Here is a 55613-nt window from a genome sequence, read left to right as displayed (position 1 = left end):
GCTGGTCGCGAGGGTACCACGGGCCCCCTGGTGTGGGTATCATCGGCGCCAGGCAGAAGGACCGCGGCGCAAACCGGAAGTTCGCGCGCGGTCACAAAACTGCACTCATACTCTTTTGGGGGAAACCACGTGGCATCGCAAACAGCGTTCGAACAGGAAGTCGCACGGCTGATCGTCGACAGCCTCAACCTGGAAGACGTCGCGCCGGAGGACATCGAGCCCGAGGCTGCGCTGTTCCGGGAGGGACTGGGCCTCGACTCGATCGACGCCCTGGAACTGGCGCTCGCGATCTCGCGCGCCTATGGCGTACAGATCCGCTCGGACGACGAGAACAACCGCCAGATCTTCGCGTCCCTGCGCGCCCTGAGCACCCATATCGAGGCCAACCGAGCGGCATCGTGAACACCCCGCTCGCCGCCAGTGTGGCCCTGAGCTACCCGGTCGCGGTCGTTCTCGGCGTGACCTTCGGGGTGCCGCTGTTGCCCCTGGTCATCCTCGCGACCCTGATCCTGGTAGCCGCCTGGACCTCGCTGGCGGTCACCGGTCGCGGTGTGCTCGCCGCCGCCCTGACCCTGGGCATCGCCACGGCGTTGCTTGGCGGGGTGGCGACCTGGGTGCTGTACACCTTGCCGGTGCTGATCATGGGGCTGCTGTCGCTCCTGTTCGCGCGTTCGCTACGCCCCGATTCCACCCCGCTGATCACGCGCTATGCCCTGGCCATGGGGGCCTCCGACACGCCCGCGGTGCATCGCTACACCCGCAGCCTGACCATCACCTGGGCGCTCCTGTGCGGTGCCCTGGCCCTCGCATCCGCATGGCTCGCGCTGTTCGCCTCCGCGACCACCTGGGCACTGTTCGCCAACGGGATCAACTACCTGCTGCTGGCCGGCCTGTTCCTGCTGGAGTATCCGCTGCGCCGCTGGCTGCTGCGCGACGAGGCCCGCGACGGCTTCTTCGCCTACCTCATGGCGCTTGCCCGGGTCGACCATCACCGGATGCTGAGGCACCCGTGACGGACGCCACGCCCGACACCCGTCCGCTGATCGCCGATACGCCCGCCCCACTGGCACGCATCGGCGACCACCTGGTCTCGCGCGCCGCCTTTCTCGCCGACGTGCAGGCGCTGGCCGAACGCCTGCCGCCAGCCCGGGCGGCCTTCAACCTGTGCCAGGACCGCTACCACTTCGCGGTGGCCTTTGCCGCGATCCTGCTGCGCGGCCAGATCAACCTGCTCCCGCCAAACCGCGGGCGCACGACCCTGGCCGAGATCGCCAGCCAGCATCCGGATGCGGTTGCCCTGGTGGACGGACCGGACACCGAAATCGCGATCCCGATATTACGGGTCACCGCGCACGGCAAGGCGGGCGAGGTCACGGGGCCGATCCCGGAGATCCCCGGCGGGCAGACTGCCGTGCTGGCGTTCTCCTCCGGCAGCACCGGGGCCCCCACCGCACACGCGCGCAGCTGGGAGGCCCTGCATGCCGTGACCGCCCAGGCGCTGGAGGCGCTTGCTCCGGAGGGCGACCCCGCCCCCACCCTGGTCGGCACAGTGCCGCCGCAGCATATGTACGGCCTGGAGTCGACTGTCCTGTATGCCCTGCTGGGCCCCACCACCCTGCTCGCCGGACGCCCGTTCTACCCCGAGGACGTACGCGCGGCACTGACCGCCTGCGCCCCGGCCGTGCTGGTGACCACACCCTTCCACCTGAAGGCCTGCCTGCGCGCCGGTCTCGAATGGCCGTCACCGGCCCGCATCCTGTGTGCCACCGCGCCGCTGGACCCGGAAGCCGCCGGCCAGGCCGAGCGTGTGTTCGGCTGCCGCCTCGACGAGATCTACGGCTGCACCGAGGCGGGTGCCATCGCGACACGCCGGACCACGCGCGCGGCCGACTGGACCACTTACCCCGGGGTAGGCATCCACGCCGGGGACGACGGTCGTGCCCGGGTTCGGGGCCCACAGCACCCCGAACCAGTGCCGCTTCCGGACCATATCGAGGTCCGCGGCGCGGGCCATTTCCGCATGGAGGGGCGCCTGGCGGACCAGTTGAACATCGCCGGAAAACGCGCGTCGCTGGCCGATCTCAACCGCCGGCTGAACGCGATCCCCGGGGTCCTCGACGGGGTCTTCATCCCGCCGGAACCCGACGCCGACGCGCGTGGTGTAACCCGTCTGGCCGCGCTGGTGGTCGCGCCGGATCTCAGCGAGACCGAGATCCAGGCCGCCCTGTCCGAATGCATGGACCCGTTGTTCCTGCCACGCCCGCTGGTCCGGGTCGGGCACCTGCCGCGCTCGGCCACGGGGAAGCTGCCGCGCCAGGTACTGCTGGACCTGCTCGCCCACCACGGCCAGTGCGCCTGAGCCGCCGGCCGCGATGCAGCCACCCCGCGTCCAGTCCGCCGTCCGTCGCATCGGGGCCGAGCATCCGTCCCTGCCCGGGCACTTCCCCGGACACCCGGTGGTGCCCGGGGTGGTCATCCTCGACCAGGTCGCGGCGGTGGCCCGTGCCCACGGTCTCGGGCCGGTCGCGGCCCTTCCCCAGGTCAAGTTCCTCGCGCCCCTGGGGCCCGAAACGGCATTCCGCATCGAGATCGATCCGCCCGGGCGCGGTGGCCGTCAGGCCTTCCGCGTAGTCGCCGACGACAGCGAGGCACCGGTCACCTACTGCACCGGGCAACTGGTCACGATCCACGACAGCCCGGACGCATGAGCCGCAGCTGGTTCCAGCAGGAGGAACGGGGTTCGCCACTGGCCCTGCGCATCATCCTGTGGGTCGCCCTGAACCTGGGCCGGCGCGCGAGCCGGACCCTGCTCTACCCGATTACCGCCTACTTCCTGCTGTTCGCCCCGCAATCGCGGCGCCACAGCCGCAATTACCTGCGCCGGGTCCTCGCGCGCGAGCCACGTCTGACGGACGTGGCGCGACATCTGCACAGCTTTGCCGCGGTGATCCTCGACCGAGTCTTCCTGCTCGCCGGCAAGGATGCCTGCCTGGACATCCGCGTACACAACCGCGAGATCTTCCTGGAACACGTCGACAGCGGCCAAGGTGCCATCCTGCTGGGCGCGCACCTGGGCAGCTTCGAGGCCCTGCGCGCACTGGCAGTGGGCAAGTACGACTTCCCCGTGCGGGTCCTGATGTACAACGACCACAACCGGAGCATCACGCAGGTCCTGGAAGCGCTGAATCCCGAGGTCGCCGCCTCCGTGATCCCGCTGGGGCGCACCGAGACCCTGATCCAGGCCCGCGAGTGCCTGGATCGCGGCGAGCTGATCGCAACCCTGGGCGACCGCGTCGCCGAGAGCGACAAGATGGTCGCATGCAACTTCCTCGGTGACACCGCGCTGTTCCCGCAAGGGCCCTTGCTGCTGGCCACGGTACTGAAGGTCCCGGTCATCCTGTGCTTCGGCCTCTATCGCGGCGGCAACCGCTACGATATTGTCTTCGAACGCTTCGCCGAAACCATCGAGGCCCCGCGCGGGCAGCGCGACGAGGCCCTCGCGCAGTGGGTACAACGCTATGCCGACCGCCTCGAGGCCCGGGTGCGCGAGGCCCCCTACAACTGGTTCAACTTCTATGACTTCTGGGACGATGCATCCCCATAGAGCAAGCCCGCGACCGGGCCCGACCGCCCGTCGGGCCGCAAAGGCGCTGATGCTGATGGCGGGGCTCCTCCTCGCCCCGCTGGCGGCCCCGGGCGACGACACCCTGGGGGCCCTCCTTGACGCCCTGGCAACCGAACGCGCCACGACCCTCGCGTTCGAGGAACGCCGCGACGACCCGATGCTGGAATTCCCCGAGATCCAGTCCGGCTCCCTCGCCTTCGAGCCGCCGGATACCCTGGTCCGCAAGGTCGACGGCCCGCGGGGCGAGACCGTACACATCGAGGGCGACACCCTGACCCTGGAGCGTCGTGGCTCCAGCCGCGAGATCGACCTGAACGAACAGCCGGCCCTGGCCACCCTTACCGGGCTGTTCCGCGCCCTGCTGACCGGCGACCGGGAGACGCTGGAGACCGACTTCGAGATCGACATCACGGGCGACATGGACGCCTGGACCCTGGAACTCGTCCCGCGCGACCGCGCGCTGCGGCGCATGGTCCCCGAGCTGACCCTGAAGGGCGCCGGGGACGAACTGCGCGAACTGGTCACCATCGAGGCCGGCGGGCACCAGAGCCATATGCGCTTCGATCCCCCGCAGTACACGGACTAGCCCTTGCGGCGCCCGTATTCCTCCCGCGCGGCCCTGGCCCTCTGGCTGGCAGCCCTGCTGCTCGCCACGCTGACGTTGGCCCTGCGCGGTGAGCTGGTCACCGACCTGCAGGGCTTTGCCCCGGACCCGATCAGCGCCGACGGGGTCGCGCTGGACCCCGGGGCCGGGCCGGCCGGCCGCATGCTGCTGCTGGCGATCGAGGGGGGCGATTCGCGCGAGCGCGCGGCGGCTAGCGATGCCCTGGTCGCCGCCCTGAAGGAGGCCCCGGAGGTCGCCGGCATCCAGAACGGCCGCCTCGACCCCGACGACCCGGCGCTGGATTTCCTGATCGAGCATCGCTACCTGCTGAGCCCCCGGGTCGACGCGGAACACTTCAGCGAAGGCCGCCTGCGCGAACACCTGAAGGACCGCCGCGACGACCTCGCCAGCGCCGTACCCGAACTGCCGCGGGAACTGATCCCTCGCGACCCCACCGCCGAGACCCGGGCTGTGCTGGAACGGCTCGCCGCCGGCAGCGGCCACGCCACGACCGGCCCCGAGGGCGTCTGGGTCTCCCCCGACCGGGACCGGGCGCTGCTGATCCTGCGCAGCGCGGCCGAGGGGATGGACCTGGATGCCCAGGCCGCCCTGATCGAACATACCCGCGCGAGCTTTTCCGAGCACGCCGACACCGGTCTGCGCCTGCAGATCGCCGGCCCGGCGGTAATCGCGGTGGAGTCCCGCGCCACCATCCGCGGCGAGGTGACCTGGATCACCGCCGGCGCCAGCCTCGCGCTGGCCGTCCTGCTGCTTGCGGTATTCCGGCATCCCCACCCGGTCTGGCTGGCGGCCGTGCCGCTGGCCAGCGGCATCCTGATCGCGGCGGCCGTCGTCACTCTGGTCTTCGGGCACCTGCACGGGATCGCGCTGGCTTTCGGCATTACCGTGCTGGGCATCGCCCTGGACTATCCGCTGCACCTGTTTGCCCACGCGCAGCGCGCCGGTGGCGAAAGGCCCGACGGCGGCGACCTCTCGCAGATTGCTCGCGAGCTGTGGCCCGCCATCGCCCTGGGGGCCGGTAGCACCGTGCTGGTCTTTGCGCTGATGGCGATGACCGGGTTCTCCGGCATGGCCCAACTCGGGCTGTTCGTGCTGACCGGCGTGGCCGTGGCGGCCGTGACCACCCGCTGGATCCTGCCATTGCTGATCCCGACCCGGTTGCAACGCGAGGGCCTGCCGCCGCTGCGCCTGCCCCTGCCGGCTGGCCTCGCCCGGCCTCCTGCCATCACGCGCTGGGGCGTGGCCCTGCTCGCCCTGGCCGCAATGGTCGTGGTGGCAAACACCGCCCCCTTCCCGTGGGAGGATCGCCTGTCCGCCCTGCATCCCGTCCCGGAGGAGCAGGTGGCGCTCGACCAGCAGCTGCGCAGCGCCCTGGGGCTGCCGGATGTCCGCCACGCCCTGCTGATCACCGGCGCCTCCCCGGAGCAGGTGCTGCGCGCCAGCGAGGCCCTGACCCCGGGACTCGAGAGTCTGCGCGAGGCCGGGGCCCTGGGCGGCTTCGCGCACGCGGCGGACGTGCTGCCGAGCCAGGCCGTGCAGCGCGAGCGCCAGGCCGCCCTCCCGGAACCCGGGCTACTGCGCGAACGCCTGGAGGCGGCGCGCGCGAGACTGGGGTTCCGCGACGGGGCCTTCGAGCCCTTCCTCCGCGACATCGAAACAGCGCGCCAGCAGGAACGGCTGACACCCGAGACCCTGCCCGACGGGCCGCTGCGCCACGCCCTGAATCCCCTGCTCCAGCCGCGTGACGGGGGCGCGGGCTGGATCGCCTGGGTACGTCTGCAAGGCGTTCACGACGCCGAGGCCCTGGCCCGCTGGGCCGCGGCCGCCCCCCTGGCCGCTACGCCCGGGTTCGACGCCGTCGGCGTGCGCCATATCGACTTCTTCCGCGCGTCCGAGGACCTGGTAAGCGGCTTTCGCGACGAGGCCCTGCAGCGCCTGGCGCTGGGGCTGGTCGCAGTCGCGCTGCTGCTGCTCGCCGCCACCCGGGCGCCCGGGCGCAGCCTGCGTATCCTCACGGCCGTTGGCACGGGCCTCCTGCTGACCCTTGCCGCCCTGATCCTGCTGGGTATCCAGCTATCGCTCTTCCACCTGATCGCGCTGCTGCTGATCACCGGGCTGTGCCTGGATTACGCAGTGTTCTTCAGCCGCCCGCTGCGGGACGCCGCCGCACGCCTGCGCAACCTGCGCTCGGTCAGCGTGTGCGCGTTGTCGACCCTGGTGGTGTTCGGGTTGTTATCCCTTTCCAGCCTTCCGGTCTTGCAGGCGATTGGCCTCACCGTGGTGCTGGGCGTGGTATTTTCCTTCCTCGCGGCGGCCCTGCTGGCCCCCGAGGTCATACGCCGAGATACCGCCTGATGCCAACTCACCCGGGGAACCCTCCGGCCACAACCCGCAGCGCGTCCATGGACCCCCTGGTCATTACCGCCCATACCCTGACGAGTGCCGCCGGCACCGGGATTGCCGCCAATGCCGAGGCCTTGCGCAGTGGCACCAGCGGCCTGCGCCCCTGCGACCTCGAGAGTGTCATCCTGGACACCCATATCGGCCGCGTGCCCGGCGTGGAGGCCATCACCCTGGAGGGCGCCCTCGCCCCGTTCCAGTGCCGCAATAACCAGCTCGCCGAGCTGGGCCTGCGCCAGGACGGCTTCGCCGATGCCGTGGCGGCCGCAGTGGAGCGCCATGGGGCCGACCGGGTGGCCGTGCTGCTGGGCACCAGCACCTCCGGCATCGCCGCCACCGAGGCCGCCTACCACCGCCGGGACCCGCAGACCGGGGCCCTGCCCCCGGACTACGACTATCGGCACACCCAGAACATGTTCTCGCTGGCCGACTTCGTGGCCACCCGCTTCGGCCTCTCCGGCCCGGCGATGGTGGTCTCCACCGCCTGCTCGTCCAGCGCCAAGGTCTTCGCCGACGCCCGGCGCTACATCGCGGCGGGGCTTTGCGACGCGGCCGTGGTCGGCGGCGTCGACAGCCTGTGCGGCATGACGCTGTACGGCTTCAACGCGCTGCAGCTGGTCGCCGCGCGGCCCTGCACCCCCCTGGATCGCGACCGCGCCGGCATCTCCATCGGCGAGGCCGCCGGCTTCTTCCTGCTGGAGCGGCCCTCGGCGGATGCCACGGGGCCGCTGCTGACCGGCCATGGCGAATCCAGCGACGCCCATCACATGTCCGCCCCGCACCCCGAAGGCCTGGGGGCCGCAACCGCGCTGCAGCAGGCCCTGGTGCGGGCCGGGCGACGCGGCGACGCGATCGACTACGTGCTGATGCACGCCACCGCGACACCGGCCAACGACGGATCCGAGGCACGGGCCCTGGTGCGCAGCCTGGGCCCGAACCCGCGCGCGGTCGGTACCAAGGGCCTGACCGGGCACACCCTCGGGGCCGCCGGCGCGGTTGGCGTGGCCCAGGCCCTCGCCAGCCTGGACGGCGGCTTCGTACCCCCCACCGCCGGGCTCAATACCCTGGACCCGGACCTGGGCCTCGACGCCCGGAGCGAGGCGGAACCCCGCGCGGTGCAGCGGGTGCTGGTGAATGCCTTCGGGTTTGGCGGCAACAATTGCAGCCTGCTGCTGGAGGCCGCGCCATGAACGCCATCGGACTGCATGCGGTGGGCCTGCTGGGCCCGGGGCTGGACGACTTCGACAGCGCCCGGCCGATCCTGGCCGGCGACGCGCCGCTGACAAGCCGCGAGGTTCAGGTCCCACCGCCCGGCCTGCTCCCGGCCAACGAACGCCGGCGCACCACCGCCACCATCCGCCTGGCGCTGAAGGTCGCGGAAGAGGCGACCCGGGACGCCGACCGCGGCCAGCTGCGCAGCGTGTTTGCGTCATCCTCCGGCGACATGGATATCATCGACCGCATCTGCGATGCGCTCACCCGGCCGGAGCCGGTGGTCTCGCCGGTCCAGTTCCACAACTCGGTACATAACGCTCCGGCCGGCAACTGGTCGATCGCGACCCGCAACCCGGCCCCGGCGACCGCCCTGTCGGGCTACAACGCCAGCCTGGCCGCGGGGCTGCTGGAGGCGGCTACGCTGCAGCTGGCCGAGGGCGGCGACGTCCTGCTGGCCTGCTACGACGTGCCGTCCATGGAGAGCTTCATCCACGTGCGCCCCATCCACCATCCCTTTGCAGTCGCGCTGCGTCTGGGCCCGGTGGACAAGGCCCCCTGGAGGCTGCAACTCGATCTCGGGGGACCGGCCACGGCCGACCGCTGCATCAGCGCCGACCTCGAGGCCCTGCGCGGGAGCAATCCGGCGGCCCGCGCCCTGCCCCTGCTGGAACGGCTGGTCCGGGGCACGCCCGGAAATGTTACGCTGGCGGCTCCGCTGGGCCGGTCACTGAACATCCGGATCGAGCCCTGAATCATCCGCCCGGATCAGGAAGATCCCGCGCATGTCATCCCGAACCGAGACCCTGGATCACGACGCCATCTGCCGGCTGCTGCCGCATGCCGGCGCAATGTGCCTGCTGGATTCGGTGGAGGCCTGGTCCGACGCCTCGATCCACTGCCGGGCTGGAAACCACCGGGATCCGGCCAACCCGCTGCGCGGGGAGGCCGGCCTGCACGCCCTGGCCGCGCTGGAGTACGGCGCCCAGGGCATGGCGGTGCACGGGGCCCTGCTGGCCGGCGCCGGACCGGCGCGCGCCGGCTACCTGGCAGCGGTACGGGATCTGCAACTGCAGACCCGTCGCCTCGACGCCCTTGAGGCCACGCTGGAAATCCACGCCGAACGCATCCTCTCGGACAGCAACAGTTCCATCTACGACCTGCGCGTAAGCGCCGGCGACCAGCCAGTGCTGAGCGCCCGGGCGACGGTGATCCTGCAACCAGCCGACGAGGAGGAGACCCCTTGACCACACGCGCCCTGATCACCGGCGGCTCCGGCGCCATCGGCGCCGCGATCGCCCACGCGCTGGCCGCGGCCGGCCACGAGGTCATCCTGCACGCCCACCGCAATGCCGACGCGGCCGAGGCCACGGCCGCGGCCATCCGCGAGACTGGCGGCCAGGCCCGGGTGCGGGTGTTCGACATCACCGACGAGGCAGCCTGCCGCGAGAGCCTGGAGCCCCTGGTGGCCGAGCAGCCGGTGCAGGTCCTGGTGCACAACGCGGGGGTCCACGACGACGCCCCGCTGGCCGGGATGCGCCGCGAACAGTGGGACCGCCCGATCGATGTCGGGCTCAACGGGTTCTACAACGTGACCCAGCCCCTGCTGCTGCCCATGATCACGACCCGCTGGGGCCGGGTGATCGCCATCTCCTCGGTGGCCGGACAGATTGGCAATCGCGGCCAGACCAATTACGCCGCCGCGAAGGCCGGCCTGCATGGAGCGATCCGCTCGCTGGCCCAGGAAGTCGCCTCGCGCGGCATCACCGCCAATGCGGTCGCCCCCGGGATCATCGAGAGCCCGATGAGCGACGACAGCTTCGATGCCGAGACCATTCGCAACATGGTCCCGATGCGCCGTGCGGGCCGGCCCGAGGAGGTCGCGGGCGTAGTCGGCTTCCTTGCCAGCGAGGCCGCCAGCTATGTATCCGGCCAGGTGATCGGCGTCAACGGCGCGCTCGCCTGACGCCCGCATGAACGCCGTTGTTGCCCTGATCCCCGCGCACAACGAGGCCGCCACCATCGAGGCGGTGGTCGCCGGCGCACGGGCGCATGTGGAGCGGGTCATCGTGGTGGACGACGGTTCGGAGGACGCGACCGCCCGCCTGGTCGAGGACCAGGCCGAGGTCTTGCGCCAGCCCGCGAACGGCGGCAAGGCGGCGGCCCTGTGGGCCGGGATGCAGCATGCCCTGGCCACCGGCGCCGACGCCGTGGTGACCCTGGACGCCGATGGCCAGCACGACACCTCGGAGATCCCCGCGCTGATCGCCGCCTGGCGCGAGACGCCGGAGCGACTCGTCCTGGGTGCCCGGCTCAAGGGCCGCGAGCACACCCCGCCGCTGCGGCTGTTCGGCAACCGCATGGCGGACTTCTGGATCGCGTGGGCCTCCGGACAGCCGCTGCAGGATTCACAGTCGGGGTTCCGGCTGTACCCGGCACCCCTGTTACGGCGCCTGGAGCTGCGCCACCACCGCGCGCGCGGTTTCGTGTTCGAGAGCGAGGCGCTGATCGTCGCCGAACGCCTGGGCTTCCCGGCGCGGGTGGTGCCAGTGCGCTGCATCTACCCGGAGAACCACCGCCCCAGCCATTACCGGCCCACCGCGGACACCCTGCGCATCATCGCCATGGTCGCCGGCCATCTGCTGCGCCGCGGGATGCGCCCGCTGGGGCTCCTGCGTTCACTGGGCGTGATCCCGCGGTAGGAAGGGAGCCGGGCCGACACCCTTGGAAATGCGGGGCCCGCATGTCTACACTCCCGGCGGATCCACCAAGGGAGAAAGCACCATGAAGTCCAGGACGTTGCTGGTCATCCTCTTCGCCGCTCTGTTCGCGCTGGCCGGCTGCCGCGGCACGGTCCCCGTGCAGGACATCAGCGATACCACGGTCACCAATGTCGATGGCGAGCGGCCCAGCGCCGAACAGATGGAACGCGCCATCCGCACCGCGGGTTCCTCGCTGGGCTGGCGCATGGAAGAGGCCGAACCGGGACTGCTGGAGGGGCGACTCCACCTGCGTGACCACGTCGCCGTGGTCGAGATCCCGTTTGCTGCCGGGGAATACAGCATCCGCTACAAGGACAGCGCGAACCTGAACTACGCGGACGGCAACATCCACCCGAACTACAACAACTGGATCCAGAATCTGGACAACCAGATCCGGGCCCAGATCTCCTCCCTCTGAGCCCACCCCGCAATAAGCATCTACAGGAAGATGGGAAGATCGGAAGGAATGCCTCAGGTAGGGCGCAATGCGGATGGCTTGCCCAGCGCTACAAGCCAACTTCCAGCCTTCGCGTCTTCCTGTTAACACTTTTGACGTTTTCTACGGGCCTGCATGGGGTTCGTGGTTAAAACAGACTCAACCCACACGGCACACAGCGGCGGGTCAGTCGGGGCGCGGGCGTTCGTCCGGCTTGCGGGACTCGCCCCCGGAACCCTTGCCGGACGGCTCGTCATCCTGGGTGTCCGACTCGTTGGCACCACCGGCCGCCTCGCCGGGACCCGTGCCGTAATCGCTGCGCGTCATGTGCGACAGCAACTGCCCGGCCCGGTCCTCGAGGCGATCGCGGGTCGGCTTGTCGGCCAGTTCCTCCGCGCTCTGGGCCAGGTGGTGGTAGAGATCCCGATAGGAACCCGCCATGGTCGCGAACAGCGTGGCCGTGCGATCGAAATGGTCGTTGACCTGACTGCGGTAGCGGGTCAGCTCCTGCATCCGCCGGTCCAGTTCCTCTTCCAGTTCGCGGATCAGCTTGCGCTCGTCACTGGTGACGCGCCCCACCCAGAAGCCCACCAGGGCGGCGACCACGATGGCCAGGATCCCGAGGGCCACCCACAGCCCCACTGCTGTCTGTTCTTCCACCACGACATCCTCTGCAAATGGAGCCGCCATTGTGCCGCAGGCCTTCGCCGAACGCACTGCCGGGCATGCTAATCTCGCCACAAGAACGAGGATGCCGGGCGCGACACGCATGCCTACCGCATCCAGTCCAGCCCACCGTCCAAGCAAGAGTTCGACCAACGATGATCGACCCACAACACGCCCAGCAGATCCGCCAGGCCCAGGCCGGCCTGATCAACCTGGTGGTACAGGCCACCCAGAATCCGGAGACCCGCCGCGAACTGGAGCCAGTTCTTAACCAGGCGCACGAGGCCGGCTGGGGCGAACTGATCCAGCGCATCCGCCGCGTACTCGAAGGCGAGCGTGACACGTCGCTGCTGCAGGGCCTGGACGACGAGGACACGGTGATCCTCACGGCGATCCTGTCCGGGCTGCAGGACCCGTCCAGCCTGCCCGACCCGGAACAAAGTGGCGATCCGGCCCAGGCCGCGCCGGGGCTGGCACAGATGATCCACGGGGCCGCACGCGGCGATGCCCAGTCACTGCACTGGCTGTCCCAGATGGCCGAACAGATGAGCCGCGCGGGAGGCGACATGGCGCGCCTCGGCGGCATCACCAAGCGCCTCGTGGACGGCGAGCGCGACCCCGACGTGCTGTGCCGCGGCATGGGTTCGCAGGGCGAGTCGCTGGTGCTGTCCATCCTTGCGGAACTGGGCAAGCTCGAGCACCACTGACCCGCCATGCGCGATCCCGGTGACTGTACGGCCCGCAACCGTGGCACATTCCAACCCCGGAACTGGGTATTGGTGGTGGTTTCCCTGTGGTTCCTGCAGGGCTGCGCCGCGGTCGCGCTGCACCCCCCGGAGGGGCCGGAGGACCCGGTCATGGTGGCGTTGCTGGACCATGGCCATCACTCCAGCCTGGTGCTGCCTGCCGAGGCCCCGGACGCCTGGCTGCGCTATTCCTACGGTGACTGGGCGTTTTACGTCGAGCGCCGCACGAATCCGCTCATGGGGTTTGCCGGGCTCTTCCTGCCCACCAAGGGAGCCCTCGGTCGCCAGGTCCTGACCGGTCCCGAACTGGCGGATGCGGCGGAGCACCAACTGCGGGTTCCGCTGGAAGAATGGTTTCCGCTGGTCGTCACCCATGAACGGGCCGCGGCGCTGCGCGAGGAACTCGAAGGCATCTGGCAGGCCGGCTACGACGAGCGGGCGGAGTCCAGCGCCTGGGACATGGCCTTCGTCGAGCACCCCGAGGCCTACACCCTGCGCAATAATTCCAATCGCATGGTCGCGCGCTGGCTGATGGCCCTGGACGTGGAGGTATCACGCGCCCCGATCCTGTCCAACTGGCAGGTCGACTCCCCCTGAGCGCGGGAAACCACGAAAAACCCGTAAAGAACATCTACAGGAAGATGGGAAGATCGGAAGGAATGCAAACGGGCGCAAACCGTATGGCTTGGTTAGCGCCTTAACCCATCTTCCAGCCTTCGCGTCTTTCTGTTAACGCTTTTCAGGTTTTTTTCGTGCGCGTCGTTGTGGAAAAGCGGGGCGTCAGAGGCCGTAGGCCCATTCCAGGACGGCATCCTGCAGGTTGCGGCCCATGCCACGGTGGGCCCGGGGATCGTTGACCAGCACCACCACGGCCAGGTCGTCTCCGCCTTGTGTGCGCACATAGCCGGCGACAGCGGAGACCTCGTTCAGGTGCCCGGTCTTCAGGTGCATCTGCCCGCGCAGGTCACGCTGGCTGCCATTGCGGAAGCGGTTGCGCAGGGTCCCGTCCAGGCCGGCCAGGGCCAGCGAGGACTGGAACTCCGGACGGTGCGGGTGCTGCCAGCCCGCCTCCAGGATGCGACCCAGCTGGCGCGAGGTCATCCGGGTATCGCGGCTGAGACCGGAGCCGTTATCGACCACCATGCCGCCGACATCCACCCCCAGGCCGCGCAGGGACTCCAGCAGGGCCTGCTGCCCCTTTTCCAGCGTGGCCGGCGGGGTGAAATGACGCGCGCCCAGGGTAAGCAGCAGGTGGCGGGTCATCACGTTGGAACTCCACTTGTTGGAGACCCGGATCAGATCCGACAGCGGCCGCGAGCTATGGCGCAGGATCGGTTCGTCGTACAGCACCGGCAGCACGCCGGGGCGGATGTCCCCGGTCAGCTCGCCGCCCCACTGCGACCAGTGCAGGCGGAACATCTCGGCATGGTTCGCCTCCGGGGTCAGGACCGAGCGCAGCAGCTCGTAGTCGCCACAGTTGACCGGGTACTCCCCCGCCAGGGTCACGCGCTGGGCCCCAGGATCGGCGTCGAAGCGGATTCCACGTTGCCAGCCGCCGCAGCTGCCACGCGTCGGCTGCAGGCGGTTCACGATATCCAGCCCCGGCAGCGGCGGATCCACCGTCACGTCAATCCCGTCTCCATGCCGCTCCGGCCGCACGCGGAAGCGCTGGGCGTTGGCATTCACGTGCAGGGCATAGGGCAGCTGGTTGTAGGCCCGCAGCGGCTGGTCGTTGAACCCGGCCGGATCCCCCGTCGGCAGTTCGAAATGCGAGGCGTCGAGGATCACGTTGCCCTCGATGCGCTGCAGCCCGGTCTGACGCAGCTGCCCCAGCATGCGCCAGTGCTCCTCGCTGACCATGCCCGGATCCCCAGTGCCGCGAATGACCAGGTCCCCCCGCAGCACGCCGTTGCGCACCGGCCGCGTCGCCCACACCTCGGTGGTCCAGGTGTAGTCCGGCCCCAGCTCGTGCAGGGCCGCCAGCGAGGTCGCCAGCTTCATGGTGGAGGCCGGGTTGTACGGCTGATCGGCGTTCAGGCGCGCGAGCACCGCGCCATCGGACATCCGCTGGATCCAGAGCCCGACGTTCCCCGGGGGCAGCCGCTGGCTCTCGATCGCGCGCTGCAGCGGCCCCGGCAGATGTTCGAACTGCGCCTGTGCAGCCAGTGGCACAAGCCACAGCAGCATCAGGACGAAAAAAGAGCCGGCCCACCCAAAGCCAACCGAGGGGCGACCGAAGCGGGGCGAAAAGAGATCCGGGGAACACTGACGAATGCACACGCCCGGGTTGATACCCCGGAGGGGCTCGGCCGCCCGTTGTTGGCGAAAACGGGCGCGCGCACGGCGTTGCGGCTCCCTTGTGCAGAGTGACTGCGTGGCAGTCACCGCGCCTTGTACGCACGCAAAAGCGACGCGAACGCGTTTGCGGGCATTCGTCAGTGTTTCCCTTGGGGACATGGGTCCGGATATCCTGCGAAGGTGCTGGGCAACAGCCCCTATAGTGTGCCGGCGCCCCCGCCGGGACAAGCCCTTCGCGCGGTCCGTGTCACGCCCTGGGCCAGGGGAAATCGATCACCTGATCGATGCGCGACACCCCAAGCAGTCGCATCAGCAAACGGTCCACCCCCAGGGCCACACCGGCGCAGTCCGGCAGGCCGGACTCCAGCGCCGCCTCCAGGTGAACGTCCACCGGCGGGAGCGGCTGGCCGCGCGCGCGGCGCTGGGCGATGTCCCGCTCGCGGCGCTGGCGAAACAGGTCGGGGTCGGTCAGTTCGTGATAGCCGTTGGCCAGCTCCAGGTCACCCCAGTAGAGCTCGAAGCGGGCGGCATAGCCCGGGCGCCCGGCACAGGGGCGCGCGAGTACGGCCTGGCTCTCGGGATAGTCATGGAGGATGGTCAGCCGGTCCGGCGGGAAGCCGGGCGCGATCACCAGGCTGATCAGGGCGTCCAGCCAGCCGTCCCGATCCAGCTCGCCGCCTATCGTGAGCCCGTGCGCCGCCGCGACCCGCTCCAGCGCCGCGGCATCCGCCGCGAGCGGATCCACCCCCAGGGTGGCTTGAAACAGGTCCGCGTAGGCGATCTCCTCGCAACCCCGCGACGTGCGCCACTCGGGGAACAGCGCCGCCTGGTCCGCGATCAGGGCGACCACCTCGCGCGCCAGTGCCCGGTGATCCAGCCCCAGGCGGTACCACTCCAGCAGCGTGAACTCGGGATTGTGCCGCGGGCCGAATTCACCGCCGCGGAACACCCGGGCGATCTGGTAGATATCCGGGGCGCCGTCCGCCAGCAGGCGCTTCATCGGGTATTCCGGCGAGGTCTGCAGGAAACCGCGCTCGCCGCCGGGGGCCTGCGCCTCCCAGCTCTCCAGCATCGGGTCCTGCGGTGCGCCGCGGCCAAGGACTGGTGTCTCGACCTCGAGCACCCCGCGCGCCGCGAAGAATGCGCGCAAGCCGGCCAGCAGACGGGCCCGCGCCGGGCGGGCCGGCGCCGCCCCCGGCCGCCAGTCGCTCATCGGCCGGAATCCACCGGGGCCGGGCTCAGACGCGCGAGACGTATTCGCCGTTGCGGGTATCCACCCGCACCGTCTCGCCTTCCTCGACGAACAGCGGGACCTTGACCACCGCACCGCTCTCCAGCGTGGCCGGCTTGGTACCGCCCTGCGCGGTATCGCCGCGCACGCCGGGGTCGCATTCGGTGATCTTCATCTCCACGAAGGACGGCGGCACCACCGACAGCGGCTCGCCATTCCACAGGGTCACGGTGCAGACATCCTGCTCCTTCAGCCACTGGCCAGCGTCACCCAGCGCGGCCTCCCCGACGGCGTACTGCTCGAAGGTGTCCGGGACCATGAAGTGCCAGAACTCGCCGTCGTTGTAGAGATACTGCATCTCGGTATCCATCACGTCGGCGGCCTCCACCGACTCGCCGGACTTGAAGGTCTTTTCCAGCACCCGGCCCGTGCGCAGATTGCGCAGCTTGACCCGGTTGAAGGCCTGGCCCTTGCCCGGCTTGACGAACTCGTTCTCCACGATGGCCTGCGGGTCGCCGTCCAGCAGGAGCTTGAGACCGGCCTTGAATTCGTTGGTACTGTAGGTTGCCATTGCGCGCTGTTCCTCGATGATTCGTGGCGCGGACATGCCGCCCCGTCCGGAAACGACCCATGCCCACAAAGCCCGTCATGATAACGCGCGAGTCGCGCGGAACCCAGCCACCCACAGCGCGCGCCACGCCGGCCTGGCAGCAGGCGCTGGCCCGCGCGATCGCCGATCCCGAGACCCTCGCCACACGCCTGGGACTGTCACCGGAGGCGTTGCCGGGCATGCAGTCCGCGCACCGGATGTTTCGCACCCGCATCCCGGAGAGCTACCTGGCGCGCATCCAGCCCGGCGACCCACAGGATCCCCTGCTGTTGCAGGCCCTGCCGGACGCGCGCGAGGCGCTGGAATCCCCGGGGTTTGTCAGTGACCCGGTCGGCGACCACGACGCCCTGGCCGCCCCCGGTGTCGTGCACAAGTACCACGGCCGCGTCCTGCTGTTGACCACCGGGGCCTGCGCCATCCACTGCCGTTACTGCTTCCGCCGCGAATTCGACTATGCCGACCACAACCCGGCCCGGGATGACTGGGGACCGGCGCTGGACTACATCGCGGCGCACCCGGACATCCGCGAGGTCATCCTCAGCGGCGGTGATCCGCTGAGCCTCTCGGATACACGGCTGGCGCGGCTGGCGGAGCGGCTCGCGGGCATCCCGCACGTCGAGCGCCTGCGCATCCACACACGCCTGCCGGTGGTCCTGCCGGAACGGGTCGACGACCGCCTGCTGGCCTGGCTCGGCCAGGGGCGCCTGCAACACATCCTGGTGCTGCACGCGAACCACCCGCGCGAGCTCTCCACCCCCGCCGACGCGGCGCTCGAGCGCCTGCGCGGCACCGGCATTACCCTGCTCAACCAGGCCGTCCTGCTGGCCGGCATCAACGACGCTGCCGAGACCCTGATCGAACTGCAGGAGGCCGGCTTCCGCCTCGGGGTAATGCCCTACTACCTGCACCAGCTCGACCGCACCCGCGGCACGGCCCACTTCGAGGTACCGGACGCCCGCGCCCGCGAACTCTACCGAGCCCTGCACGCCCGCCTTCCGGGATACCTGGTCCCGCGCCTCGCACGCGAGATCCCCGGGGAACCCGGCAAGACCCTCCAGGCACCGTCCTCCGCGCACGACTGAGCCGCCTGTGTCACCACACCAAATGCACGGTTTGCTGCTAAAGTACCGCCAGATCCTGGGATAACACGGAACCTGTCCCGAGGTGTCCCACGCAACCGGCTCAGCGACCACTGGACACGCCCATGCTGCAAGCCCTGCCCGAACTGCCCGGCCAGCCGGCCGGGCCCGGAAGTTTTCCCCACCTGACGCCGCAGGCCTTGCGGGCGTGGTGCGCCGAACGGCCGGGCAGCGAGCCCGAACTGGGTATCCGGCAGCTCGGCGAAGCCCTGGAAGGACTCAACACCGTCGCGTTGCGGCCCGGAATGCGCGCGACGCTGGTGGGGATCGTGGAAGACCACCTCCTGCCTCTGCTCCCGCCCATGGAGCGCCTGCTGCGCCAGCGCCCCCTTCCGCTCGGCCGGCGCAGCCGTGATCGGGCGGACACCCTCGGTGCCACCCTGCGAGCCCTGCTCGCCGCCGAGTTGCTGGTGGTGCGCGAACGCATTGACCAACACACCGCCCAGCATGCGGAACGCCTGACGCCTCCCCTGCAGGCAGCCGTCGCGCTGCTGGGCGCGCTCGGCGTGCACCACTGGCGGCTGTATCAGGGCGTACCGCCCGGCCACTGGCAGCAACTCTACGACCTGCTGCGACTGGCACGCGCCCAGGATATCGCCGACCGTGGCCCCGCCATCGACAAACGCTTCGGCCCGATCGATCTGGACCGCATCGAGACCATGAGCGCCCGCATCATGGTGCTCGGGAGCACCGACCCGAACGCCCTCAAGATGGGTGAGATGGACTTGCTGGTCCGCTGGGTCAACTCGATTGCTGTGGCATGCACCGCCACGCCCGATGCGGACCAGCACCCCGATCTGCCCGTATTGCGCTGCGATCTCGAACGCGACCATGCCCCGGGGCTGATCCTGAGAGACAAGACCACCATCGAGCCCGCCTGCTTCGTGGAGCTCGCGCCCGCTCTGGAGGCGCTGCGCGAACGCCCGGAAGACCTGGAGCCGACCCGCCACGGCGATGCCCAGCCACTCGCCGAGCACCTGCTGCGCCTGTGGTCGCACCTGCCCACCCGGCGCCACAGTCGCGAGCACGGGGGCGACCAGCAACAGGTCTGCATCATGGGCCTGGAACGCATCCACGACTTCCTGCTCGCGGAGATGGAAAGCCGCCGCACCGCGGCGAACACGGCTTCCGGTGCTGACAAGACGACAACCAACGGCCTCAAGCCCCTGCAACAACGCGACCGTGGCGTCAGCATCTTCGAGATGTCGCCATCCGGCCTGCGAGGTTCGGATCTCGCGCTGGTCGACAGCCCCCCCGGGACCAAGCGCGACAGCGACCTCCGGCCGCTTGCGGACGACGCACCCGGGACCACCGCGACCGCCTGGGAGGATGTTGGCCGCGGCCTCGAGATTGCCAGCCACGAGGAACCGACGGGGCCCATCACCAAGCGCAGCCCTCCGGAACACTGGCAGGTGGACGACATCGGCGCCGGGGGCATGCGCCTGTGCCTGGATGCGCCCCAGCAACCCCTGCTGATCGGTGACCTGGTGGGGCTGCGTGCCATCGACGGCCACCGCTGGACGGTCGGAGTGCTACGCTGGATCCGCTTCGACGACCAGGCCGGCGACCGCATCAGCATCGGGGTGGAATTCCTCGCCAACCGCTGCCTGCCAATGCAGATCCAGGATTTTCGCAACGGCATCGCCGCCGGCGTTCCGCAGCCGGGCCTGTTCGCTCCCCAGCGGACGGATGCCGACGGGGCGGCCCTGTTCCTTCCGGCACAGGTCTTCGATCATGAAAAACGGGTTGTCTGCTGGCTGAACGGGCGTGCCCGCGTGCTTGAACTGGACAGTGAGCGCACGGGCACTACGCTGTTCACCGAGGTCGGCTGCCGCATGACCGCCCTCGAGGTCAGCACACCGGCCGGGGAAACGGTCGGCACCGAGACGGCCCCCGCCCTTGCGAACGACGACGGACTGTCCTTCACTTCCCGCAACCGCGACGATCAAGCCTCATGAACGAGACCATTCGCACCCTCTTCGTCACCAGCAACCCCAACCTGGCTGAAGAGGTGATCAGCAGCATCCGTACCCGCGGGAACGCGATCCGGCCGGAGCAGGTTGCGACCACGGACGCCCTGTCGGAAGCCCTCGAAAACCGGCGCTTCGACGTAATCGTCCTGATCGAGCCTGGCCTGGGCCTGACCCGCGAGCACCTGGACGAGGCCCTGCATGCCTCCGGCCGGCGCACCCCGGTGGTCATCCTGACCGAACGGCCGGAGGCGGAACGCCTGGCGGATTACGAGGCAGGGGCCTACGCCCTGGTGGATCACGAGCTGCACGAACTTGCCGGGATCTTCACGGTACGGGCCGCCGAACAGTTCCAGTTGCGCCAGCGCCTGGGGCGCATGGACGCGTCGCTGCAGGAGTCCGAACGCCGCTGCCAGCTGCTGCTGGACAACTCGCGCGACGCCATCGCCTACGTGCATGAAGGCATGCATATCTACGCCAACGCCTCCTGGCGCGAGCGCTTCGGCATCGCCGATCCCGAGGACGTCGAAGGGCTGCCGCTGATGGACCTGGTGGCCCCGGAAAGCCGCGACAAGCTGAAGGGCCTGCTGCGCCGCTTTCAGAACGGCGAGGAAGGCGACCACACGCATCAGGCCTTCCAGTTGCAGTCGTTCGACGGCACCCCGTTCGAGGCCAACCTGCGCCTGTCCACCGCCAGCGTGGAGGGCGAGGCCTGCACCCAGGTACTGCTGGACTCGGCCGAGGAAGACCCGGAGCTGGCCGAAAAGATCGACTACCTCTCGCAGCGCGACCTGGTCACCGGGCTGTACAACCGCCAGCACTTCACCGGCATGATCGAGACCGCGCAGAGCCAGGCCGCGCAGTCGGAAAAGCCGTTTGCCCTGATTACCCTTGCGGTGGATCGCTTTGCCGAGATCCGCGCCAACGTCGGCATGTCCGCCAGCGACTTGCTGCTGGCCGACATCGGCAAGCTGATCGAGGACCAGTTCCCCGAACCGGCCATCACCGCGCGCCTGGAGGCCGAACACTTCGGCATCGTCGTGCCCGACACCCGCCGCAATGAGGTGGAGACGCGTATCCACGGGCTCATGGAGGCCGTCACCGGACGCGTGTTCGAACTCGGCAATGCCTCGACCAACTGCACCCTGTCCGCCGGCATCGTGATCGCCGACGAGACCGCGGTGGGCACCGAGGAACTGCTCTCGCAGGCTGACCGGGCCGTGAAGGAGGCAGTGGAAGCCGGTGGCGGAACCCACCGTTTCTTCCGCCCGGCCGAGGGCGAAATGACCCAGGCGCAGGCCGACCAGCAATGGAAAACGCGCATCCAGGACGCCCTGGAGCACGACCGCCTGGAACTGCGGTACCAGCCGATCGTGAACCTGCACGGTGCCGACCGGCCACGCTATTCGGTGTTTGTACGCCTGCGCGATGCCGAGGGTCACGTGCATGAACCGGATGTCTTCATGGCCAGCGCCGAGCGTACCGGGATGGCCACGCCCATCGACCGCTGGGTCCTGAAGACCGCCCTGGGCGTGCTGGCGGAACAGCTGAAGAAGACCCCCGGCACCCAGTTCTTCCTCAAGCTGACCAACGGCTCGCTGGGCGACCCCTCGGTGGTCACCTGGCTGCACGACGACCTGCACGCCCTGCGCATCCCGGCGGACAATGTGGTGGTGGAGCTGAAGGAACCGACCGTGGTCACCCACCTCAAACCGGCGATCCACGTCGCCCGGGGGCTGCAGGAGATGCACGGCCACCTGTGCATCGACGACTTCGGCAACGGGCTGAACCCGTTCCAGCTGCTGCAGCACCTGGAGGCGGACCACATCAAGCTGGATCCGTCCTACGTGAAGAACCTGGCCGAAAGCGAGGAGAACCAGCAGATGATCCGCGAGCACACCGATGCGGCGCACGCGAAGGGCAAGCAGGTGATCGTGCCCTTCGTGGAGGACGCCAGCGTCCTGGCCGTGCTCTACAGCCTGAACGTAAACCTCGTCCAGGGCTACTTCCTGCAGGCCCCGATGCCCGCCCCCACCTTCGACTTCTCCTCAACCTGAGCCGTAACGCTCAGCGCTCCATTTTTCGCCACAAAGCGCACAGAAAAAGGCGGGCCAAGGGCGATTTACAGGAAGTTTGGAAGACAGGAAGATTTTTTGGGGTGAAGGGACGGGAACAGTGGCCGTCGCGAAGCCAACGCTGACCGTGCCTGTGCGGCCGGCCACATTATCCCCTTCCAATCTTCCCGTCTTCCTGTGAATCGCTTTTTTCTGTGGCGCAACAAACACGAGTGGCCACAGGCACGAGTGAGGCGGGGCTATTTGGACCAGAAGTTCAGGTCCTCGAAAAAGCCCTTCACCCCGTCCAGCCAGGAGTGTGCCTGCGGGCTGTGCTTGGTCCCGCCGGCCTGGGTGGATTCCTCGAACTGGCGCAGGAGCTGCTTCTGCTCCTTGGTCAGGTTGATCGGCGTCTCCACCACGACGCGGCAGATCAGGTCGCCGACGCCGCCGCCATGCACCGACTTCACGCCCTTGCCGCTGACCCGGAACTGCTTGCCGGTCTGGGTCTCCGCGGGGACCTTGAGCTTGACCCGGCCGTCCAGGGACGGGACCTCCAGCTCGCCCCCGAGGGCGGCGGTCGCGAACGACACCGGCACCTCGCAGTGCAGGTCCGAACCGTCGCGGCGGAACAGCTTGTGCGGCTTGACCCGCACCTGCACGTAGAGGTCGCCGGGCGGGCCGCCGTTCATGCCCGCCTCGCCCTGCCCGGCCAGGCGGATACGGTCGCCCGAATCGACCCCGGCCGGAATCTTCACGTCCAGCGTGTTCTGTTCCTGCACCCGGCCCTTGCCATGGCAGGACTTGCAGGGGCTGGAGACGATCTTGCCGGAGCCCTCGCAGCGCGGGCAGGTCTGCTGCACCGAGAAGAAGCCCTGCTGGATGCGCACCTGGCCCACACCGTTGCAGGTCGGGCAGGTCTCCGGGGAGGTACCCGGCTCGGCGCCCGATCCGTCGCAGGCCTCGCAGCTCACCGTGGTCGGAATGCGGATCTTCACCTCGGTGCCGAACACCGCCTCTTCCAGCGTGAGGTCCAGGTTGTATTGCAGGTCGGAGCCGCGATAGGCCCGTTGCCCGCGGCCGCCCCCGCCACCCCCGAAGATATCGCCAAAGATATCCTCGAAGATGTCGCTGAAGTTGGAGGCCCCGGCACCGCCGCCAAAGCCGCCGGCCGAGCCATCGACGCCGGCATGGCCATAGCGATCGTAGGCGGCGCGCTTCTGGTCGTCGCTGAGGACGTCGTAAGCGGCACGGGCCTCCTTGAACTTGGCCTCGGCCTCCTCGTCCCCCGGATTGCGATCCGGGTGGTACTTCATCGCCAGGCGGCGAAAGGCCTTCTTGATATCGGCGGCCGAGGCGTCCTTGGAGACACCCAGCACCTCGTAGTAGTCGCGTTGTGACATGGTCATTCCCATCTAGCCCGAATGTTTGCGTGAACGCGGAGCGCCTTCACGCAAACGCCCGGAGGGTACCCCGGGCGCGGCGTTAAAACGACAGGGAAACGCAGGTCTCCCTGGCGGTGGGGCACCAGGCCCCACCGAGTGTGGCATCAGCCCTGCTTTTTCTGGTCGTCGTCGACTTCCTCGAACTCGGCGTCCACGACGTCGTCACCCTGCTGGCCACCTTCGGCCTGCTCGGCCCCGGCCTCGCCCGCGCCATCGGCGCCCTGGGCGTAGGCCTTCTCGGCCAGCTTGCCGGAGGCCTCGGCCAGCTTCTGCGTGGCCTGCTCGATGGCGTCGGCGTCCTCGCCTTCCATCGCGGTCTTGACCTCGGCCACCGCCGACTCGATCGCGGAGCGCTCGTCGTCGGAGACCTGGTCGCCCAGATCCTTCAGCGACTTCTCGGCGGAGTGCACCAGAGCATCGGCCTGGTTGCGCGCCTGGACCAGCTGCTGGAACTTCTTGTCTTCCTCGGCATGTGCCTCGGCGTCCTTGACCATCTGTTCGACTTCCTCGTCGGACAGGCCGGAGGAGGCCTTGATGACGATCTTGTTCTCCTTGCCGGTGGCCTTGTCCTTGGCCGAGACGTTCAGGATGCCGTTGGAGTCGATGTCGAAGGTAACCTCGATCTGCGGCACGCCGCGCGGCGCGGCCGGGATGTCCTGCAGGTCAAAACGGCCCAGCGACTTGTTGGCGCTGGCCATGTCGCGTTCACCCTGCAGCACGTGCACGGTCACCGCGGTCTGGTTGTCCTCGGCGGTGGAGAAGACCTGGTTGGCCCGGGTCGGGATGGTGGTGTTCTTCTCGATCAGCTTGGTCATCACGCCGCCCATCGTCTCGATCCCGAGCGACAGCGGGGTCACGTCCAGCAGCAGCACGTCCTTGACGTCGCCGCCCAGAACGCCGGCCTGCACCGCGGCGCCGACCGCAACGGCCTCGTCCGGGTTCACGTCCTTGCGCGGCTCCTTGCCGAAGAACTCCTGCACCGCCTCCTGCACCTTGGGCATGCGGGTCTGGCCACCGACCAGGATCACGTCGTCCACCTCGGAGGCGGACAGGCCGGCATCCTTCAGCGCGACCTTGCACGGCTCGATGGAGCGCTTGACCAGATCCTCGACCAGGCTCTCCAGCTTGGCGCGGGTGATCTTCAGCGCCAGGTGCTTGGGTCCGGTGTTGTCGGCGGTGATGTACGGCAGGTTCACCTCGGTCTGCTGGCTGGAGGACAGCTCGATCTTGGCCTTCTCGGCGGCTTCCTTCACGCGCTGCATCGCCAGCGGGTCGCCCTTGATGTCGATGCCCTGGTCCTTCTTGAACTCGTCGACCAGGTAGTCGATCAGGCGATTGTCGAAGTCCTCGCCACCGAGGAAGGTGTCCCCGTTGGTCGCCAGCACCTCGAACTGATGCTCGCCATCCACCTCGGCGATCTCGATGATGGAGATATCAAAGGTACCGCCACCCAGGTCATACACAGCGATCTTGCGATCGCCACGCTTCTTGTCCATGCCATAGGCCAGCGCGGCCGCGGTCGGCTCGTTGATGATCCGCTTGACCTCGAGACCGGCGATCTTGCCGGCATCCTTGGTCGCCTGGCGCTGGGAGTCATTGAAGTAGGCCGGGACGGTGATCACCGCCTCGGTGACCTCTTCCCCGAGGTAGTCCTCGGCAGTCTTCTTCATCTTCTGCAGCACGCGCGCCGAGATCTCCGGCGGGGCCATCTTCTTGCCCTGCACCTCGATCCACGCGTCGCCGTTGTCGGCCTTCACAATGTTGTAGGAGACGAGCTTGATGTCCTTCTGGACCTCGCCTTCGTCAAACTTGCGGCCGATCAGCCGCTTGGCCGCGAACACGGTGTTCTGCGGGTTGGTGACCGCCTGGCGCTTCGCGGACTGGCCAACCAGCACCTCGCCGTCGTCACTGAACGCGACGATGGACGGGGTGGTACGGGTGCCTTCCGCGTTCTCGATGACCTTGGCCTGGTCACCTTCCATTACGGCGACGCAGGAGTTGGTGGTCCCGAGGTCGATACCGATGATCTTGCCCATGATTAAAATCTCCTGATGCGAAAAAGTGGCGCTGCAGAGCTTCGTTCTCTGCCAACTTGTACGGGAATCTGGGGCCCCGGGCCGGGTTTTCAAGGGCCGGGGTGTCACCCCGCCCGAAAACCGGCCCCGAAAGACCGCGTCAGGCGCTTTCGTCGATATTCGGGGAGGTCGGTGCCTTGGAAACCACGACCATGGCCGGGCGGAGCACGCGTCCCTGCAGCAGGAATCCCTTCTGCATGGTGGCCACCACGGTGTTCGGCGGATTCTCCGGGTCCTCCTGCATGGACATCGCCTGGTGACGCTCCGGATCGAAACGCTGGCCGGTCGGGTCCTCGGCCTGGATGCCGAACTTCTCGAAGACCTTGTTCAGATTCTTCAGGGTCAGCTCGGCACCCTCGATGATGCGCTCGACATCCTGGGTCTCGCGCGCGGCCTTCAGGCCCATCTCCAGCGAGTCGCTGACCTCCAGCATCTCGGAGGCAAACTTCTCCATCGCGTACTTGTGGGCGTTTTCCAGCTCGCGCTCAAAGCGCCGGCGCTGGTTCTCCAGTTCCGCCTGGGCACGCAGGGCCTGGTCGCGGCGCTCCTCGGCCAGGGCCTCGAGCTCCTGCAACCGGTCTTCCGTGGCGTCCGCGCCCTCGTTCCCCGCCTCGGCGGCCGCGCCGGCCTCTTCGTTCCGGGTCTCGAGCTCTTCCGGTTGTTCCTGTGGTTCCCGCTGTTCGGACATGTCGGCCTCGCGAATCGAATGAAAAATGAAACCGCCCGCCGGCTCGCCAACCGGCCGGCAGGGTGAATTCGGCTTGACTACGTGGAGAGTGGGGGCACCTGCCCGGGTTTCAAGGGCGGCGCGACCGGCGTTGTGATTTTCGCGCGCCGTCCGCTATTTCGGGTCGTTCGCCGGGTGATCGCCCAGCGCCGAACCCAGCAGGCGCGCGGTCACGTCCACGATCGGGATCACCCGGTCGTAGGACATGCGCGTGGGGCCGATCACGCCGAGGACGCCCACCACCTCGCCGTCGACACTGTAGGGCGCGGTCACCACCGAGCAGTTCTCGAACCAGTCCAGCCCGGACTCGCGACCGATAAAGATCTGCACCCGGTCGCTGCGGATACACTGGTCGAGGATGCCCAGGATCTCCTGCTTCTCGTTGAAGGCCTCCAGCAGCTGGCGCAGGCGTTCCATGTCCGCCAACTCCTCGTAGCCGAGCAGGTGGGTCTGGCCGGCCACGACCACGTCGTCCGGGTCCTCGTCGCCGACCGCCTGCTCGCCGAGGTCGATCGCCGCCAGCATCATCGCGTCCAGGTCGTCGCGCACGTCACGCATCTCGCGCAGCAGTTCGGCGCGCACCGCATGCAGGCTCTTTCCGGCCAGGTGCGCATTGAGGTAGTTCGCCATGCGCTGAAGCTCGTCCTGGCCGAAGTCGCGCTCCAGCTCCAGCACGCGGTTCTGCACTTCCTTGCCGTCGATCACCAGGATCGCGAGGATGCGGCCCTCGCCCAGACGCAGGAACTCGATCTGGCTCAGCGCCACATTGCGGTGGCGTGGCAGGCGCACCATCCCGGCCATGCGCGTGACGCGCGACAGCAGGTTGCTGGTGGTATCCATCAGGTCCTGGGTGCTGGCGTTCGGGTCGAACCCGGACTGGATGGCGCGGATCTCCTCCGGCGAGGGGTTGCGCACCTCCAGCAGGCTGTCGACGAACAGCCGGTAGCCGGCGGGGGTCGGGATGCGCCCGGCCGAGGTATGCGGCGCCTGGATCAGGCCCATGTCCTCGAGATCCGCCATCACGTTGCGCACGGTGGCGGCACTCACGCTGAGCCCCGAGGTCCGGGCCAGGGTGCGCGAACCGACGGGCTGGCCGTCCCGGATATAGCTCTCGATCAGGGTCCGCAGCAGGGTACGGGCCCTGGCGTCCAGATTGATGAAAGCGTTTTCCATGGGTCGTCAGCGCTCCACTCGGTCGAGTGCCTGGGAACTACAGTCTTGGATCGTGCCGGTATCAGGTCAAGAAACCCCGGGTGCAGTCGCGGTCCCTTTTCCGGATAATGCCGGCATGATGCCAGACTTCAACAAGGTCGGGCTGGTCGGCAAAACCAGCGACTCGCGCACCGCCCCGCTGGTCGCGACGCTCGTCGGTCTGCTCCAGGAACGCGGGCGCCAGGTCTTCATGGAACAGGAGATCGACGGCTACGAGCGTCCCGACAGTGTCGGGCTCCTGGCACTGAACGAGCTGGCGCGCGAGGTCGACCTGCTGATCGTGATCGGCGGCGACGGGACCCTGCTGGCCACGGCACGCGAGGTGGCCGATGCCGACACGCCCCTGCTGGGCATCAACCTGGGCCGCCTCGGCTTCCTGGTGGATGTCTCGCCGGATACCGCCCCGGAGGAACTGGGCGAGGTGCTGGACGGGGCCTTCGAACGCGAACCGCGCGCCATGCTGGAGGCCGAGCTGATCCGCGACGGCGTGACCATCCATCGCGGCATCGCCCTGAACGACGTGGTCCTGCACGTGCTGAGCGTCGTACGCATCATCGAGTTCGACACCGCGATCGACGGCATGGATGTCGGACGCCTGCGCGCCGACGGGCTGGTCGTCGCCACCCCCACCGGCTCCACCGCCTACGCGCTGTCCGCCGGCGGGCCGATCCTGACCCCCCAGCTGGACGCGATGGTGCTGGTGCCGGTCTGCCCGCACAGCCTGAATCACCGGCCGCTGGTGGTCAGCGGCCGTTCCACCATCGAGATCCGCCTGTCCAGTGGCAGCCGTTCGCCGGCCCAGATCGCGCTGGACGGCCAGGAGAACGTGGACTTCGCCCCCGGCGACCTGCTGCGCATCCACCGCCGCGAACAGGCCCTGACCCTGATCCATCCCCGCGAACACCACTTCCTGCGCGTGCTCCGCACCAAGCTGCGCTGGGGCGAGCAGCCCTGATCCCGCCATGCTGCGACTGATCAGCATCCGCGATTTCGCGATCATCGACCGGCTGGAGCTGGAGCTGGACACCGGCCTGAGCGCCCTGACCGGCGAGACCGGGGCCGGCAAGTCCATCCTGATCGACGTGATCGGCCAGCTGCTGGGCGACCGCGCCGACGCCGGCATGGTGCGCGAGGGCGCCGAACAGGCCGACCTGTCCGCCGAGTTCGCCCTGCCGGAACACGGCCCGGCCACCCACTGGCTGGCCGAACAGGAGCTGGGCGACGATGACGACGATCACGTACTGCTGCGCCGCGTACTGACCCGTCAGGGCAAGAGCCGCGCCTGGATCAACGGCCGTCCGGTCGCCGTCGGGCAGCTGCGCGCCCTGGGCGAGTGGCTGGTGGACATCCACGGCCAGCACGCGCACCAGCAACTGCTGCAGCGCGACACCCAGCGCCACTGGCTGGACGGCTTTCTCGACGGCCACCCGGTCGCCGATGTCCGCGGGGCCTACCGCGCCTGGCGCGAAGCGGCGCGCACCCTGGAACAGGCGCGCGAGGCCCAGGCCGACACCTCCGACCGCCTGGACCTGCTGCGCTTCCAGACCGGCGAGCTGGCCGAACTGGCGCCAGTCGCGGACGAATACCCGCAACTGCTGACCGAGCAGAACCAGCTCGCCCACGGCACCGAGGTCCTCACCGCCCTGCAAACCGCCAGCCAGCAGATCGAGGACGACAGTGGGCTGGACACGCAGCTGGGCCAGGTCCTGCACGCCCTGCAGGACGCCGCGCAGCACGACGAACGGGTCAACCCGGCGATCGAGCTGCTGGAATCCGCGCGCATCCAGATCGACGAGGCCGGCGACACCCTGCGCCGCCTGGCCGATGGCATCGAGCTGGACCCGGAGCGCCTCGCCGAACTGGATACCCGCGTCAGCGAATACCTCCGTCTGGCGCGCAAGCACCGAATCGAGCCCGAAGCCCTGCCCGGGCTGTACGACGACCTGCAAACGGAGCTGGACGCCCTGGAGAACGGCGACCAGACGGTCGAGGCCCTGGAGGCCCGCGAGCAGGAGACCCGCGCGCAGTTCGATGCCGCCGCCGCCGCGCTTACCCAGGCCCGCCAGCAGACGGCAGAACGCATCGGGCAGGCGGTCACCGAGACCATGCAGGAACTGGGCATGGCCGGCGGCCACTTCGAGATCGGGGTCGAGCCCGCCGACAAGCCGCAGGCACACGGCGTGGACCACATCGAATTTCGCGTGGCCGCGAACCCCGGCGCCACGCCGCAGCCGATGGCCAAGGTCGCCTCCGGCGGCGAACTCTCGCGCATCGGGCTCGCGCTGCAGGTACTGGCCAGCCAGCAGGAGACCGTACCCACGCTGATCTTCGACGAGGTCGACAGCGGCATCAGCGGCGCGGTCGCCGAGGTCGTCGGGCGCAAGCTGCGCACCCTGGGCGAGCGCCATCAGGTCCTGTGCGTGACCCACCTCGCCCAGGTCGCCGCCCAGGCGCACCAGCAGCTGGAGGTGCAGAAGTCGCACGCCGAGGACGGCACCCGCACCGCGATCCAGCCGCTGGACGACGAACGCCGCGTGGAGGCCCTGGCCCGCCTGATCGGCGGGACCCAGCTCACCGAGACCACCCGCACCCACGCCCGCGAACTCCTCGCCTCCGCCGGCTAGCGCCTCCCCGGAACCACGAATACCAGGGAAACCGTAGGATGCGATGAGCGCAGCGAATCGCATCGTTCAAGACGTGGCACTCACCCCATGGGCCACCCGATGCGATTCGCTGCACTCATCGGCATCCTACCGCTTTCGGACCGGGCCGTCGGCGTTTCGGGACCACAATGAACGCGCTGTCCGGATCAGGACCGCGCCGGCCAGGCCCCATCCGGCAAGTAGCGCGCATCGGGCGGCAACTGCGGCATCCAGTACACCCACAGGGCCCGGGGTCCCTCCTCCGTCCAGGCGGGAACCAGTGCGCGGCGATATTCCCCGCGGCGGTCGCGACGCAGGCCTTCGAGGGCGTCCACTGGCGGCAGGGTGCAGGCCGGGTCGGGCAGGCGGATCCATTCGCCCTGGACGCGGCCGCAGGCATCCCCGGCCCGCCCGGGTGGCACCGGGTTCCGGACGAGCCGCTGGCGCCCTGCATCGCGCACGGGATCGGGGCCCGCCTCCAGCAGGATGCTGTCGCCGGGGATCTGTACGGCCGGATAGCCCACGGACAGATCAAACATCGTTCCGGCGATCGACGCGGTGCGTATCTTGGTCGCGCGCTCGCAGAACGCACGGTGGTTGGCGAAGCCGCGCTTGAGCGTCCCGTAGACGAACAGGTCCACCACTGCCGGCATGGCTACTCCCGCGGCAGACGGACCACCGGGCGCCACAGGCGCGCGGACTCGGGCACCTCGCCGGGCCAGTCCACCACGTAGTCGATCAGCGGCAGGTCCGGCGCGTCCTGCTCGCGGATCACGCGCCCGGCCACCGACACCCGGGCACGGCGGACCGTCTGCGGGTCACCGCTCAGAAGCGGGTGCCAGGTCGGCAGCGGATGGCCCTCGAAGCGCAACCGATAGGCACAGGTCGGCGGCAGCCATTGGTAGTGCGGCAGATCCTGTCGTGTCAGCTGGATACAGTCCGGCACGAAGTCGCGGCGGTTCGCATAGTCCGAGCAGTAGCCGGTCTCGCAGTCGAGCAGGTCGCAGGCCAGCCAGGTGAAGGCGAGCTCGCCGGAGTCCTCGTCTTCCAGCTTGTGCAGGCAGCAGCGGCCGCAGCCATCGCACAGGGCTTCCCACTCGGCATGGGTCAGGCTCTCGAGCGGGCGCTCCCAGAACGGGCGGTCATCCGTCGGGCTCGACTCACTCATGATCCCCGTGATCCTCGCCCAGGCGACGACGCCCCTCGTCGCGCAGGCGTTCCACCGTCTGCCCCCAGCGTTCCTGGGTAACGTAATGCATCAGCACGCGGCCGCGGCGCGGGACGAGGATCGCGAGTCCGTCCTCGGGGTAGAGCCAGTAACTGTGATCGGAGTCGATACGCATCCGCTCGCGCGGCTCGCCGAAACGCTCGGCGATCAGATCCTCGGTCCAGCGCGCGCGCGGGATGTAGCTCATCTCGACGATCGGCACGTTGCCCAGCGAGGTCAGGGCATCGTCGCTCAGCCCGTAGCGCCGGGCCCCGCTGGGCATCGGACGCTCGGAGGTCGTCTCGGATTCGATCCGGTCCAGCGCGGCGTCGTCCAGATCCGGGCGCAGGATCAGGTTGGCCTCGAACGGCGGGATGCGCGCGTTCACGTAATAGGCCTCCAGCGAGCGCGAGCCATCGGCATCCACGAACAGGCGGATGTCCGGTACCGGCAGGCGGTGCATCAGGTCGGCCATGGTGGTCTCGCCCAGCACGACCCCCAGCACCCGCGTGCGTTGACGATCCCCGACCTCGATCTGCCAGGGCAGATCGGAGAAATGCTGGCTGCGCATCCCGCCCGGGTTGGAATAGACCCACATGGCCAGGGCCAGGATCACTCCCATCACCACCAGCCCGACAATCCAGCGCACGCCCATACCGCGATTCCCCTCGAGACAACGTAAGGCCCGCCCGTGGCGGGCACTGCGCGCCGCCTCGTATAATGCGACGCTCGCCCGACCACCGGATAACAGCCCGCCATGTTCGCACGTTTGTCTGCCTGGATCACCGCCCGTTCTGTCCCCGGGGAAAGCAGCGGGCGGATCCTGATCCTGGGCCCGCGGGCCACCCTCGAGGCCGCAGCGGACTGGCTGCAGGAGCTCGCCGGCAGGAACGGACCCATCGCACTGGGCGTCACCGACTGCCGTCAGGATCGCGAGGCCGAGGGCCTGATGGATGGCGTCCCGGCGCTGGCCTTGCACCCCGAGCTGGCCGCGACACGCCTGGGCCGCCTGCAACCGCGCGCCGTCGTGGTCATCGGTACCCTGCATGCCGGCCACGGCGACCTGGGGCCAGCCCTCGACACGCTTGCGGTGCCCCGTATCTGGGTCAATGCCGAGGGCGACGGCGCGACCGGCACGCAGTGGAACGCACGGTTCGCCGCGCGCGAGGGCGCCCATGAAGGCGCCGAGGTGATCGGCGACCCAATCGCCGGCGCCGTGGAACTACCCCCGGCCCCGTCCGGAGACGGCGTGTTCTGCGAGCGCTTCCGCGAGTACCACGAGAAGGGTCACCCGATCCTGCTCGCGCCCAATACCGGCCCCGGCGAGGAGGCCTTCGCCTTCGCCGTGCTGTTCGCGATGCTGCGCAAGAGCGCCGCCATCCTGCTGCTGGCACCGGCCGACCCGGCGCGCCACGAGCCGGTCTACCGTGACGCGATCAAGTACTCGCTGCCGATCATCCGCCACAACCGCTTCATGACGTCCTTCGTGCCGCGCAAGAACCGGGTCTACTACATCGAGGACCCGGAGACCCTGCACGCGGCCTACGCCTGCGCCGACGTGACCCTGCCAGGCGGCACCCTGGCCGCCAGCGAGACACCCCCGGACCTGGGTCTGCCCTTGGCCTGCGGCAGCGCGGTGATCTGCGGTCCGGCGGAAAACGAACGCCACCCGGATGCCGCCACCCGCCTGCGCATGGCCGCCGAACACACCGGACTGGTTGCCCGTGGCGAGGACCCCGAGCAGGTGGCCGACGAACTCCTCGCGCGTCTCGCGGAAGGGATCGACCCACAGGCCCGCCGGGAACGCCTCGTGGAATGGCAGGCCCGCCAGGCGGGCGCGCGCGATATCGTGCAAGCCCGTCTGCAGGCCCTCCTGGACACCGCCTGACCGCCGCCTGGGCCGCCGGGAGGTGAAGTGCAACTAATTGATCTATAATCGGGTCATACCGTTGCAACCGCAAGCACAACAGGCTCGAAACCATGATCGACGCAAGCGCCTCCCTCGCGGGCATCCAGAAGGGCATCACCAACATGCGCCAGCAGGCCCACACGGTGGCCACCGAGAATGCCGGCAGCCGCGAGAGCACGGGTGCCCAGGTCGGCATGATCGCCAGCCAGAACCAGGTCGAGGCCTCGGTGAAGACCCTGCAGGCCGAAGATCAGATGGTTGGCGCGCTGCTGGACGTACGTGCCTGACCCCGGACAACGATTGACACACCGAACGATCAGGAGGCTCGCCGAGTAACGCGATGGAAGTCCCGGTCACCAATCCTTCGGCTGCGGTACCGGTCGGCACACGCCCGACCGGCAGTGACCGGCTGGGCCTGGGGCAGCTCTCCACGCCGGCCGACTTCGATCGCCCACTGAACGACCCCGAGGCCGGCGAGGCCCGCCGGCCGATCGAGGATCGCACGGAACAGGACGAGAATCGCCGCGGCGATGCCGAGCAGGATCAGGGCCTGGCCTTCCCGCCGCGCTCGGAGCAGGAAATGGCCTCGCGCGCCCGCGTGGCGGCCCAGATCGAGGCCTTCCGCAGCGGTAACGATGCCACCGACGCCCCGGCCGACGGCGGCCCGCTGGGCGGCGGCGGGGTCGAGGCGCTGCGCCGTCGTGTGGAGCTCGCGGTCAGCCTGGCCGGCCCGGCCGAGGAACCGCGCCGCGAACTGAACGTGGTGATTTAGCCCTCCGCGAAGCGCACGAAAAAGATCCACAGCGCTTCACAGGAAGGCTGGAAGATCGGAAGAGGCGCGTTTGGGTCCTGCGCAGTGACCTGAATCCCTGCGTGATATGCCATATCCCACGCTTTCATCATCCCGAACACCCCGCCGCACCGATCACCCGTCATCGCGCGGCGCCGTGGCGATCGGCAGGCGAGAGCAACCCCGCCAATCCGCACTTCCCTGACAGGCGGCCGTGCCGGCTACTGCAGGCGCGGCGCTGCCTTGGCCTGTGCCTGATTCCGCAGCCACTCCTGGGCGCGTTCGCCCGCGTGCAGACGCTCGTCGGGACTGAGCTCCCGTGCCACACGCTCTCGGTGACGCGCCGCGCTCGCGACCCCCATCTCCGCCGCAATCGCATACCACTTGAACGCCGACACGTCGGAACGCTCCATCCCCTCGCCCATGGCGAACAGGCGCGCGAGATTGGCGGCGCCGCGACCTTCGCCGGCCTCGGCCGCCAGCAGGTACCATTGGGCCGCCTGCTCCGGATCCTGCGGCAGGCCCCGACCCTCGTCGAACTTGAGCCCCAGATTGAACATGGCCTGGGCGTTTCCACGCTCCGCCGCGATATGGAACCAGCGCGCCGCCTCGTTGGGGTTCGCCTCCAGCCCGTCTCCCTGCTCGAACAGAACCGCCAGATTGAAGGCCGCATCCGGGAAACCGGCCTCGGCCGAACGCTGGTACCACTGCGCAGCCTCGAGCGGATCCCGCGGCAGGTACCGCCCCTCGTCCAGCAGCACCCCGAGATTGAAGGCGCACTGGGGCTCACCGGCCTCGGCTCCCTCGCGCCAGAGGGCCATCGCGGCGTCATGCTCACCCCGGGCCCAGGCGTTGCGGGCCTGGTCGAGAAGGACTTCGAGCTGGGAAGGTTGGGTCATCACTGCGATCCGGAATTGTCTGGTCACCACTTTAGCGGCCGCTCGCCGGGGCGTCGACAAACCGCACGGGGATACGTGACGAGCGCCACGACGGCCCGACGAGGCCTGATTCTGTGACGCATTTCCGGAAACATAGCAGGGGGCGTGATGGTCACGAGGGATGAACGCAGTCTTTCGTTCGCATTCACCCCAATGGACAGGAGTTTCCATGAAGCATTCCACCAAGATCCTGGCGGCCACGGCCATCGCACCCTTCGTCTTCCTGATGGGCTGCTCCGACGGCGACATGGGCATGGAGGAGTTCGAGGAGCAACAGATGCAGGAACAGCCCGGAACCGGTGAAGGCGGCATGCAGAGCGCCCCGCCGCCCGAGGACGACATGCAGCAGCCACCGGAAGGCGGGATGCAGCAACAGCCGCCGACGGACGACGGCATGGACGAACAGGGCGGCTCCCTCGCACCCGAGGGCGATGGCAACCGCTGACGCCCAAACCAGGGTGGACACAAAGAAGCCCCGATACGCCGCGCGTGCCGGGGCTTCTGCATCCTGCAGGACAGTGAATCAGTCGCTGAAGGTGTCTTCCATCTCGTCGCCGGCATCCTCCATCGCATCGCCGGCGTCGTCCATGGCGTCATCAATGTTCTCGCCCGCTTCTTCCGCCGGGCCCTGATTGTCACAACCCGCGAGGGTGGCACTGCCCAGGGCCATCATCAGGGCGAGCATCAGGATCGTCAGTCGTGATTTCCACATGGTGTTCTCCTTTACCGTCAAGGTCCTTTCTCGCTTCCTCCCCAGCACCCGACAGTTACCCGTCGAGGAGGGGACACTCGGGGCTTTCGACCCGGAAACGCACTATACGATCCATCTTCCCGAAACCCTGCCGTCCAGACTGTGACGAGCTGCCGGATCCGCTTACCCCGTACAAGAAGACCGCAGTCTGCAATTCAAGGGACACCGACTCAGAACCGGTGCGTTAACCCGACCGAGAACGTACGCGGTTCGTTGGGCCGGGCACCGTCCGGGGAACGGGAGATGATCCTTTGCTCATCCAGCACGTTGCTCACCCGGGCATAGAGGTCGGTGTTCCTGCCCAGGGGATACTGGCTCACCAGGTCGATCGTGGTCAGCGACTCGGTGCGGTCGAATGCGCCCGCGCTCCGGTTACAGCCATCGCTGTTGCAGGTCGCGTCGATGTACTTCACGACCGCGTAGTGGTTCCAGCCACTCGCGTGCTCGAGGCCCCCTCGAAGGCTGAACTGGTGGCGCGGGACCCCCTGCAAGCGATCGCCTTCTTGCTGCCCCGAGGCCGGGTTGTCCGCGCTGGCCTCGGCACGGGTGTAGGTGTAGCTGGCCTCCAGGGGCGCGTGGAAGGATCCCAGATCCATCCCCGTGGAGGCCCGCAACTCCAGTCCGGAGATGACCGCCTCCCCGGTCGTGAAGGTCCCGGAGGTGGAACCGTCCGAGCAGGGCGTCGCCACCGAGCAGTTCTGCACAAAGTCGGAGAAATCGCTGTAGAAACCAATCGCCTCGACAAACGCATGGTCGCCCTGATACCGCGCGCCCAGTTCCCAGTTGGTACTGGTTTCTGGATCCTGTTCTTCGGTCGCGCCGCCCCCCAGGGGAGCAAACCCACGATGAACCCCGGCCAGCAGTTGCCAGCGATCCGTGAAGTCGTAAGTTAGCGAGGCCCCCGGCAGCCAGACGCTGCTGGAGTTGGAGCGCCGCGAATCCACGACGTTACGCTGCGTGTCGGCATACTGAGTCCGCGAGGTCTCGACATCCTCGTAGCGCAGCAGCAGGTTGGCGGTCAGCCGGTCACTGACGTACCACTCGTCGGCGAGCCAGAAGCTCCGGGCCTGCGCATCCTCGAACCGGTTGTTGCTGCCCGTCGGCTGGATGGTCTCCTGGTAGACCAGGGAACCGTTGACCTGATCGTAGATGTCGTCCGGCTGGAAGCGGTCCATCTCGTCCTGGTGATAGCGGGCACCCGCACGCAGCCAGTGGTCCCCGAAGTCCATGCCCAGTTCGGTCTGGATGCCCTCGGACACATACTCACGGTTGTTGTTGCGGTAGGTCAGCCCCGCCACATCGTCCTCGCCCCGGAGGATTCGTTGCGCGGTCGCGTCGCCCCGATTGGCGTCGTCAATGAACGAGCCGCCCCCGCCCAGCTTGAACCAGTTTCGGGCGAATTCGTTGCGGTACAACGTGGTGGTCATGCGCACGCGCTCGGACCAATCGATGTCATGCGTGACGCTCAGACCGAGGTGGTCGTTCTCCATCTGATCGATCTCGGACAGGCCATAGCGCCGATTGGGGTCACGCGCGAAATCCGCGTCGGTCAGGCCAAGATAGGTCTCGTTGGACGTTTCCTCCGAGTACTGGACCTTGGCCTCGATGCTCTGGCGCTCGCCATCCCAGCGCAGCTTGCCGACATAGTCCTGGATGTCGTAGCCGGTATCGCGGTTGCTGCGATCGATGTCCTTGAAGCCGGCCCCGTTGCGCTGGACGGTCTCGACCATGTAGCTCCAGTCACCGGAGCGATCCCCGAACATCGCGTGCACGTCGGTGCCGCCCCGATCGTTCACCACCGTCTCGATGGAGCCTCCGCGTTCCCGGGGGATGGGCGTGGATACCAGATTGATCACGCCCCCGGTGGTCTGCGGCCCGTGGCGCAACAGCGGGGCCCCCTTGAGCACTTCGATCTCGCTGACCCGCATCGTGGTCGGGAAATAGTAGGCCGCCGGGTTGGAATACGGTGCCGGGGCGATCAGCACGTTGTCCTCCATCAGGGTCACCTTGCTGCTGCGGCCCGGAGGCGCCGCACGGATCCCGATATTGGGGCGCAGACCCGCCCCGTCTTCCTCCTGCACGTACACGCCGGGCACGGTCTTGAGCGCCTGGTGGATGTCCGTGGTCCCTTCGGTTTCCAGCTGTTCGCGACCCACCACGGCCGCCGAGCCGGGCAGGCGCTGCGTCGCGGTCACGTCTCCGAGGATCTGCACCGGCGCCAGCCGGGCCTCGGTTCCGGACTCGGCGGTCGGGGCGGCCTCGTCGGCATGCAGCGCGGGAATCCCCACGGCCCCGGCAATTGCGAGTACGACGGCACGTCGCCTCCATACCCCGGAGTTGCGCGAGTGGTCGGCGGGTCGTGCGATTCGGCGGCTTGCCAGATGGTTTCGAGCCATGGTTGTCTCCCTTGAGTTGGCCAGCATCAACACCGCCACGGACGCCGGGGCGCCGCGGATCGGTGACGGATTGGAGGCTGGCTGAGGGAGAGGCTCCCCTGGCTGGCAGGTGCCACGGTGTGGACCGTGGCCGGTGTTTCACGGGGTTTACTTGGTCAGGATCAGCTTGTCGTTGGCGGTCCGGCGCAGGGTGTACCACTCGCCGCGGTGGCAGATGCGGATCTGCCGCGCGGAGCCCAGCAGCTGCTCGCTGGCGATCTCGCGCGGGCCCGGATCCTGGCGGACAGCCGGCTTGCCGGGTGGATGCGTTCCGGAATTCATTGTTCCCCCTCCGGTTCGGAGACGAAGGCCATGCGGCTCACCCCGGACTGGCGCACCTCGGCCATCACCCGGGCCAGGCGTTCGTAACGCGTGTCACGATCCGCGCGCAGATAGATCGCGATGTCGGGTTGTGCCTCCAGCGCGTCGCGCAGGCGCGCCGGTAGGCGTTCCAGCGAGACCGACTCGTTGTTCCAGTACAGATCGCCGCTTCCGTCCAGGGACAGCGTCACGCTGTCCGGGAGCTCGTCCACCGGCTCGCTGGTGGCCTGGGGCAGATCCAGATCCACCGAGTGGCTAATCACCGGTGCAGTGATGATGAAGATCACCAGCAGCACCAGCATCACATCCACCAGCGGGATCACGTTCATGTCCGACATTGGCTCGCTGGTGTCGCCCATGCGTCCGAAGGCCATGGCTTAGCCCTCCTGGTGCAGGCCGTCGTCCGGCAGTGCATGCGGATCGGTGCGGCGGTCACGCGCCTCGCGCGCATTGCCGGGCTTCAGGTCAGAGTGCATCAGCAGCGCATGCACATCGTGTGCGAAGGCCTCGAAGTCCTGGTGCAGCAGGCGCTGGGCGCGATTGAAGATATTGAAAAAGGCCACCGCCGGGATCGCCGCGGCCAGACCGGCGGCGGTCGCCACCAGGGCCTCGCCGAGCGGACCCGCCACCAGATCCATGGACACCGACGACTCCCGTGAAATGTCGATCAGGGCGCCATGGATACCCCAGACGGTACCGAGGAGTCCGACAAAGGGCGCCAGCGCCCCGACCGACGCGAACACGATGTTGCCGGCCTGCATGCGCAGCAGCTGCCGGTCCATGGCCTGGCGAATCCGGCGCACCACGTGGTCGTCCAGACGCTGTTCGGCCTTGTCCGAGCCGTCGCGCACACCGCGGTAGTCGTCGAACGCGGCAAACGCCTCCTGACCGATCACCGCCAGCGGGCCGCGCTGGTCGTGGATCGCGTCGTGGAAGGCCGGGGCCGTCTGGCTGGCATCGAAGGCCGCCAGCGTGGCGCGGTTGTCCCGGCGCACGCCCAGCAGCGTGAACAGCTTGCTCGCGGCAATCGCCCAGGTCGCACCCGACATCAGCAACAAGACGGCGAAGACCGCGACCAGCACCGGGTCGCCATGGCGAAACACGTAGAAAACATCGAACTCGTTCATGCAATCACCCTCGGCGGCGCACCCTTTCCGGAAGTCGCCTTTTCATCGAATCGAAAATTCCATCGGCACCAGCACCACACCCTCCACCGCGCGTCCCCCACGGCGGGCAGGCTCGAACTCCCAATGCTCGATCGCTGCCTCGGCGGCATCGTCCAGGCGCCGGTGGCCGCTGCTCTCCTCCACCGACCAGTCCAGCGGCCGCCCCTGCGCGGAGACCCGCACTCGCAGCAGAACGGTACCCTCCTCACCACGGCGCAACGAGATTCGCGGATAGTCCGGCGGCGGGTTGTTCAGGTACTCCGCCCCGAACCCCGGCTCGTCGAAGGGCTCGTCCTCTTGGCCCGCCGGCCCACCGGGGGCCGCCTCCGTCGCCGGCTCCTGGTCTTCGGCCGGCCCGGACGCGCCCGAACGACTCGGTTCTGGCTCTGGCTCTGGCTCTGGCTCTGGCTCTGGCTCCGGCTCCGGCTCCGGCTCCGGCTCTGGCTCCGGCTCCGGCTCTGGCTCCGGCTCCGGCTCTGGCTCCGGCTCCGGCTCCGGCTCCGGCTCCGGCTCCGGCTCTGGCTCTGGCTCCGGCTCCGGTTCCGGTTCCGGTTCCGGTTCCGGTTCCGGTTCCGGTTCCGGTTCCGGTTCCGGTTCCGGTTCCGGTTCCTCAAGTGTCTCGGTCACGGCGTCGGGTTCAACGACCGCCGTTTCTTGCCCGGTCGGGTCAGGCAACACCGCGTCCAGTTCGACCCAGTGTGCCTCCATGCCCCCGCCCCGGGTGCCAGCCAACTCCGGTGCGGCATCACGCATCACCCATAGCGAGCCCAGTATCCCGCCGTGCAGCGCGAAGCTCACGGCCACGCCCAGCGCCAACGCACGACGACTGCCGGAAGGGGATATGGAAAAACGGTGGGTCATGGATGAGCTAGCTCGCCGCAGGACACGAATGTATAGACGCCTTGACCGAAGAGAAGCTAACCCGCTCGCACATCGGCGCGTATGGGTCACGCATCTCCCGGAATCCGACTATCGCGGCTGGCCGGCGGATTGCCAAGCGCTCTGCCCACGAACAGAGCGCACACTACCCTTAATGCGAATGGTTTGCAATACCAATCGCATATGGCGCCATTCGCTCCGGATCGATACGCGGCAGCCCGGGTCAACTTTCCTCGGGTCCAAACGATAAAACCCGCCCCGGCGGCACCGGGGCGGGTCGAAAAAGGCGGCTAGGCCGGCGGTATCGCCGGCCCGGCGCGATCAGTGCTGGTGACCGCCCTCGCCGTGAGCGTGGCCGTGTTCCAGCTCTTCCGCGGAGGCCTCGCGGACCTCGACGATCTCGACGTCGAAGTTCAGGGTCTCGCCGGCCAGCGGGTGGTTCCCGTCGACCGTGGCCGTATCACCCTCGACCTTGGTCACGGTGACGGTCAGCGGCCCGTTCTCGGTCTGCGCCTGGAACTGCATTCCCGGCTCGACGGATTCGACGCCCTGGAAGGCATCCATCGGGATCTCCTGGACCATGGCATCGATCTTCTCGCCATAGCCTTCTTCCGGGGAGACCTTCGCCTGGACCTTGTCACCGGCGGCCTTGCCCTCCAGCTCCTTTTCCAGGCCCGGGACAATCTGGCCCTGCCCGTGCAGGTAGGCCAGCGGCTCGCGGCCTTCGGAGCTGTCGATCTTCTCGCCAGCATCGTTGGTCAGGGTGTAGTGGATGGCCACCACGGCGTTCTGCGCGACTTGCATGGGCTTTGCCCTCTTAATACATGAACTTGTAAGGGTAACGTGGAACACGGCCCCGCGTCAGGTCCACCCGCCGGACATGCGGTTTCCGACGGGTGGCGGACCGCGTCAGGCGGCCTTTTGCAGCAGGAGCCGGTTGAGCCGCGCGACGAACCCGGTCGGGTCCTCCAGCTGCCCGCCCTCGGCCAGCAGGGACTGCTCGAACAGCAGCGAGGCGAGATCGTTGAAGTCGTCGCCCTCGGCGGCCTTGAGGCGTTCCACCAGCGGGTGCCCCGGATTGACCTCCAGCACCGGCTTGCCGGAGAAGGTCTCCTGGCCGGCCTGCTTGAGCAGTTCCTGCAGGTACAGGGCCATCTCGTGCTCGCCGAGCACGATACAGGCCGGGGACTCCACCAACCGCCGCGAGGGCCGGACGCTCTCCACGCGGTCGCCCAGGGCCTGCTGCAGCCGTTCCGGCAGATCGCCCAGGTCTCCCTCGGCGGCTTGTTCGCCGGTGTCGTCCTTCTGTTCGGTGTCCTCGCCGATGATCTTGTCCAGATCCAGATCACCCTTGGCGACGTTCTTGATCGGCTTGCCATCGAACTCTCGCAGGTGCGACAGCAGCCACTCGTCGACCCGGTCGGACAGCAGCAGGACCTCGATCCCGTGCTTGCGGAAGACCTCCAGGTGGGGGCTGTTGCGCGCGGCGGAGGCGTTGTCGGCGGTAATCACGTAGATCGCTTCCTGGCCTTCCTTCATGCGCTCGACGTAGTCCGCCAGCGCCACGTTCTGGGTGTCATCGCCGTTATGCGTGCTGGCAAAGCGCAGCAGCTTCGCAATGGCCTCCTGGTTGGCGAAGTCCTCGCCCGGGCCCTCCTTCAGCACCCGCCCGAAGTTCTTCCAGATCTCGGCGTACTTCTCGGGTTCGTTGTCGGCGATCGACTGCAGCAGGCCGAGGATCTTCTTCACCGAGCCGGAGCGGATCGAGTCCACCAGGCGGTTGTCCTGCAGGATCTCGCGCGAGACGTTCAGCGGCAGGTCGGCCGAATCCACCACCCCGCGCACGAAGCGCAGGTAGTTGGGCAGCAGCTTCTCCGCGTCGTCCATGATGAACACGCGCTTCACGTAGAGCTTGACCCCGTGGCGGGCGTCACGGTCCCACAGGTCGAAGGGCGCGCGCTTCGGGATGTAGAACAGCGTGGTGTATTCCTGCCGTCCCTCCACGTGGTTGTGGGTCCAGGCGATGGGGTCCTCGAAGTCGTGGGCGACGTGCTTGTAGAACTCGCGGTATTCCTCGTCGCTGATCTCGGCCTTCGAACGGGTCCACAGCGCGCTGGCGCGGTTGACCGTCTCCCATTCGTCGGTGGGTTTGCCCTCGTCATCCTGCTTGCGCATGCGGATCGGGAACGCCACATGATCCGAATAGCGCCCGATGATGTGGCGCAGGCGCATGGGTTCGAGAAACTCGTGGGCGTCTTCCTTCAGCGTCAGCGTGATCTCGGTACCGGCCTCGGCCCGCTCGCACGGCGCCAGCGTGTATTCGCCATCGCCGGCCGACTCCCAGCGTGTCCCCTCGCTAGGCTCGCTACCGGCCCGGCGCGTCTCCAGGCGCACCCGGTCGGCCACGATGAACGAGGAATAGAAGCCCACGCCGAACTGCCCGATCAGCTGGGAGTCTTTCTTCTGGTCACCGGTCAGCTTTTCCAGAAACGCCTTGGTGCCCGAGCGTGCAATGGTCCCGATATGCTCCACCACCTCGTCGCGCGACATGCCGATACCGTTGTCGCGCACGGTAACCGTGCGGGCCTCCGGGTCCACCTCGACATCAATCGCCAGCTCGGCCGGCTGCGGGATCGCATCCGGCTGCGCGAGGGCCTCGAAGCGCAGCTTGTCGCAGGCATCGGCACCATTGGAAATCAGCTCGCGCAGGAAGATCTCGCGGTTGGAATAAAGCGAGTGGATCATCAGCTGCAGAAGCTGGCTGACCTCGGTTTCGAAGCGGCGGGTCTCGGGTTTCGGTTCGGTCTGGGTTTCGCTCATGGCCTGCTCGTCCCTTGTTTGATGTCGACACGTCGCAAGGTAGGGTCACCCACGCCGTTTTCAAGGACCGCGGCCTGATACAGCCCGCCCCCGCCTTCCGGGTCCAGCAGCTGCCACACAGGCGCCAGCACCTCGGGCAGACGCGCCTCCAGTTGCCACGGCGGACGCAGCACCAGCATCCCCGAACCCGCCAGCCCAAAATGGCGCTCGGGGTCGGGGGCAATGCGCAGCTCGCTGACCAGCCACGGATCGTCGAGCTCCGCCCGCAACTGCTCGCGCATGGCGTGATCCGGTCGCCCTGCGAGGATCGGGTACCAGACCAGAATGATCCCCGTGTTCCAGCGCCGGCGGATGGTGGCCACCATCCCGGCCACTTCGCGGTATTCCGCCTTGCGTTCATAGGACGGGTCGAGCAGCGCGAGGCCGCGGCGCGGCTCCGGCGGGAACAGAGCCCGCGCCGCCTCGCGCGCGTCGCGCTTGTGCACGTGGCAGCGGGCGTCGCCGCCAAGGCGAGCCTGCAGCCGTTCGTAGGCCTCGGGGTGCAGCTCGCATGCGACCAGGCGGTCGCGCTCGCGCAACCGCGCCTGGATCAGCAACGGCGAGCCCGGATACTCCGTCAGGCGGGGCGCCCTCGGTTGCATCGCCAGCATCGTGCCCAGGAAGTCCCGGACCGCGACCGGCAGGGTCGACTCCGCCGCCCAGAGGCGTCCGATTCCGCTGGTGGCCTCGTCGGTCTTGCGCGCCCGTGCGCCCGTCAGGTCGTACCCGCCGGCACCGGCATGCAGATCCAGCGCCACGAAGGGCTTGTCACGCCCACGCAGGGCTTCCAGCACCTGCCACAGAACCAGGTGCTTGTGCACATCGGCGAAATTGCCCGCGTGGTAATCATGTTGGTAGCTGAGCATGCGTCCCTCAAACAAAAAGCCACCGCGAGCGTAGCCGCGGTGGCTCAAGAAGGACAGCCCAGCGGGACCGCCCTCGACCGTGTGACCGGTTTACTGATTGACCGGGGATTCCGGGTCCAGCAGGTACGCCATGATATGCGCGATCTGTTCCTCGGTCAGGAAGTTGTTATGCCCGAAGCGCGGCATCTTGGTGCACGGGAAATACTGATGCGGGTTCGACACCACCTGATGCACGTAATTCACCACCGAACTGTCGTTCCCTCGGGTCGCCCCGTAGCCCGCCAGGCTGGGCCCCAGCGTGCCATAGAGCTCCTCGGCCGGGTCCATCTGGTGGCAGGCATAACAGTTGCCACCCGGCTCGCGCGAGCCATGGTCGTCATTACGATGACCGATCCGGTACCCATAGCCGGAACGCGCCAGTTCCGCGCCCCGACGCCAGTTACCCAGGCGCGGGCCACCCGGCGGCTCCTCGTAACTCTCCCGCGCCATGGCGATCACCTCGCCGGCGGTATCCGCATCCGGGTCACCCTCGAGCGAACAAGCGGCCTGAATGCCATCTTGCTTCATGCGCTCGCGGGCCGAGCCCCCTTCCTGCGCCTCCTGCTCGAAACGGTAACTGTCCGTTTCCAGCACGAGGTATTCTGCCAATTCGTCGGCGTTCATCGCCGTAATGTCGACTTCGCCACTCGTCTCGCCCATCCAGCCGTCGCAGCCCGCGATCAGCACGGTGGACGCCAGAACGACCAAGCCCGCCCCGCCTGTCTTGTTTCCGAGCATCCCTGATGTCTCCTCTTGCGTCGGTTGTCGCCGCTTCTTGCCGGCTGGCACACCGGCGCCCTCAAGGTTTTCCGGCCCGTTAGCCGTCGGGCCTTGTTGGCTTCCCTCTCCCACCCGGGTCAGGTGGCCGGCATCCGCCAGACTGGCGCCCGGGAAACCTTTTTTGAATCACCGCGAACCGCGGGCTTGCGGTGATTCAAAAAAGGGCAGCCCAAAAGGACTGCCCTCCCTAACAAGCGAATCGCTTACTGGTTGTTGACCGGCGACTCCGGATCCAGCAGGTAGGCCATGATATGGCTGATCTGCTCGTCGCTCAGAAGTTGGTGACGGTCGGAGTTGAAGCGCGGCATCTGCGTGCACGGGAAGTACTGGTGAGGATTGGAAATCACCTCGTGCACATAGCGCAGAACCGCTTCGCTGGTGCCACGGTTGGCACCGTAGTTCTGCAGGCTCGGGCCAATGGTGCCCTGGTCGGACACCCGCGGGTCGAACACGTGGCAGTTGTAGCAGTTGCCACCCGGCTCGCGCTGACCGTGGTCGTCCGTACGATGACCCTGGCGGTAGCCATAGCCGGAATCTGCCAGCTCGGCCCCCTTGCGCCAGTCACCCAGCTCGATGCTCTCCGGCGCCTCATAGGAGGCACGGGCCATCGCGACGACCTGGCCAGCGGTTTCGCCATCCGGATCGCCCTTCATCGAACAGGCCTTCTGCAGATCGTCTTGGGTCATGCGGTCACGCCAGTCACCGCCTTCCTGCATCTCCTGATCACGGAAGCTGTCCGTCTCGAAAATGAGGTGTTCGGCGAGTTCATCGGCGCTCATCGCAGTGATGTCGACATCCGAACCCTTGCTCCCGTCGGCGACGGCGCAACCTGCGGTCAGGGCGACGGATGCGAACGCGGCCATGCCGGCCGCAACAGCATTCTTTTTAAACATACTTGGTGTCTCCTATTGCGTCCGTAGGTTACCGCTTCAGGTCAGGCAGGATGGCCGGTTCGCCACGCGCTTGATCATTCCAGTACGAGATCAGGGCGGTGTTGACCGGGGTATCGGCCTTGATGCCGGCGTGACGCATCTGCCACACGCAACCACGGATACGGTGATTCTGGCTGCGCACGTTGTCGTGACCGGCACGATGTGCGGGCCAGGAGACAGCCTTGGACCACTCGGGACCGGTGCCCACATGAGGGAGCACGGAAGCACGGATCTGCTTTCCGACATCGCCGTGGCAGGAGGCGCAGTTGAAGTCCATCGCGCCACCGCGGCGATAGAACAGCTTCTCGCCTGCATCGCGCATGGCCTGCTCCTGCGGATGATCCAGCGGCGGGTTCCACGCCATGCCGGAGGACTGGTGGGCGATAAAGGTGGTCAGCTTCATGATGTCGGAGCCGTTGCCGTGACGCTGGCCAACGGCGGCGTCATCGCTGGTGAAGCCCTGCAGTTCCTTCATGCAGTGCACCAGACGCATTTCGAAGTCCATCACCTTGCCGGTGTCTTCGAAGTAGCGCGGCAGCTCGACGTACGCACCGTCCAGCTCGCCCGGGCCTTTGCCGAAGTCGCAGCCTTCCAGGGAGACGTTGTTCGGGCCGCGCTTGGCATAGAACAGCTCTTCGCCTTCATCCACCAGCCACAGGGCGGGGTTGTCCGGCATCATCATGATGTTCATCTCACTCTGATGCAGGTAGGCCGAATCGGGGTTTTCCTGCAGGAACTGCTGCAGGACATCGTTGGGGTCCTGCCATTCGCCGGCCTGAGCCGCAGCCCCAACAGCCATTGCTACGGGCAACGCAAGCAATGCTTTCTTGAACATGGAAACCTCCATCACACGGGTTTTTTTCGATTGAGCCCGGGACTGATCTGGCCCGGACCTGTGTAGCAGAGTGCTGAACCCGAGTCCGTGCTGTCAACACAAAAGACTATATTAGCGTTTCCTAAAAGTCTGTTTTTGAAAGGTTCTTGGGCATCAACACCGTGGGGCAGACGGAGATACCCCCAATTCTATTCCCGTTTATGGGGAACTTTTTTTCAGGGACCATTCAGGTTCGCCCGGGACCACAACCACTTGATCCCGGTAGTGAATATTCGGGTGCGCAAGGGAGAGAGCGAACATGCCCCATTTCCGCAGGTTCTGCAGGATCGGGCGAAGGGAAGAAAAACGGGCGGGACGCGCACACGGCGGCGGCGTTGACTCAATCGCGGCCGAGGACGCCCTCGTGCGCGAGCAGCAGGCGTTTCACCTGGGCCAGCTCGCCCACCTGGTCGCCGGCATAGCCGCCGACATCCCGGGTGGTCCGAAAGCGGGAGGACACCACCCGGTGACAGGGGATAAACAGAGGCCAGGGGTTGGCGCGACAGGCCTGCCCGACCGCACGGGGGGCGGAGCCCACGCGCGCGGCAATCTCGGAGTAGGTGCGCACCTCGCCGACCGGGATCTCCGACAACGCGGCCCACACCCGGCGCGCATGGGCGCTTCCGGGTGGCACCGCGGCCGTCGGACGCCAGGCCGCTGCATCCTCGCCATAGGCATCCGGGTCAAAGCCGGGCGGCTGCAGGTCGGCCCCCGGAATATCCGCCAGCGGGACCAGATCCTCGGGCGCGTCCGGGTCCTGCCAGTCGCAGGCCAGGAGTTCGCCATTGGCGGATTCCAGCCACACAAAAGCCAGCGCGACTCCGGGGAGGAGGCAGCGCTGGCTGCGGGTCGTCGATCCAGCCGACATCGAATAGCGAAACGCCAGGGCGGACGGGGACCCGGCCATTCGCCGCGCCCCGCCGGGTCGCGTTACTTCGCGGCCTTGACGTCTTCCTTGATGCGGGCGGCCTTGCCGGTACGGTCGCGCAGGTAGTACAGCTTGGAGCGACGCACCTTGCCGCGGCGCTTCACCTTGATCTCGGCGATCTGCGGGCTGTGGGTCTGGAACGTGCGCTCCACCCCGTTGCCGTAGGAGACCTTGCGCAGGGTGAAGGCGGAGTTGAGGCCGCGGTTGCGCACGGCGATCACCGCACCCTCGAAGGCCTGCAGACGCTCGCGCTCGCCTTCGCGCACCTTCACCTGCACCACCACGGTATCGCCGGGCCCGAAGGCGGGCACATCCGACTTCATCTGCTCGGCTTCCAGTTCCTGAATGACGTTATTCATTGCTCGACCTCAATCATCGCTTTCGGTGCGCGAGCCGCCGTTATGGCCACTCACACGGTATTCGTCCAACAGGGCCGCATCCTCGGCCCCGAGTTCCAGCCGGGCCAGCAGGTCCGGCCGCCGGCTCCAGGTCCTGCCCAGCGCCTCGCGGCGGCGCCAGCGCCGAATGGCGCCGTGGTCCCCCCCCAGCAGTACCGGCGGTACCGACCGTCCGGCAACCGTCTCCGGGCGGGTGTAGTGCGGGCAATCCAGCAACCCCGCACTGAAGGAATCCTGCTCGGCCGAGTCCGCATGCCCCAGGACCTCCGGAAGCAGGCGGGCGCAGCCGTCAATCACGGCCATCGCCGCCAGTTCGCCACCCGAGAGCACGAAGTCCCCCAGCGACCATTCCTCGTCGACCTGCGCCTCGATAAAGCGCTCGTCGATACCCTCGTAACGCCCGCAAACCAGCGCGACCCGTGGCTGCGCGGCCAGCTCCCGCAGCATCGCCTGCCGGATCGGCCGCCCCTGCGGGGTCAGAGCGATCACGTGCAGCGGCGTCGCCGCATCTGCCCGAGCCGCATCCAGAGCGGCCGCCAGCGGCGCATATTGCATCACCATGCCCGGCCCGCCGCCATAAGGGCGGTCGTCCACGGCCTGGTGGAAACCGGCGCCCCAGGCGCGCGGGTTCCAGGATTTCAGCTCCAGGCGGCCGCGCTCAACGGCCCGCCCGGTCACGCCGGATTCGCCAACCGCCGCGACCAGTTCCGGGAACAGCGAGATGACGTCGAAACGCACCGGCGCCGCTTCAAAAGTCCGGATCCCAGTCGACCCGCACGCGGCGGGCCTCCAGATCCACATCCAGCACGTACTGCCCGCGTACCCACGGAACCAGGCGTTCGCGATCGCCCCGGACCACCAGCACATCGTTGGCACCGGTCTCGATGAAGCCCGAGATGGTCCCCAGCGGCGTGCCGTCCTGATTCTCCACCGCCATGCCCAGCAGGTCGGCCCAGTAATAGGCTCCGTCCTCGGCCGGCGGCAGCCAGTCGCGTTCGATCGCGAGCTCGGAGCCGATCAGACCGTAGGCCGCATCGCGATCCGCGGCCTCGCGGAACTTCATCACGACCCCTTGACCGTGGGCGCGCCCATCCTCGATCTCCACCAGGCGCCAGTCGTTCCCGTAGTGCATCCACAACTGCGGGAACTCGGTGATCGCGGCGCGGGGCTCGGTCTCGGAAAAGACCCGGACCCAGCCCTTGACGCCATAGACCCCGGAGACACGCCCGACGCGGATGCGCTCACCCGCCTCGTTCATGACCGCAGCCAAGCGTCAGTACAGCGACCGGACGACCTCAGGCCGCCGCGGACTGCTGCTTGCGGTAACCCTTGACCAGGTGGTTCACGCGCTCGGACATGCCGGCGCCGTGACCCAGCCAGTAGTCCACGCGCTCAAGGTCGATGCGCAGCGGTTCTTCCTGACCGCGGGCCACCGGGTTAAAGAAACCGATCTGTTCCTTGTAGCCGCTATCGCGACGAGCGCGGGAATCGGTGACCACGATCGAATAAAACGGGCGCTTCTTGGCACCGCGGCGTAGCAGGCGAATCGTAAGCATGTAGTGTTGAACCCCGTGAGTCCGTTTTCTCGAGAAAACGCGCGATTATAACGAATCCGGCCAGTAACACAAGGGAAGCCCCGGGCCTCCATCCTGCGACGGGCGTTCGTTCGCGCGAACATTAATCACTAGCGGAACGGCATTCCACCGCCGGGACCACCCATGCCCCCCATGCCGCCCATCTTGCCTCCCAGGGCCCGCATCATCTTCGACGCACCGCCCTTGGAGAATTTCTTCATTGCCTTGCTCATCTGGGTATGCTGCTTGAGCAGGCGATTCACATCCTGGATCTGGGTGCCGGAACCGGCCGCAATGCGGCGCTTGCGCGAGCCCTTGATCACGTCCGGGTGGCGCCGCTCGTGCTCGGTCATCGACGAGATCACGGCCATCATCCGGCCGATTTCCTTGTCACTGGCCTGATTCTTCACCGCATCCGGCAGCTTGCCACCACCGGGGAGCTTCTCGAGCATGGAGCTCATGCCACCCATCTTCTGCATCTGCCCCAGTTGGTCGCGCAGGTCGTTCAGGTCAAACCCGCGGCCCTTCTTCAACTTGCGGGTCAGCTTCTCGGCCTGATCCTGGTCGACCTGGCGGCTGGCCTCCTCGACCAGCGACAGCACGTCGCCCTTGCCCAGGATACGCGAGGCAATGCGCTCGGGGTGGAACGGCTCCAGGGCGTCCGGGCGCTCGCCCATGCCGATGAACTTGATCGGCACGCCGGTGATCTGGCGCACCGAGAGGGCCGCGCCCCCGCGGGCATCACCATCCGCCTTGGTCAGCACCACGCCGGTCAGTGGCAGCGCCTCGCCGAAGGCGCGCGCGGTGTTCGCGGCATCCTGGCCGGTCATGGAATCGACCACGAACAGGGTCTCGATCGGGTCGATCGCCTGATGCAGGGCCTTGACCTCGGCCATCATGTCCTCGTCGACATGCAGGCGGCCCGCGGTATCCACCAGCAGCACCTCGACGCCCTCGCGGCGGGCGCGGGCGACCGCGTCGCTGGCAATCGCCTCGGGCTTCTGGCCGGTGTCACTGGGATAGAACGTGACTTCGACCTGACCGGCCAGGGTTTCCAGCTGCTGGATCGCAGCCGGACGGTAGACGTCACAGCTGACGACCGCGACCTTTTTCTTCTCGCGTTCGCGCAGCAGGCGCGCGAGCTTGCCGATACTGGTGGTCTTGCCCGCGCCCTGGAGACCGGCCACCAGCACCACCGCAGGCGGCTGATGGGCGAGATTCAGCGAGGCGTTCTCGCCCCCCATGGTCGCGATCAGTTCATCATGGACGACCTTGATAAGGGCCTGGCCCGGCGTCAGGCTACCGATGACCTCCTTGCCCAGCGCCTTTTCCTTGACGTCCTTGATGAACTCGCGCACCACCGGCAGGGCCACGTCGGCCTCCAGCAGCGCCATGCGCACCTCGCGCAGGGCGTCCTGGATATTGTCCTCGGTGAGCCGCGCCTGACCCTTCAGGCGCTTCATGGTCTCCTGCAGGCGGCTGGAAAGGCCGTCGAACATCGTCTGTCCTCGTCTGGATCGTCGGTGACCGGCGGTCTGCACCGGCCACGGGACCGACCAGTATACCGGTCTCGCACCCTTGCATGCAGGCGCCCGGGAGAGAGCGGCCGACGCGCGCCCCGGAACGACCGCCGGCATGTGCAATCCGCCCGCGTAGCAGCGATAATCCGGCGTCATGAGCATTGCCATCGGACTCCTCGCCGTCGCGCTGTATCTCGCCACCGCGGGCTACCTGGCTGTCACCGCCCGGCGCCAGCCGCTGACAGCCGGCCAGCCGCGAGCGGCCCTGGGCCTGTGGGGGCTGGCCCTTGTGGCCCACCTGGGTGCACTGCTGCCGATGGTGCTGACCGAGGCCGGGCTCAACCTGTGCCTGGGCAACGCCCTCTCGGCCTCGCTGTGGCTGGTGGCCGCACTGCTGTGGCTGACGAGCTGGCGCCACCCCCTGGCGATCCTCGGGGTCGTGATCCTGCCGCTGACCGCGCTGGCCGTCCTCACCGCCCTTTTGTGTGACGGCGATACGCGCTACGCCACCTCGGCCGGGATCGACCTGCACATCCTGTTCTCGGCACTGGGCTGGGCGTTCCTCGCGCTGTCCACCGCACAGGCCGCGGTAATGGCCGCTCAGCATCGCGCGCTGCACAACCATCACGCCTCGGGCTTCGTGCGCGCCCTGCCGCCGTTGTTCTCGATGGAGGTGTGGCTGTTCCGGATGATCTTCATCGGCTGGCTGTTCCTCGGGCTCAGCCTCCTGTCCGGACTAGTGTTCGTCGACAACCTGTTCGCCCAGCACCTGGTCCACAAGACCACGCTGTCGATCCTGGCCTGGCTGATCTTCTCCATCCTGCTGGTTGGCCGCTGGCGGCTGGGCTGGCGCGGCACCCGCGCGCTGGCCTGGACCACCGGCGGCTTCGTCGTGCTGGTGCTGGCCTATTTCGGCTCCAAGCTGGTGCTGGAAGTGATCCTCGGGCGCGTCTGAACGCAGCGGGGCCGGCTTGACACCCCGGCGCCCCTTGCCTGAAATGAACCCGACCATGCCGTCCCACCCGTTCGCTCAACCCTGACCGCAGGCCGCGCCCTTGCAAGAAATCCCGCTGTCCGTCCTGTTCGGCGCCCTGGTGGTGCTGTTCCTGCTGTCGGCGTTCTTCTCCGGCTCGGAGACGGCGCTGATGGCACTGAACCGCTACCGCATGCGCCACCGCGCGCAGACCGGACACCGGGGCGCCCAGCTCGCCTCGAACCTGCTGGACAAGCCGGACCGGCTGATCGGCCTGATCCTGCTGGGCAACAACTTTGTCAACATCCTCATCGCCCAGATCGCCACCTTCATCGGCTGGCGCCTGTTCGGTGATACCGGGGTGGCCATCGCCACGGGGGTCCTGACCCTGACCCTGCTGATCTTCGCCGAGACCGCCCCCAAGACCCTGGCGGCCCTGCACAGCGAACGCATCGCCTACCCGGCTGCCTGGATCTACTCCGGGCTGATCAAGTTCATGTGGCCGGTGGTCTGGCTGATCAACCTGCTGGCGAACGGTGTACTGCGCCTGTTCGGCGTCCACATGAATGCCGGCCAGCGCGCCGCCCTGAATACCGACGAGTTACGCAGCGTGGTCTCCGAGGCCGGGGGGCTGATCCCCGCCAATCACCAGCGCATGCTGCTGAACCTGCTGGATCTGGAGCGCACGACGGTCGAGGACATCATGATCCCGCGCAACGAGATCGTGGTGATCGACCTGAACGAGCCCTGGAACGAGGTCGAGGACCAACTGATCCACGGCAGCTTCACCCGCCTGCCCGTGGTGGAGGGCGAGCTCGACCACATCGTCGGCTTCATCCACCGCCGCGACGTCCTGCCTCTGGTCGAACGTGACGAATTCGGCCCGGACGATCTGCGCCAGGTCGTCACCCCGCCCTATTTCATCCCCGAGGGCACGGCGCTCAACCGCCAGCTGATCAACTTCCAGCAGCAGAAAAAGCGCATCGGCCTGGTGGTGGACGAATACGGCGACATCGAGGGGCTGATCACGCTGGAAGACCTGCTGGAGGAGATCGTCGGCGAATTCACCACCGACTCCCCGGCGATGAGCGACGACGTCCTGCGCCAGGAAGACGGCTCCGCCATGGTCGACGGCGGCATCCATCTGCGCGAGCTGAACCGGGCCCTGGGCCTGGACCTGCCGCAGGACGGCCCCAAGACCCTCAGCGGCCTGATCGTCGAGTACCTGGAGAGCATCCCCGAGGCGCCGGTGAGCGTGAAGATCAACGGCGTGGTGATGGACATCGCCCAGATCAAGAACAACACCATCCGCACCGTGCGCGTGGTCGCGCCCGACCTGCCGGAAGCCCCGACGACCCGGACCCCCTGATGGCCAAGAGCAAGACCCAGTACGTATGCCAGTCCTGCGGCGCGATCAGCCCCAAGTGGGCCGGCCAGTGCGGCGATTGCGGTGCCTGGAACACCCTGGAGGAGGCCGCTCCGGCGGCCAGCACCGGCCCACGCGGCGGGTACGCCGGCGAGGCCGCCGGCATTACCCGGCTGGGGGAGGTCGAGCTGGCCGAGGTGCCGCGCACCGGCACCGGCCTGTCGGAGCTGGACCGCACCCTGGGGGGCGGCCTGGTCCACGGGTCGGTCGTGCTGCTGGGTGGCGATCCGGGGATTGGCAAGTCCACCCTCCTGTTGCAGACCCTGGCCATGCTGCCCGTCGGCGACACGCTCTACGTAACCGGCGAGGAGTCGGCCCAGCAGATCGGCATGCGCGCCCGGCGCCTCGGGCTGGAGGTCGACGGGCTGCGCCTGCTGACCGAAACCCAGGTCGAGAACGTGATCGCCACCTGCGAACGCGAGCGCCCGCGCGTACTGGTGATCGACTCCATCCAGACGCTCTACACTGCGGCGTTGCAGTCGGCCCCCGGGTCGGTCGGCCAGGTGCGCGAGAGCGCCGCGGCCCTGGTGCGCATGGCCAAGCAGCGCGGCATTACGGTGATCCTGGTCGGGCACGTGACCAAGGACGGCCAGCTCGCCGGCCCGCGCGTGCTGGAGCACATGGTCGACACCGTGCTCTATTTCGAGGGCGACCCGGACGGGCGCTATCGCATGCTGCGCGCGGTGAAGAACCGCTTCGGCGCGGTCAACGAACTGGGCGTGTTCGCCATGCTGGAGAACGGATTGAAGGCGGTCTCCAACCCCTCCGCGATCTTCCTGTCACGCCATCAGGGGCCGGTGCCCGGTAGCGTCGTCATGGTGACCCGCGAGGGCACGCGCCCCCTGCTGGTCGAGGTGCAGGCGCTGGTCGCCGAGAGCCATGCCTCGCAGCCACGGCGGATCACCGTCGGCCTGGAGCAGAACCGCCTGACCATGCTGCTGGCCGTGCTGTATCGCCACGGCGGCGTGGCCCTGTTCGACCAGGACGTCTTTATCAATGTCGTCGGCGGCGTGCGCGTGACCGAGACCGCCGCCGACCTGCCGATGCTGGCCGCCGCGCTGTCCAGCTTCCGTGATCGCGCCCTGCCACAGGAGCTGCTGGCGTTCGGCGAAGTTGGCCTGGCCGGCGAGATCCGGCCGGTACCGAATGGCGAGGAGCGCCTGCGCGAAGCGGCCAAGCATGGCTACACCCGTGCCATCGCGCCGGCGGCCAATGCGCCGCGCAAGCCGATCAAGGGGATGGAGGTGGTTGCGGTCTCGCGCCTCTCCGAAGTCCTCGACGCCCTGTAACGCCTGCCGCCCGTCAGGTGTTGGCCGGGCCGGGTTCGCCAACCGCGGTTACGATGCCTACGACCCGCTGCCTGCCCGGTTGTGGCTAGCCCTGGTTCGGCATCCAGTGTTTACGTGCCTTCGGTCCGCCGCCTGCCAGGCGCTCTCTCGCGAGCGCGCCGCGCCCGTTTTTGATCAACAACTGGCTTTCTTGCTTGCCCAGGAAAGTACCTAAAGAAGGGCACCCGGATTCCGCCCGGGAACCTCGCTCCGAACGCGCTGGGCCGGCGGCGCTGAACTCGCTACGCCTTCGGCTCCGCTCAGACATCCAGCGCCTTCTCCCGGCCCATCACGCCATCCACGAGGGGCTCCATACGGGAGGCGAGGTCAAGACAGAAGGTATTCCAGCCCCACGACACAACAATAGGCATTGCCATCCGAACGCCCCCGGCGCCCGCTCGCGGGCGCGGCACGCAACGGCCGCAGGCCGAGCGTGCCCAAGATGCCCGAAGACCCAGCCTTCATCCATTGGCAAGACCGTCGGGACCGCCGTTGTCTTGACCTTGACCCCCCGTTGTCGTCGCGCCGAGTGGAGGGGCTTTTCGCGGGATCAGAGGCGCTGGATGTCTGAGCGGAGCCGAAGGCGTAGCGAGTTCAGCGCCGCCCGCGAAAAGCCTCGGAGCGAGGGAAACTCCGGCCCGCGCAGCGGGCCGGGGTCGCGGCAGTCGGGCGTGTTTCTTGGGTACTTGTCAGGTCTCGGCTGGTTATAAACGCGTTTTCGAAAGCAGTCGGGGTGGGTTTGCTGCCACGCCTTGAGGGCTGCTACGGGCGTTCGGTGGCCCAGGGCCTTTTGCTGGATGGCGTGGTTGTACAGGTACAGGTAGTGGTACAGGGCGTCCTGCATC

Annotated in this window: 57 protein-coding genes and 2 pseudogenes; 27 read left to right on the top strand and 32 right to left on the bottom strand. The window is 67.9% G+C overall.

Translation table 11 applies throughout. The annotated features are described in order from the left end of the window. Positions 1-129 precede the first annotated feature (129 nt). The 13 genes from F817_RS0101585 to F817_RS0101525 all read left to right on the top strand — a co-directional run bounded on the left by F817_RS0101585 (position 130) and on the right by F817_RS0101525 (position 11042). Positions 130-402 (top strand): phosphopantetheine-binding protein, encoded by a 273-nt coding sequence (locus F817_RS0101585; RefSeq protein WP_024326003.1) that lies wholly within the window; start codon positions 130-132, stop codon positions 400-402. Beyond that, entirely contained in the window at positions 399-1013 is a 615-nt protein-coding gene (locus F817_RS0101580) for a ketosynthase (RefSeq protein ID WP_024326002.1), read from the top strand. The genes F817_RS0101585 and F817_RS0101580 overlap by 4 nt, the downstream gene beginning before the upstream one ends. Next, positions 1010-2359 (top strand): AMP-binding protein, encoded by a 1350-nt coding sequence (locus tag F817_RS0101575; RefSeq protein ID WP_024326001.1) that lies wholly within the window; start codon positions 1010-1012, stop codon positions 2357-2359. The genes F817_RS0101580 and F817_RS0101575 overlap by 4 nt, the downstream gene beginning before the upstream one ends. Positions 2360-2372: 13 nt before the next feature. Then, the gene (locus F817_RS0101570; RefSeq protein WP_024326000.1) at positions 2373-2708 is read left to right on the top strand and encodes a hypothetical protein; all 336 of its coding nucleotides are present in this window, start codon (positions 2373-2375) and stop codon (positions 2706-2708) included. Then, entirely contained in the window at positions 2705-3604 is a 900-nt protein-coding gene (locus tag F817_RS0101565) for a lipid A biosynthesis acyltransferase (RefSeq protein ID WP_024325999.1), read from the top strand. Before F817_RS0101570 ends, F817_RS0101565 begins: the two co-directional genes overlap by 4 nt. Before the next feature lie 55 nt (positions 3605-3659). After that, entirely contained in the window at positions 3660-4211 is a 552-nt protein-coding gene (locus F817_RS0101560) for a LolA-related protein (protein ID WP_024325998.1), read from the top strand. 3 nt (positions 4212-4214) lie between these two features. After that, positions 4215-6605 (top strand): MMPL family transporter, encoded by a 2391-nt coding sequence (locus tag F817_RS0101555; RefSeq protein WP_024325997.1) that lies wholly within the window; start codon positions 4215-4217, stop codon positions 6603-6605. Positions 6606-6652: 47 nt separating this feature from the next. Next, the gene (locus F817_RS0101550) at positions 6653-7840 is read left to right on the top strand and encodes a beta-ketoacyl-[acyl-carrier-protein] synthase family protein (RefSeq protein ID WP_024325996.1); all 1188 of its coding nucleotides are present in this window, start codon (positions 6653-6655) and stop codon (positions 7838-7840) included. After that, the gene (locus F817_RS0101545; protein ID WP_024325995.1) at positions 7837-8616 is read left to right on the top strand and encodes a beta-ketoacyl synthase chain length factor; all 780 of its coding nucleotides are present in this window, start codon (positions 7837-7839) and stop codon (positions 8614-8616) included. Before F817_RS0101550 ends, F817_RS0101545 begins: the two co-directional genes overlap by 4 nt. A 31-nt stretch (positions 8617-8647) precedes the next feature. Next, positions 8648-9109: a hypothetical protein gene (locus tag F817_RS0101540; RefSeq protein WP_024325994.1), complete on the top strand. Its 462-nt coding sequence runs from the start codon at positions 8648-8650 to the stop codon at positions 9107-9109. Then, positions 9106-9828, top strand: a complete 723-nt coding sequence (fabG, locus tag F817_RS0101535) for a 3-oxoacyl-ACP reductase FabG (RefSeq protein ID WP_024325993.1) — start codon at positions 9106-9108, stop codon at positions 9826-9828. The genes F817_RS0101540 and fabG overlap by 4 nt, the downstream gene beginning before the upstream one ends. A gap of 7 nt (positions 9829-9835) precedes the next feature. Further along, positions 9836-10564, top strand: a complete 729-nt coding sequence (locus tag F817_RS0101530; protein WP_024325992.1) for a glycosyltransferase family 2 protein — start codon at positions 9836-9838, stop codon at positions 10562-10564. 82 nt (positions 10565-10646) lie between these two features. Beyond that, a complete protein-coding gene (locus tag F817_RS0101525) occupies positions 10647-11042 on the top strand; it encodes a hypothetical protein (RefSeq protein WP_024325991.1) in 396 nt (131 codons plus the stop codon). Between the two features lie 204 nt (positions 11043-11246). On the opposite strand, the gene F817_RS0101520 is transcribed toward F817_RS0101525, so the two are convergent. Next, positions 11247-11720, bottom strand: coding sequence for a YhcB family protein (locus tag F817_RS0101520; protein ID WP_024325990.1), 474 nt, complete (start codon positions 11718-11720; stop codon positions 11247-11249). 161 nt (positions 11721-11881) lie between these two features. On the opposite strand from F817_RS0101520, the gene F817_RS0101515 reads away from it, so the two are divergent. Then, a complete protein-coding gene (locus F817_RS0101515) occupies positions 11882-12433 on the top strand; it encodes a hypothetical protein (RefSeq protein WP_024325989.1) in 552 nt (183 codons plus the stop codon). Between the two features lie 6 nt (positions 12434-12439). Then, complete coding sequence (locus F817_RS0101510) at positions 12440-13069, top strand: hypothetical protein (RefSeq protein WP_024325988.1); 630 nt, start codon at positions 12440-12442, stop codon at positions 13067-13069. Between the two features lie 183 nt (positions 13070-13252). Here the strand turns inward: F817_RS0101510 and dacB are convergent, their stop codons facing one another. The 3 genes from dacB to efp all read right to left on the bottom strand — a co-directional run bounded on the left by dacB (position 13253) and on the right by efp (position 16572). After that, complete coding sequence (dacB, locus tag F817_RS0101505; protein ID WP_029681002.1) at positions 13253-14659, bottom strand: D-alanyl-D-alanine carboxypeptidase/D-alanyl-D-alanine-endopeptidase; 1407 nt, start codon at positions 14657-14659, stop codon at positions 13253-13255. 358 nt (positions 14660-15017) lie between these two features. Then, a complete protein-coding gene (epmA, locus tag F817_RS0101500) occupies positions 15018-15983 on the bottom strand; it encodes an EF-P lysine aminoacylase EpmA (RefSeq protein ID WP_024325986.1) in 966 nt (321 codons plus the stop codon). Between the two features lie 25 nt (positions 15984-16008). After that, positions 16009-16572, bottom strand: coding sequence for an elongation factor P (gene efp, locus F817_RS0101495; RefSeq protein WP_024325985.1), 564 nt, complete (start codon positions 16570-16572; stop codon positions 16009-16011). A gap of 77 nt (positions 16573-16649) precedes the next feature. Here efp and epmB point away from each other — a divergent pair, with 77 nt between their 5' ends. From epmB to F817_RS0101480, 3 genes are all read left to right on the top strand, one after another. Then, entirely contained in the window at positions 16650-17693 is a 1044-nt protein-coding gene (epmB, locus tag F817_RS0101490) for an EF-P beta-lysylation protein EpmB (RefSeq protein ID WP_024325984.1), read from the top strand. A gap of 122 nt (positions 17694-17815) precedes the next feature. After that, positions 17816-19708, top strand: coding sequence for a hypothetical protein (locus F817_RS0101485; RefSeq protein WP_024325983.1), 1893 nt, complete (start codon positions 17816-17818; stop codon positions 19706-19708). Next, positions 19705-21777, top strand: a complete 2073-nt coding sequence (locus F817_RS0101480; RefSeq protein WP_024325982.1) for an EAL domain-containing protein — start codon at positions 19705-19707, stop codon at positions 21775-21777. The genes F817_RS0101485 and F817_RS0101480 overlap by 4 nt, the downstream gene beginning before the upstream one ends. Positions 21778-22034: 257 nt before the next feature. On the opposite strand, the gene dnaJ is transcribed toward F817_RS0101480, so the two are convergent. From dnaJ to hrcA, 4 genes are all read right to left on the bottom strand, one after another. Next, positions 22035-23183: a molecular chaperone DnaJ gene (gene dnaJ / locus F817_RS0101475; protein ID WP_024325981.1), complete on the bottom strand. Its 1149-nt coding sequence runs from the start codon at positions 23181-23183 to the stop codon at positions 22035-22037. A gap of 140 nt (positions 23184-23323) precedes the next feature. After that, a complete protein-coding gene (gene dnaK / locus F817_RS0101470; protein WP_024325980.1) occupies positions 23324-25255 on the bottom strand; it encodes a molecular chaperone DnaK in 1932 nt (643 codons plus the stop codon). A gap of 139 nt (positions 25256-25394) precedes the next feature. After that, positions 25395-25982 carry a nucleotide exchange factor GrpE gene (grpE, locus tag F817_RS0101465; RefSeq protein ID WP_024325979.1) on the bottom strand — a complete coding sequence of 196 codons (588 nt, stop codon included), beginning with the start codon at positions 25980-25982 and terminating at the stop codon, positions 25395-25397. Positions 25983-26135: 153 nt separating this feature from the next. Beyond that, positions 26136-27194, bottom strand: a complete 1059-nt coding sequence (gene hrcA, locus F817_RS0101460; RefSeq protein ID WP_024325978.1) for a heat-inducible transcriptional repressor HrcA — start codon at positions 27192-27194, stop codon at positions 26136-26138. Positions 27195-27309: 115 nt separating this feature from the next. Between hrcA and F817_RS0101455 the strand changes: the two genes are divergently transcribed. Together F817_RS0101455 and recN are read left to right on the top strand one after the other, a co-directional pair. Beyond that, entirely contained in the window at positions 27310-28188 is an 879-nt protein-coding gene (locus F817_RS0101455) for an NAD(+) kinase (protein ID WP_024325977.1), read from the top strand. A 7-nt stretch (positions 28189-28195) separates the two neighbouring features. Continuing rightward, positions 28196-29857: a DNA repair protein RecN gene (recN, locus tag F817_RS0101450; RefSeq protein ID WP_024325976.1), complete on the top strand. Its 1662-nt coding sequence runs from the start codon at positions 28196-28198 to the stop codon at positions 29855-29857. A 185-nt stretch (positions 29858-30042) separates the two neighbouring features. On the opposite strand, the gene F817_RS0101445 is transcribed toward recN, so the two are convergent. From F817_RS0101445 to F817_RS0101435, 3 genes are read right to left on the bottom strand one after another with little or no spacing between them, the layout of a single operon-like run. After that, positions 30043-30528: a gamma-glutamylcyclotransferase gene (locus F817_RS0101445; RefSeq protein ID WP_024325975.1), complete on the bottom strand. Its 486-nt coding sequence runs from the start codon at positions 30526-30528 to the stop codon at positions 30043-30045. A 2-nt stretch (positions 30529-30530) separates the two neighbouring features. Next, positions 30531-31043, bottom strand: coding sequence for a YcgN family cysteine cluster protein (locus tag F817_RS0101440; RefSeq protein WP_024325974.1), 513 nt, complete (start codon positions 31041-31043; stop codon positions 30531-30533). Further along, positions 31036-31737 (bottom strand): hypothetical protein, encoded by a 702-nt coding sequence (locus F817_RS0101435; RefSeq protein ID WP_024325973.1) that lies wholly within the window; start codon positions 31735-31737, stop codon positions 31036-31038. Before F817_RS0101435 ends, F817_RS0101440 begins: the two co-directional genes overlap by 8 nt. Before the next feature lie 102 nt (positions 31738-31839). On the opposite strand from F817_RS0101435, the gene F817_RS0101430 reads away from it, so the two are divergent. From F817_RS0101430 to F817_RS0101420, 3 genes are all read left to right on the top strand, one after another. After that, positions 31840-32970: a hypothetical protein gene (locus tag F817_RS0101430; RefSeq protein ID WP_024325972.1), complete on the top strand. Its 1131-nt coding sequence runs from the start codon at positions 31840-31842 to the stop codon at positions 32968-32970. 92 nt (positions 32971-33062) lie between these two features. Continuing rightward, entirely contained in the window at positions 33063-33278 is a 216-nt protein-coding gene (locus tag F817_RS0101425; protein ID WP_024325971.1) for a hypothetical protein, read from the top strand. A 53-nt stretch (positions 33279-33331) separates the two neighbouring features. Then, on the top strand, positions 33332-33763 hold the full coding sequence (locus tag F817_RS0101420; RefSeq protein ID WP_024325970.1) for a hypothetical protein: 432 nt from the start codon (positions 33332-33334) through the stop codon (positions 33761-33763). 239 nt (positions 33764-34002) lie between these two features. Here F817_RS0101420 and F817_RS0101410 read toward each other — a convergent pair whose 3' ends face one another. Then, on the bottom strand, positions 34003-34680 hold the full coding sequence (locus tag F817_RS0101410; RefSeq protein ID WP_024325969.1) for a tetratricopeptide repeat protein: 678 nt from the start codon (positions 34678-34680) through the stop codon (positions 34003-34005). 208 nt (positions 34681-34888) lie between these two features. On the opposite strand from F817_RS0101410, the gene F817_RS0101405 reads away from it, so the two are divergent. After that, the gene (locus tag F817_RS0101405) at positions 34889-35164 is read left to right on the top strand and encodes a hypothetical protein (protein ID WP_024325968.1); all 276 of its coding nucleotides are present in this window, start codon (positions 34889-34891) and stop codon (positions 35162-35164) included. A 78-nt stretch (positions 35165-35242) separates the two neighbouring features. Here the strand turns inward: F817_RS0101405 and F817_RS0101400 are convergent, their stop codons facing one another. The 18 genes from F817_RS0101400 to ffh form a co-directional block, all read right to left on the bottom strand. Continuing rightward, positions 35243-35431: a hypothetical protein gene (locus tag F817_RS0101400; RefSeq protein WP_018865780.1), complete on the bottom strand. Its 189-nt coding sequence runs from the start codon at positions 35429-35431 to the stop codon at positions 35243-35245. A 209-nt stretch (positions 35432-35640) separates the two neighbouring features. Beyond that, on the bottom strand, positions 35641-37758 hold the full coding sequence (locus F817_RS0101390) for a TonB-dependent receptor domain-containing protein (RefSeq protein ID WP_024325967.1): 2118 nt from the start codon (positions 37756-37758) through the stop codon (positions 35641-35643). A 255-nt stretch (positions 37759-38013) separates the two neighbouring features. After that, positions 38014-38187: a hemin uptake protein HemP gene (gene hemP / locus F817_RS13920; protein WP_018175863.1), complete on the bottom strand. Its 174-nt coding sequence runs from the start codon at positions 38185-38187 to the stop codon at positions 38014-38016. After that, entirely contained in the window at positions 38184-38600 is a 417-nt protein-coding gene (locus F817_RS0101380) for a biopolymer transporter ExbD (RefSeq protein ID WP_024325966.1), read from the bottom strand. The genes hemP and F817_RS0101380 overlap by 4 nt, the downstream gene beginning before the upstream one ends. Before the next feature lie 3 nt (positions 38601-38603). Further along, complete coding sequence (locus F817_RS0101375; RefSeq protein WP_024325965.1) at positions 38604-39353, bottom strand: MotA/TolQ/ExbB proton channel family protein; 750 nt, start codon at positions 39351-39353, stop codon at positions 38604-38606. Between the two features lie 42 nt (positions 39354-39395). Beyond that, entirely contained in the window at positions 39396-40100 is a 705-nt protein-coding gene (locus F817_RS0101370; RefSeq protein ID WP_369774196.1) for an energy transducer TonB, read from the bottom strand. A gap of 492 nt (positions 40101-40592) precedes the next feature. After that, positions 40593-41075: a peptidylprolyl isomerase gene (locus F817_RS0101365; protein WP_024325963.1), complete on the bottom strand. Its 483-nt coding sequence runs from the start codon at positions 41073-41075 to the stop codon at positions 40593-40595. Between the two features lie 105 nt (positions 41076-41180). Next, positions 41181-43091 carry a molecular chaperone HtpG gene (htpG, locus tag F817_RS0101360; protein WP_024325962.1) on the bottom strand — a complete coding sequence of 637 codons (1911 nt, stop codon included), beginning with the start codon at positions 43089-43091 and terminating at the stop codon, positions 41181-41183. Further along, positions 43088-43996 carry a 23S rRNA (adenine(2030)-N(6))-methyltransferase RlmJ gene (locus tag F817_RS0101355; protein ID WP_024325961.1) on the bottom strand — a complete coding sequence of 303 codons (909 nt, stop codon included), beginning with the start codon at positions 43994-43996 and terminating at the stop codon, positions 43088-43090. Before F817_RS0101355 ends, htpG begins: the two co-directional genes overlap by 4 nt. Positions 43997-44086: 90 nt before the next feature. Then, positions 44087-44773 carry a sulfur oxidation c-type cytochrome SoxX gene (gene soxX / locus F817_RS0101350; protein ID WP_029681001.1) on the bottom strand — a complete coding sequence of 229 codons (687 nt, stop codon included), beginning with the start codon at positions 44771-44773 and terminating at the stop codon, positions 44087-44089. 245 nt (positions 44774-45018) lie between these two features. Next, the gene (soxX, locus tag F817_RS0101345; protein ID WP_024325959.1) at positions 45019-45708 is read right to left on the bottom strand and encodes a sulfur oxidation c-type cytochrome SoxX; all 690 of its coding nucleotides are present in this window, start codon (positions 45706-45708) and stop codon (positions 45019-45021) included. A gap of 28 nt (positions 45709-45736) precedes the next feature. Beyond that, positions 45737-46546, bottom strand: a complete 810-nt coding sequence (gene soxA / locus F817_RS0101340) for a sulfur oxidation c-type cytochrome SoxA (protein WP_024325958.1) — start codon at positions 46544-46546, stop codon at positions 45737-45739. Between the two features lie 415 nt (positions 46547-46961). Next, positions 46962-47528 carry a methylated-DNA--[protein]-cysteine S-methyltransferase gene (locus F817_RS0101335; RefSeq protein ID WP_024325957.1) on the bottom strand — a complete coding sequence of 189 codons (567 nt, stop codon included), beginning with the start codon at positions 47526-47528 and terminating at the stop codon, positions 46962-46964. A 23-nt stretch (positions 47529-47551) separates the two neighbouring features. Next, positions 47552-47908 carry a 50S ribosomal protein L19 gene (gene rplS, locus F817_RS0101330; protein ID WP_024325956.1) on the bottom strand — a complete coding sequence of 119 codons (357 nt, stop codon included), beginning with the start codon at positions 47906-47908 and terminating at the stop codon, positions 47552-47554. A gap of 9 nt (positions 47909-47917) precedes the next feature. Beyond that, positions 47918-48685, bottom strand: coding sequence for a tRNA (guanosine(37)-N1)-methyltransferase TrmD (gene trmD, locus F817_RS0101325; protein WP_024325955.1), 768 nt, complete (start codon positions 48683-48685; stop codon positions 47918-47920). A 10-nt stretch (positions 48686-48695) separates the two neighbouring features. Next, positions 48696-49205, bottom strand: coding sequence for a ribosome maturation factor RimM (rimM, locus tag F817_RS0101320; RefSeq protein ID WP_024325954.1), 510 nt, complete (start codon positions 49203-49205; stop codon positions 48696-48698). A 37-nt stretch (positions 49206-49242) separates the two neighbouring features. Then, complete coding sequence (gene rpsP / locus F817_RS0101315; RefSeq protein WP_024325953.1) at positions 49243-49503, bottom strand: 30S ribosomal protein S16; 261 nt, start codon at positions 49501-49503, stop codon at positions 49243-49245. A gap of 128 nt (positions 49504-49631) precedes the next feature. Continuing rightward, positions 49632-51020 carry a signal recognition particle protein gene (ffh, locus tag F817_RS0101310; protein ID WP_024325952.1) on the bottom strand — a complete coding sequence of 463 codons (1389 nt, stop codon included), beginning with the start codon at positions 51018-51020 and terminating at the stop codon, positions 49632-49634. 175 nt (positions 51021-51195) lie between these two features. Between ffh and F817_RS0101305 the strand changes: the two genes are divergently transcribed. The 3 genes from F817_RS0101305 to radA all read left to right on the top strand — a co-directional run bounded on the left by F817_RS0101305 (position 51196) and on the right by radA (position 54729). After that, positions 51196-51996: an inner membrane protein YpjD gene (locus F817_RS0101305; protein ID WP_024325951.1), complete on the top strand. Its 801-nt coding sequence runs from the start codon at positions 51196-51198 to the stop codon at positions 51994-51996. A 100-nt stretch (positions 51997-52096) separates the two neighbouring features. Then, complete coding sequence (locus tag F817_RS0101300; RefSeq protein ID WP_024325950.1) at positions 52097-53383, top strand: HlyC/CorC family transporter; 1287 nt, start codon at positions 52097-52099, stop codon at positions 53381-53383. Then, positions 53383-54729, top strand: coding sequence for a DNA repair protein RadA (radA, locus tag F817_RS0101295; RefSeq protein ID WP_024325949.1), 1347 nt, complete (start codon positions 53383-53385; stop codon positions 54727-54729). Before F817_RS0101300 ends, radA begins: the two co-directional genes overlap by 1 nt. A gap of 299 nt (positions 54730-55028) precedes the next feature. On the opposite strand, the pseudogene F817_RS14660 reads toward radA, so the two are convergent. Together F817_RS14660 and F817_RS14655 are read right to left on the bottom strand one after the other, a co-directional pair. Beyond that, positions 55029-55233: pseudogene (locus tag F817_RS14660) on the bottom strand (hypothetical protein). Between the two features lie 85 nt (positions 55234-55318). After that, a pseudogene (locus F817_RS14655) lies at positions 55319-55613 on the bottom strand (IS481 family transposase); the annotation flags it as partial.

The sequence above is a fragment of the Thioalkalivibrio sp. AKL19 genome, assembly GCF_000420165.1.
Lineage (GTDB): Bacteria > Pseudomonadota > Gammaproteobacteria > Ectothiorhodospirales > Ectothiorhodospiraceae > Thioalkalivibrio.
Note: the sequence above shows the minus strand (reverse complement) of the source record. Positions and strands in the feature narration are given on the sequence as shown.

Excerpts from the sequence above, each read along its gene's own strand:
- soxA (WP_024325958.1), bottom strand. The coding sequence starts at position 46,546 with ATGGCTGTTGGGGCTGCGGCTCAGGCCGGCGAATGGCAGGACCCCAAC.
- F817_RS0101355 (WP_024325961.1), bottom strand. The coding sequence starts at position 43,996 with ATGCTCAGCTACCAACATGATTACCACGCGGGCAATTTCGCCGATGTG.
- F817_RS0101445 (WP_024325975.1), bottom strand. The coding sequence starts at position 30,528 with ATGCCGGCAGTGGTGGACCTGTTCGTCTACGGGACGCTCAAGCGCGGC.
- htpG (WP_024325962.1), bottom strand. The coding sequence starts at position 43,091 with ATGAGCGAAACCCAGACCGAACCGAAACCCGAGACCCGCCGCTTCGAA.
- F817_RS0101410 (WP_024325969.1), bottom strand. The coding sequence starts at position 34,680 with ATGACCCAACCTTCCCAGCTCGAAGTCCTTCTCGACCAGGCCCGCAAC.
- soxX (WP_029681001.1), bottom strand. The coding sequence starts at position 44,773 with ATGCTCGGAAACAAGACAGGCGGGGCGGGCTTGGTCGTTCTGGCGTCC.
- rimM (WP_024325954.1), bottom strand. The coding sequence starts at position 49,205 with ATGAACGAGGCGGGTGAGCGCATCCGCGTCGGGCGTGTCTCCGGGGTC.
- dnaJ (WP_024325981.1), bottom strand. The coding sequence starts at position 23,183 with ATGACCATGTCACAACGCGACTACTACGAGGTGCTGGGTGTCTCCAAG.
- F817_RS0101375 (WP_024325965.1), bottom strand. The coding sequence starts at position 39,353 with ATGAACGAGTTCGATGTTTTCTACGTGTTTCGCCATGGCGACCCGGTG.
- soxX (WP_024325959.1), bottom strand. The coding sequence starts at position 45,708 with ATGTTTAAAAAGAATGCTGTTGCGGCCGGCATGGCCGCGTTCGCATCC.
- F817_RS0101510 (WP_024325988.1), top strand. The coding sequence starts at position 12,440 with ATGCGCGATCCCGGTGACTGTACGGCCCGCAACCGTGGCACATTCCAA.
- rpsP (WP_024325953.1), bottom strand. The coding sequence starts at position 49,503 with ATGCTTACGATTCGCCTGCTACGCCGCGGTGCCAAGAAGCGCCCGTTT.
- F817_RS0101565 (WP_024325999.1), top strand. The coding sequence starts at position 2,705 with ATGAGCCGCAGCTGGTTCCAGCAGGAGGAACGGGGTTCGCCACTGGCC.
- F817_RS0101365 (WP_024325963.1), bottom strand. The coding sequence starts at position 41,075 with ATGCAAGTCGCGCAGAACGCCGTGGTGGCCATCCACTACACCCTGACC.
- hemP (WP_018175863.1), bottom strand. The coding sequence starts at position 38,187 with ATGAATTCCGGAACGCATCCACCCGGCAAGCCGGCTGTCCGCCAGGAT.
- F817_RS0101545 (WP_024325995.1), top strand. The coding sequence starts at position 7,837 with ATGAACGCCATCGGACTGCATGCGGTGGGCCTGCTGGGCCCGGGGCTG.
- F817_RS0101455 (WP_024325977.1), top strand. The coding sequence starts at position 27,310 with ATGATGCCAGACTTCAACAAGGTCGGGCTGGTCGGCAAAACCAGCGAC.
- F817_RS0101405 (WP_024325968.1), top strand. The coding sequence starts at position 34,889 with ATGAAGCATTCCACCAAGATCCTGGCGGCCACGGCCATCGCACCCTTC.
- F817_RS0101515 (WP_024325989.1), top strand. The coding sequence starts at position 11,882 with ATGATCGACCCACAACACGCCCAGCAGATCCGCCAGGCCCAGGCCGGC.
- F817_RS0101570 (WP_024326000.1), top strand. The coding sequence starts at position 2,373 with ATGCAGCCACCCCGCGTCCAGTCCGCCGTCCGTCGCATCGGGGCCGAG.
- F817_RS0101370 (WP_369774196.1), bottom strand. The coding sequence starts at position 40,100 with ATGGAGGCACACTGGGTCGAACTGGACGCGGTGTTGCCTGACCCGACC.
- F817_RS0101305 (WP_024325951.1), top strand. The coding sequence starts at position 51,196 with ATGAGCATTGCCATCGGACTCCTCGCCGTCGCGCTGTATCTCGCCACC.
- F817_RS0101525 (WP_024325991.1), top strand. The coding sequence starts at position 10,647 with ATGAAGTCCAGGACGTTGCTGGTCATCCTCTTCGCCGCTCTGTTCGCG.
- epmA (WP_024325986.1), bottom strand. The coding sequence starts at position 15,983 with ATGAGCGACTGGCGGCCGGGGGCGGCGCCGGCCCGCCCGGCGCGGGCC.
- radA (WP_024325949.1), top strand. The coding sequence starts at position 53,383 with ATGGCCAAGAGCAAGACCCAGTACGTATGCCAGTCCTGCGGCGCGATC.
- F817_RS0101540 (WP_024325994.1), top strand. The coding sequence starts at position 8,648 with ATGTCATCCCGAACCGAGACCCTGGATCACGACGCCATCTGCCGGCTG.
- dnaK (WP_024325980.1), bottom strand. The coding sequence starts at position 25,255 with ATGGGCAAGATCATCGGTATCGACCTCGGGACCACCAACTCCTGCGTC.
- F817_RS0101380 (WP_024325966.1), bottom strand. The coding sequence starts at position 38,600 with ATGGCCTTCGGACGCATGGGCGACACCAGCGAGCCAATGTCGGACATG.
- F817_RS0101430 (WP_024325972.1), top strand. The coding sequence starts at position 31,840 with ATGTTCGCACGTTTGTCTGCCTGGATCACCGCCCGTTCTGTCCCCGGG.
- recN (WP_024325976.1), top strand. The coding sequence starts at position 28,196 with ATGCTGCGACTGATCAGCATCCGCGATTTCGCGATCATCGACCGGCTG.
- F817_RS0101440 (WP_024325974.1), bottom strand. The coding sequence starts at position 31,043 with ATGAGTGAGTCGAGCCCGACGGATGACCGCCCGTTCTGGGAGCGCCCG.
- dacB (WP_029681002.1), bottom strand. The coding sequence starts at position 14,659 with ATGCTGCTGTGGCTTGTGCCACTGGCTGCACAGGCGCAGTTCGAACAT.
- rplS (WP_024325956.1), bottom strand. The coding sequence starts at position 47,908 with ATGAATAACGTCATTCAGGAACTGGAAGCCGAGCAGATGAAGTCGGAT.
- F817_RS0101480 (WP_024325982.1), top strand. The coding sequence starts at position 19,705 with ATGAACGAGACCATTCGCACCCTCTTCGTCACCAGCAACCCCAACCTG.
- F817_RS0101400 (WP_018865780.1), bottom strand. The coding sequence starts at position 35,431 with ATGTGGAAATCACGACTGACGATCCTGATGCTCGCCCTGATGATGGCC.
- epmB (WP_024325984.1), top strand. The coding sequence starts at position 16,650 with ATGATAACGCGCGAGTCGCGCGGAACCCAGCCACCCACAGCGCGCGCC.
- F817_RS0101530 (WP_024325992.1), top strand. The coding sequence starts at position 9,836 with ATGAACGCCGTTGTTGCCCTGATCCCCGCGCACAACGAGGCCGCCACC.
- efp (WP_024325985.1), bottom strand. The coding sequence starts at position 16,572 with ATGGCAACCTACAGTACCAACGAATTCAAGGCCGGTCTCAAGCTCCTG.
- F817_RS0101425 (WP_024325971.1), top strand. The coding sequence starts at position 33,063 with ATGATCGACGCAAGCGCCTCCCTCGCGGGCATCCAGAAGGGCATCACC.
- F817_RS0101435 (WP_024325973.1), bottom strand. The coding sequence starts at position 31,737 with ATGGGCGTGCGCTGGATTGTCGGGCTGGTGGTGATGGGAGTGATCCTG.
- F817_RS0101485 (WP_024325983.1), top strand. The coding sequence starts at position 17,816 with ATGCTGCAAGCCCTGCCCGAACTGCCCGGCCAGCCGGCCGGGCCCGGA.
- grpE (WP_024325979.1), bottom strand. The coding sequence starts at position 25,982 with ATGTCCGAACAGCGGGAACCACAGGAACAACCGGAAGAGCTCGAGACC.
- F817_RS0101550 (WP_024325996.1), top strand. The coding sequence starts at position 6,653 with ATGGACCCCCTGGTCATTACCGCCCATACCCTGACGAGTGCCGCCGGC.
- F817_RS0101335 (WP_024325957.1), bottom strand. The coding sequence starts at position 47,528 with ATGGCCGGGTCCCCGTCCGCCCTGGCGTTTCGCTATTCGATGTCGGCT.
- hrcA (WP_024325978.1), bottom strand. The coding sequence starts at position 27,194 with ATGGAAAACGCTTTCATCAATCTGGACGCCAGGGCCCGTACCCTGCTG.
- F817_RS0101560 (WP_024325998.1), top strand. The coding sequence starts at position 3,660 with ATGGCGGGGCTCCTCCTCGCCCCGCTGGCGGCCCCGGGCGACGACACC.
- F817_RS0101420 (WP_024325970.1), top strand. The coding sequence starts at position 33,332 with ATGGAAGTCCCGGTCACCAATCCTTCGGCTGCGGTACCGGTCGGCACA.
- ffh (WP_024325952.1), bottom strand. The coding sequence starts at position 51,020 with ATGTTCGACGGCCTTTCCAGCCGCCTGCAGGAGACCATGAAGCGCCTG.